At 35.0% G+C, this 57671-nt stretch carries 49 protein-coding genes, 1 tRNA gene and 1 pseudogene (2 of these 51 cut by a window edge); 22 read left to right on the forward strand and 29 right to left on the reverse strand.

Annotated elements, in window-relative coordinates; all coding sequences use genetic code 11:
• A protein-coding gene (locus NQQ59_RS11255) for a hypothetical protein (RefSeq protein WP_144219232.1) crosses the window boundary here: on the forward strand, positions 1 to 7 show its 3' portion. It extends 671 nt beyond the left edge of the window; 7 of the gene's 678 nt are visible here — the last part of the coding sequence; its start codon lies off the left edge, out of view; the stop codon is at positions 5 to 7.
• A gap of 84 nt (positions 8 to 91) precedes the next feature.
• Here NQQ59_RS11255 and NQQ59_RS11260 read toward each other — a convergent pair whose 3' ends face one another.
• From NQQ59_RS11260 to NQQ59_RS11270, 3 genes are all read right to left on the reverse strand, one after another.
• On the reverse strand, positions 92 to 1381 hold the full coding sequence (locus NQQ59_RS11260; protein ID WP_144219233.1) for an MFS transporter: 1290 nt from the start codon (positions 1379 to 1381) through the stop codon (positions 92 to 94).
• Positions 1382 to 1904: 523 nt separating this feature from the next.
• Positions 1905 to 2693: an SDR family oxidoreductase gene (locus NQQ59_RS11265; RefSeq protein ID WP_257698232.1), complete on the reverse strand. Its 789-nt coding sequence runs from the start codon at positions 2691 to 2693 to the stop codon at positions 1905 to 1907.
• A gap of 54 nt (positions 2694 to 2747) precedes the next feature.
• Complete coding sequence (locus NQQ59_RS11270; protein ID WP_144219235.1) at positions 2748 to 3326, reverse strand: TetR/AcrR family transcriptional regulator; 579 nt, start codon at positions 3324 to 3326, stop codon at positions 2748 to 2750.
• A gap of 223 nt (positions 3327 to 3549) precedes the next feature.
• Here NQQ59_RS11270 and NQQ59_RS11275 point away from each other — a divergent pair, with 223 nt between their 5' ends.
• Positions 3550 to 4269, forward strand: coding sequence for a hypothetical protein (locus NQQ59_RS11275; RefSeq protein WP_144219236.1), 720 nt, complete (start codon positions 3550 to 3552; stop codon positions 4267 to 4269).
• A gap of 586 nt (positions 4270 to 4855) precedes the next feature.
• On the opposite strand, the gene NQQ59_RS11280 is transcribed toward NQQ59_RS11275, so the two are convergent.
• Positions 4856 to 5083 carry a hypothetical protein gene (locus NQQ59_RS11280; protein WP_144219237.1) on the reverse strand — a complete coding sequence of 76 codons (228 nt, stop codon included), beginning with the start codon at positions 5081 to 5083 and terminating at the stop codon, positions 4856 to 4858.
• Positions 5084 to 5313: 230 nt separating this feature from the next.
• Between NQQ59_RS11280 and egtD the strand changes: the two genes are divergently transcribed.
• From egtD to NQQ59_RS11295, 3 genes are all read left to right on the forward strand, one after another.
• Positions 5314 to 6306, forward strand: a complete 993-nt coding sequence (egtD, locus tag NQQ59_RS11285) for an L-histidine N(alpha)-methyltransferase (protein ID WP_144219238.1) — start codon at positions 5314 to 5316, stop codon at positions 6304 to 6306.
• Positions 6307 to 6343: 37 nt separating this feature from the next.
• The gene (egtB, locus tag NQQ59_RS11290) at positions 6344 to 7528 is read left to right on the forward strand and encodes an ergothioneine biosynthesis protein EgtB (protein ID WP_144219239.1); all 1185 of its coding nucleotides are present in this window, start codon (positions 6344 to 6346) and stop codon (positions 7526 to 7528) included.
• Between the two features lie 196 nt (positions 7529 to 7724).
• A complete protein-coding gene (locus NQQ59_RS11295) occupies positions 7725 to 10130 on the forward strand; it encodes a glycoside hydrolase family 2 TIM barrel-domain containing protein (RefSeq protein ID WP_144219240.1) in 2406 nt (801 codons plus the stop codon).
• Between the two features lie 169 nt (positions 10131 to 10299).
• Here NQQ59_RS11295 and NQQ59_RS11305 read toward each other — a convergent pair whose 3' ends face one another.
• The 13 genes from NQQ59_RS11305 to NQQ59_RS11365 form a co-directional block, all read right to left on the reverse strand.
• Positions 10300 to 10617 (reverse strand): phosphoribosylpyrophosphate synthetase, encoded by a 318-nt coding sequence (locus tag NQQ59_RS11305; protein ID WP_144219241.1) that lies wholly within the window; start codon positions 10615 to 10617, stop codon positions 10300 to 10302.
• A 56-nt stretch (positions 10618 to 10673) separates the two neighbouring features.
• Complete coding sequence (locus NQQ59_RS11310) at positions 10674 to 11489, reverse strand: alpha/beta fold hydrolase (protein WP_144219242.1); 816 nt, start codon at positions 11487 to 11489, stop codon at positions 10674 to 10676.
• A gap of 647 nt (positions 11490 to 12136) precedes the next feature.
• A complete protein-coding gene (locus NQQ59_RS11315) occupies positions 12137 to 12508 on the reverse strand; it encodes a polysaccharide deacetylase family protein (protein ID WP_222104891.1) in 372 nt (123 codons plus the stop codon).
• 440 nt (positions 12509 to 12948) lie between these two features.
• Entirely contained in the window at positions 12949 to 13599 is a 651-nt protein-coding gene (locus NQQ59_RS11320) for a nitroreductase family protein (RefSeq protein ID WP_222104892.1), read from the reverse strand.
• Between the two features lie 10 nt (positions 13600 to 13609).
• Positions 13610 to 14695: an RnfABCDGE type electron transport complex subunit D gene (locus NQQ59_RS11325; RefSeq protein ID WP_144219244.1), complete on the reverse strand. Its 1086-nt coding sequence runs from the start codon at positions 14693 to 14695 to the stop codon at positions 13610 to 13612.
• A 10-nt stretch (positions 14696 to 14705) separates the two neighbouring features.
• Positions 14706 to 15965, reverse strand: a complete 1260-nt coding sequence (gene rsxC, locus NQQ59_RS11330; RefSeq protein ID WP_144219245.1) for an electron transport complex subunit RsxC — start codon at positions 15963 to 15965, stop codon at positions 14706 to 14708.
• Positions 15944 to 16873: an FAD:protein FMN transferase gene (locus tag NQQ59_RS11335; RefSeq protein ID WP_186296645.1), complete on the reverse strand. Its 930-nt coding sequence runs from the start codon at positions 16871 to 16873 to the stop codon at positions 15944 to 15946. The genes rsxC and NQQ59_RS11335 overlap by 22 nt, the downstream gene beginning before the upstream one ends.
• Positions 16854 to 17183: a hypothetical protein gene (locus NQQ59_RS11340; protein ID WP_144219247.1), complete on the reverse strand. Its 330-nt coding sequence runs from the start codon at positions 17181 to 17183 to the stop codon at positions 16854 to 16856. The genes NQQ59_RS11335 and NQQ59_RS11340 overlap by 20 nt, the downstream gene beginning before the upstream one ends.
• 200 nt (positions 17184 to 17383) lie before the next feature.
• Positions 17384 to 18058, reverse strand: a complete 675-nt coding sequence (locus tag NQQ59_RS11345; RefSeq protein WP_257698235.1) for a nitroreductase family protein — start codon at positions 18056 to 18058, stop codon at positions 17384 to 17386.
• Between the two features lie 55 nt (positions 18059 to 18113).
• Entirely contained in the window at positions 18114 to 19013 is a 900-nt protein-coding gene (yddG, locus tag NQQ59_RS11350) for an aromatic amino acid DMT transporter YddG (RefSeq protein WP_144219249.1), read from the reverse strand.
• 9 nt (positions 19014 to 19022) lie between these two features.
• On the reverse strand, positions 19023 to 19700 hold the full coding sequence (locus NQQ59_RS11355) for a type 1 glutamine amidotransferase domain-containing protein (protein WP_144219250.1): 678 nt from the start codon (positions 19698 to 19700) through the stop codon (positions 19023 to 19025).
• 88 nt (positions 19701 to 19788) lie between these two features.
• Entirely contained in the window at positions 19789 to 20361 is a 573-nt protein-coding gene (locus NQQ59_RS11360) for a Crp/Fnr family transcriptional regulator (protein ID WP_144219251.1), read from the reverse strand.
• A 212-nt stretch (positions 20362 to 20573) separates the two neighbouring features.
• Complete coding sequence (locus NQQ59_RS11365; RefSeq protein WP_144219252.1) at positions 20574 to 21035, reverse strand: Lrp/AsnC family transcriptional regulator; 462 nt, start codon at positions 21033 to 21035, stop codon at positions 20574 to 20576.
• A gap of 171 nt (positions 21036 to 21206) precedes the next feature.
• Here NQQ59_RS11365 and NQQ59_RS11370 point away from each other — a divergent pair, with 171 nt between their 5' ends.
• Positions 21207 to 22247: a bile acid:sodium symporter family protein gene (locus NQQ59_RS11370; protein WP_257698236.1), complete on the forward strand. Its 1041-nt coding sequence runs from the start codon at positions 21207 to 21209 to the stop codon at positions 22245 to 22247.
• A gap of 147 nt (positions 22248 to 22394) precedes the next feature.
• On the opposite strand, the gene NQQ59_RS11375 is transcribed toward NQQ59_RS11370, so the two are convergent.
• The 3 genes from NQQ59_RS11375 to NQQ59_RS11385 form a co-directional block, all read right to left on the reverse strand.
• Positions 22395 to 23477: an alkene reductase gene (locus NQQ59_RS11375; protein ID WP_144219254.1), complete on the reverse strand. Its 1083-nt coding sequence runs from the start codon at positions 23475 to 23477 to the stop codon at positions 22395 to 22397.
• Between the two features lie 86 nt (positions 23478 to 23563).
• Positions 23564 to 24607, reverse strand: a complete 1044-nt coding sequence (locus NQQ59_RS11380; protein ID WP_144219255.1) for a methionine synthase — start codon at positions 24605 to 24607, stop codon at positions 23564 to 23566.
• A 29-nt stretch (positions 24608 to 24636) separates the two neighbouring features.
• A complete protein-coding gene (locus NQQ59_RS11385; protein WP_257698237.1) occupies positions 24637 to 25677 on the reverse strand; it encodes a DUF1852 domain-containing protein in 1041 nt (346 codons plus the stop codon).
• A 553-nt stretch (positions 25678 to 26230) separates the two neighbouring features.
• Between NQQ59_RS11385 and NQQ59_RS11390 the strand changes: the two genes are divergently transcribed.
• On the forward strand, positions 26231 to 27979 hold the full coding sequence (locus tag NQQ59_RS11390; protein WP_144219256.1) for an alkaline phosphatase D family protein: 1749 nt from the start codon (positions 26231 to 26233) through the stop codon (positions 27977 to 27979).
• A gap of 427 nt (positions 27980 to 28406) precedes the next feature.
• Here NQQ59_RS11390 and NQQ59_RS11395 read toward each other — a convergent pair whose 3' ends face one another.
• Positions 28407 to 29006: a hypothetical protein gene (locus tag NQQ59_RS11395; RefSeq protein WP_144221581.1), complete on the reverse strand. Its 600-nt coding sequence runs from the start codon at positions 29004 to 29006 to the stop codon at positions 28407 to 28409.
• 367 nt (positions 29007 to 29373) lie between these two features.
• On the opposite strand from NQQ59_RS11395, the gene NQQ59_RS11400 reads away from it, so the two are divergent.
• Both NQQ59_RS11400 and NQQ59_RS11405 read left to right on the forward strand, forming a co-directional pair.
• Positions 29374 to 30357, forward strand: a complete 984-nt coding sequence (locus tag NQQ59_RS11400; RefSeq protein WP_257698238.1) for a hypothetical protein — start codon at positions 29374 to 29376, stop codon at positions 30355 to 30357.
• Positions 30358 to 30360: 3 nt separating this feature from the next.
• Positions 30361 to 30993: a hypothetical protein gene (locus NQQ59_RS11405; protein ID WP_144219259.1), complete on the forward strand. Its 633-nt coding sequence runs from the start codon at positions 30361 to 30363 to the stop codon at positions 30991 to 30993.
• A 164-nt stretch (positions 30994 to 31157) separates the two neighbouring features.
• On the opposite strand, the gene NQQ59_RS11410 is transcribed toward NQQ59_RS11405, so the two are convergent.
• A complete protein-coding gene (locus NQQ59_RS11410) occupies positions 31158 to 31418 on the reverse strand; it encodes a hypothetical protein (protein ID WP_257698239.1) in 261 nt (86 codons plus the stop codon).
• 238 nt (positions 31419 to 31656) lie between these two features.
• Between NQQ59_RS11410 and NQQ59_RS11415 the strand changes: the two genes are divergently transcribed.
• The 5 genes from NQQ59_RS11415 to NQQ59_RS11435 all read left to right on the forward strand — a co-directional run bounded on the left by NQQ59_RS11415 (position 31657) and on the right by NQQ59_RS11435 (position 45648).
• Complete coding sequence (locus NQQ59_RS11415; RefSeq protein ID WP_144219260.1) at positions 31657 to 32358, forward strand: outer membrane beta-barrel protein; 702 nt, start codon at positions 31657 to 31659, stop codon at positions 32356 to 32358.
• A 10-nt stretch (positions 32359 to 32368) separates the two neighbouring features.
• Positions 32369 to 33100, forward strand: a complete 732-nt coding sequence (locus NQQ59_RS11420) for an outer membrane beta-barrel protein (protein ID WP_144219261.1) — start codon at positions 32369 to 32371, stop codon at positions 33098 to 33100.
• A 30-nt stretch (positions 33101 to 33130) separates the two neighbouring features.
• Positions 33131 to 35098 carry a T9SS type A sorting domain-containing protein gene (locus NQQ59_RS11425; RefSeq protein WP_144219262.1) on the forward strand — a complete coding sequence of 656 codons (1968 nt, stop codon included), beginning with the start codon at positions 33131 to 33133 and terminating at the stop codon, positions 35096 to 35098.
• Positions 35099 to 35177: 79 nt separating this feature from the next.
• Positions 35178 to 45074 carry a SpvB/TcaC N-terminal domain-containing protein gene (locus NQQ59_RS11430; protein ID WP_144219263.1) on the forward strand — a complete coding sequence of 3299 codons (9897 nt, stop codon included), beginning with the start codon at positions 35178 to 35180 and terminating at the stop codon, positions 45072 to 45074.
• A 1-nt stretch (position 45075) separates the two neighbouring features.
• On the forward strand, positions 45076 to 45648 hold the full coding sequence (locus NQQ59_RS11435) for a hypothetical protein (RefSeq protein WP_144219264.1): 573 nt from the start codon (positions 45076 to 45078) through the stop codon (positions 45646 to 45648).
• 690 nt (positions 45649 to 46338) lie between these two features.
• Here NQQ59_RS11435 and NQQ59_RS11440 read toward each other — a convergent pair.
• From NQQ59_RS11440 to NQQ59_RS11465, 7 genes and pseudogenes are all read right to left on the reverse strand, one after another.
• Complete coding sequence (locus NQQ59_RS11440) at positions 46339 to 46998, reverse strand: S41 family peptidase (RefSeq protein ID WP_186296646.1); 660 nt, start codon at positions 46996 to 46998, stop codon at positions 46339 to 46341.
• 48 nt (positions 46999 to 47046) lie between these two features.
• Positions 47047 to 47448 (reverse strand): S41 family peptidase, encoded by a 402-nt coding sequence (locus tag NQQ59_RS11445; protein ID WP_144219266.1) that lies wholly within the window; start codon positions 47446 to 47448, stop codon positions 47047 to 47049.
• 923 nt (positions 47449 to 48371) lie between these two features.
• Positions 48372 to 48452: transfer RNA gene (locus NQQ59_RS11450), tRNA-Tyr, on the reverse strand.
• A gap of 434 nt (positions 48453 to 48886) precedes the next feature.
• Positions 48887 to 49273: pseudogene (locus NQQ59_RS25330) on the reverse strand (peroxiredoxin family protein); the annotation flags it as partial.
• An 18-nt stretch (positions 49274 to 49291) separates the two neighbouring features.
• Positions 49292 to 50056, reverse strand: coding sequence for a DUF4369 domain-containing protein (locus NQQ59_RS11455; protein WP_144219356.1), 765 nt, complete (start codon positions 50054 to 50056; stop codon positions 49292 to 49294).
• Between the two features lie 264 nt (positions 50057 to 50320).
• Positions 50321 to 50761 (reverse strand): KTSC domain-containing protein, encoded by a 441-nt coding sequence (locus tag NQQ59_RS11460; RefSeq protein WP_144219357.1) that lies wholly within the window; start codon positions 50759 to 50761, stop codon positions 50321 to 50323.
• A gap of 426 nt (positions 50762 to 51187) precedes the next feature.
• Positions 51188 to 51433, reverse strand: a complete 246-nt coding sequence (locus tag NQQ59_RS11465; protein WP_144219358.1) for a hypothetical protein — start codon at positions 51431 to 51433, stop codon at positions 51188 to 51190.
• Positions 51434 to 51515: 82 nt separating this feature from the next.
• Here NQQ59_RS11465 and NQQ59_RS11470 point away from each other — a divergent pair, with 82 nt between their 5' ends.
• From NQQ59_RS11470 to NQQ59_RS11505, 8 genes are all read left to right on the forward strand, one after another.
• Entirely contained in the window at positions 51516 to 52058 is a 543-nt protein-coding gene (locus tag NQQ59_RS11470) for a hypothetical protein (RefSeq protein ID WP_144219359.1), read from the forward strand.
• Entirely contained in the window at positions 52058 to 52198 is a 141-nt protein-coding gene (locus NQQ59_RS11475) for a hypothetical protein (RefSeq protein ID WP_186296650.1), read from the forward strand. The genes NQQ59_RS11470 and NQQ59_RS11475 overlap by 1 nt, the downstream gene beginning before the upstream one ends.
• Positions 52199 to 52299: 101 nt before the next feature.
• Entirely contained in the window at positions 52300 to 52533 is a 234-nt protein-coding gene (locus NQQ59_RS11480; protein WP_095931642.1) for a hypothetical protein, read from the forward strand.
• Positions 52505 to 52903: a YchJ family protein gene (locus NQQ59_RS11485; protein ID WP_257698240.1), complete on the forward strand. Its 399-nt coding sequence runs from the start codon at positions 52505 to 52507 to the stop codon at positions 52901 to 52903. Before NQQ59_RS11480 ends, NQQ59_RS11485 begins: the two co-directional genes overlap by 29 nt.
• 106 nt (positions 52904 to 53009) lie before the next feature.
• Entirely contained in the window at positions 53010 to 54128 is a 1119-nt protein-coding gene (locus NQQ59_RS11490) for a vWA domain-containing protein (RefSeq protein ID WP_144219360.1), read from the forward strand.
• Positions 54129 to 54227: 99 nt separating this feature from the next.
• A complete protein-coding gene (locus NQQ59_RS11495) occupies positions 54228 to 55691 on the forward strand; it encodes a MoxR family ATPase (protein WP_144219361.1) in 1464 nt (487 codons plus the stop codon).
• Positions 55692 to 55934: 243 nt separating this feature from the next.
• Positions 55935 to 56789, forward strand: coding sequence for an EamA family transporter (locus NQQ59_RS11500; protein ID WP_144219362.1), 855 nt, complete (start codon positions 55935 to 55937; stop codon positions 56787 to 56789).
• A 455-nt stretch (positions 56790 to 57244) separates the two neighbouring features.
• Positions 57245 to 57671, forward strand: the 5' portion of a protein-coding gene (locus NQQ59_RS11505; protein WP_186296651.1) for a Glu/Leu/Phe/Val family dehydrogenase. The gene runs 860 nt beyond the window's last position; the window shows 427 of its 1287 coding nt (coding positions 1-427); its start codon is at positions 57245 to 57247; its stop codon lies beyond the right edge, outside the window.

Below are 57671 nucleotides of genomic sequence, written 5' to 3' on the forward strand. Positions count from 1 at the left end.
TTTATAATAGTAAAAAAACATCTACTCAGTTAAGATTTATAATCCCCGTCGCCACACGAATTCTTTCGTATGGCGGCATTTCATATCTAGTTTAGTTACATTTTATCTCTTTACTTCCTGTAATCTCGTCATCCTCAGTCATATCTATTGTTTTTGGATGCAGGCTTACCAATTGTAAAACGATGGCAGTAACTACCACAAACAACAGTAGTACAAAAACGTTTCTCATTCCTCCATTATCAGCTGCTTTTCCTAAAAACTCGGTGATAACAGCTCCAGCCGAAATGCCTACAAAATTCATAATTCCATATCCGGTAGCTCTGTAGCGAGGCGCAACAAACTGGCAAAGAATCGGCATATTGTTCGTGTCGTATATTCCAAATCCAAGTCCAAAAAGGATTGCGCCAAAAATAATAGCCTCTACACTGCAGCAATAGCCAAATAAAAACAATGCTGGAATGGTAAGAAATAATCCGATAGCGCTGGTGTAAATTCGTCCTTTAAGATGTTTCATTACCCATCTGTCTGAAATGGCGCCTCCAATTAAAACGCCAAAAAAAGATGACATCGAAATGGTTACCGTTGCCATTGGTCCCGCAAGAGACATGTCTAAATGTAAAGTTTCGGTAAATAAGGTGGGTAACCAGTTTTTGGCCGCCCAGCCCGGTAAACTTGGTGCGGCGAAATAAAAGAGTAAAACCCAAAAGGAAATATTGCCGAATAATATTCCCAATCCTTTAAACATTTGTTTGAATTCATAATTGACAGATGACTTTTTTGAAGGATCAAAAAAGTAGACTTTCTTTTCCTGCAAAAGAAAAAGAAGTACTAAACTGTAAGCCACTCCAAGTAAACCTACAGAGTGAAAGCTGAAATGCCAAGAAAAATGTTTAGAAATAGTGGCTCCAAAACCACCAAGTGCCTGTCCTAAATAAATTCCGGTAGTATGAATCGCAATTGCAAAAGAGCGTGTTTTTTCCTGATGGTAATCTGCAATTAAGGATAATGCAGCCGGAATATAAAAAGCTTCACTAAAACCCATAATGCCACGCAAAATATAAATCTGATTAAAGGTTGTGGCATAACCCATCGCCATTGTCACTCCTGACCAGATAAAAAGACTTCCTATAATTATTCTTTTTCGGTTAAACCGATCCGCTATAATTCCAGAAACAGGGCTCATAAACGCATATATCCAAAGGAAAATAGCCATTAAAAGACCGAAATTTTCAGCTTTAGCCAATTCAGGTATGTCATTCATCATTGCCGACTTCATAGTGGAGAGCATTTGTCGGTCTAAATAATTCAATAAAGCAACAAACCATAACAAGCCAACAACAATCCATGGATAGGATTTTTTTTCATTCAATTTTGCAATCATTCTCTTTTTTCAAAATAAAGGCCGAATATACGAATTCAAACGCAACAGGAAAGAATTGTTTTTTATGTTGCTTTTTTATAAAGAAAAACAACTTATTATAATTTTAATGTAAACCGCCTTAGCTTTTGTCGTAAAAACAGAGGTAACTCCAAATGGTTATTTTTAACTATTGCGCCAGATTATTTGATGCTTTACTTTTGTAAAGTATTAATTTGATTGAGTTTTAATCATTTGCAGATTTAGACATATTTATATTTTTTCTTGTATTATAAAATAAGCAATTTGTTTGGAATCGAGATTCAGATTGGAGAAAGTTTCCTTCTTCTGTAATTTGAATTAAGACTAATAAAAGTGATACAATTTTAACCAAAATAGTTGATAATTAAGGTTGGTTAGTTAGTAATTTGTAAAGCCTGTTTTTGACAGGCTTTACTTTTTTATAGACATTTATTGTTAATTTACAGTACTAAAAAAACGGATTATAGACATGCTATAATCCGTTTTTTAATTTGAGTTTGTTGATTTATGAATTACCATACAGGTTTGATTCTCCTCCATCAATTGCAATAGTCTGCCCATTTACGTACTGACATTCATCACTAAGCAGAAAGGCCACAAGGTTACCAACGTGTTCTGGTTTTCCTAATTGTCTTGTTGGATTTCTTTGTGCATAGGTCGTTTCAGCAGCTTTTGGATCGGCAGGATTCACCTGTTTAAAGGCTTCTGCTACCATCGGAGTCAGTATTGCTCCTGGTGCGATTGCGTTGGTATAAATTCCGTCTTTACCGTATTCTATAGCTGCATTTTTGGTCATTCCTGATACAGCATGTTTACTGGCAACATAAGGCATCTGATTAACGACACCTCTGATTCCGCCTACAGAGGCAACGTTTACAATTTTTCCTCCTCCTTGTTTTTGCATTACAGGAATCACATATTTAAGACCGTAATATACCCCCATTAAATTGATATCAATTACTTTGAAGATATTGATATCGTAGTCCACTATTGACGCCTGTTTTCCTTCGATACCAGCATTGTTATAAAGACCATCTATACGTCCAAATTCTTCGACTGTTTTGTCGACATAGTTTTTGACTGCTTGCTCATTCGAAACATCAGCAGTTATAGTGATGATTTTTGCTGCTGGTGCAATGGATAGGATTTCTTCTTTTGCTTTTTCCAGAGCTTCAGGGTTGTAATCTACAAGGGAAAGATTGGCTCCTTTTAGTGCTACGGCTTTACTTGCTGCTAGTCCGAGACCCATAGCGGCTCCGGTAACGATTATTGTTTTGTCTTTGAAAATGCTCATAATATATAGTATTAAGTTATTAGTGAAAAAATATTCATTTATAAATTAAAATTTTTAGTTCATGCCTCTCCAGATCATATCGAAGTTATCATCTACCAACTGCTGGTTTAATGGGAATAACTTTTGCATGATACCAGTAGAGCAGGAGCGTACTGCGCCATCAAAAAAGCTGATAAGGATAATAACGTCGACTAATTTAATAATTCCTTCCTGCTGCCCCTTTTTTAAAAGATCATACAATGGTTTATTCTGTCTTTCATATTCGGCCAGTTGTTTGGAGAAATTCAGCTGAATGTAACCCGACTGTTGATACTGATCTATAAACAAGGTTTCATCATAGTTATTCAGTCTGTAATTAAGCATATTGATATAAATCTGTTTAAGTGATTGTCTTAGTGGGAGACTAATATCAAAATCACGGTATATTGCCTGTGCCATTTTGTCCTCGACAGCTACATAGGCCAGTTGTACGAGCTCTTCCTTATTTTTGAAATAAATGTATAAGGTACCTGCTGCAATGCCCGCTGTTTTACTTATGCCTGCTATATTTACGCTTGCCAGTCCTTGTTTGCCAGTAAGTGTGTATACAGATTTTAAAATTTTTTCTCTTTTATCTGGATCTAATGGTCTCATATTGTAAATTTAAATGAAAATATATTCATTTAAAAACATCCATAAGAATTATAACTTTTATTTAAGAGGTTTAATTTTATTTAGGTAGAAAAAATACTTTGTAAGTTTTATTTTTGATTTATTCTGTTTTAATTTGACAATGATTGATAAAATCTTTGTTTTTCTTTATGAAAGAATAGCTTTTGTTTGTAAAGACTGATTTTAATTTTAATATTTTTTTCTCATGATATATACTAAAGAAAATTTTCCAAAAATATCTTCTCAGCGCGATTTAGCAGCAACTATGACCATCTATTTCTTGTTTGGTCTTCTGTGTATCGCAATGCTGGGTTTATTTGTTGGACTTCCCTTGAGTATTCAATTGGAGCATAACAGCCCCTTTTCATCAGGAGAGATACTATTCAATTTTATCTATTTTCCATTGCTTTTTTTGGGTATTTGGGGACTTTACAAAAGTTACAGACGTCAGAGAATGAAGAAGGCCATTCTGATTTCTGTTGACCGTGAAGGTCTGCATCATCACCAGTTTGATGGAAAAGTTCAAAGTGTTTTATACAGAGAACTAGGGCACAGTACAGATGCCAATGTAAATGATATTGATAGAAAAATTGGCACAAAGTATTCTCCGGGATATATTTTTGGTTACAGGGATAAGGTGCGGATTCCTATTCATTTTTCGACATCAGAGAATGGACTGTCTTATATCCCAAAAAATAAAAATCAGTTAATAGCTCATTTTCTGCAAGGAGCAGTTTTGTTCTCTCCGCAGATCAAAATTTCGCCTACTGTATATTCGGATTATTTTATAGATCCAGCTACTTTTGAATTCAATAAAAAAGCACAAATAATTACATATTTCATCGCTTTTTTACTTGTTGTGATCATACTTCTTGCAATCGATTTGTTTACAAAATATACAAAAGGTTTTTCTTTATTGTTTTAAATTACATCCTTTCCTTGCAGCATCACTATGAAAATTATATTATAAATTTTTGATGGAAATTGTGTAAGGATTTGACCAAAATTGTATGAAGGAAGGGTTGGCTCAAAGCTTTAATTTAGCAATATGAATTACAGGAGTCTTCACATTCTTTTGTATTGTGTGGACAATCTGGCACTTTGATTAAAAATACGGCTACAAAATTCAAAAAGTTTAGTTTCAAAAAACGCGACGATTTAGGATATTTTACCCTTCACTGCAATCAATACTATTTCGGAGTTCGGCCTCCAAGTAAGGTTCGTCCGTAACTTAACTTAATAAAGATCCACTTTATGATTCTGTGAATTCGCAACACAGCATTTCTTTGTGTTGTAATGTGTTTAACTATAAAAATATATGAAAAATGAAAACAAAGAGAAGAAATAAGAGATTTAGTACCGATTTTCTAGTTGAGTCTAGAAAAAGAAAGAACAGAACCATCAACGTCATGGTTTTATCCATTGTTGGTTTTATTGCAGTGTTGCTAATTTCAAAAATAACATAGCTAACACCTTGCTGAATTATTTGGTGATCCAAAAAACAGGTTTGGTCATTGAACTTTTTTATCGATAAACTCATTTAGAATTCTTTCGGTGGAACGTTCCACGTCGCGGGCAATCAAATCAGACGACTTAAGAAGATAATCGTCCACAAATACAAATGCGGCCTGCTCGGTCTCATAAAATCTTTCTGCAGTATCCTGTTTTAAGGACAAATTATAACGAAATTCTAAAAAAGCTTTCAGTTCGCTTTCAAATTTTTCAATTAAGTCTTCCATGATTTAACAATTTTAATTAGCGTAAAGTTGGTTGTAAAAGGCAAGTTAGCGTTAAAAAGTCGTTTCGAAGTTATAGTTTCCTAGAGATTAATTTACATGATTTTAATGAAATACCATTTCATTTTTTTTGAGTTAAAATTCTATTTTATAAGAATCTCATCCTACTTAATAAATCGTAACTTTAGTTAAGAGAAGATTTGTATTTCCATTTAAATGTCAAAAAATATACAATGAAAGTAACAGCTACAACTAAAGAATTAAATACAGAAATAAAAGGGGAAAAAGAAAGACATTTTTTAGAAGATGTATTGGCAGGACTTAAGCAGCATCCCAAAAAATTAGAATCGAAATATTTTTATGACCGGCGTGGAGACGAGCTTTTTCAGGAAATCATGGAAATGCCCGAGTATTATTTGACGCGCTGCGAAATGGATATTTTTAAAAACAAGACTTCAGAGATTGCATCCAACATCAAGGCTGAACAAACTCCTTTTGATTTAATAGAGCTAGGAGCTGGAGATGCTTCCAAGTCCATTTATCTCTTGCAATATTTAAAACAGCAAGGAACAGATTTCAGATACAGGCCTATTGATATATCAGGTAATATTCTTTCTGTATTGGAGAATAAGCTTAAAGAGAATATTCCCGATCTTGATATTGAAAGTCTAGAGGGCGAGTATTTTGACATGCTGTACAAAGTCTCTCAGTTTTCGGAACGTCGTAAAGTGATTTTGTTTCTGGGAAGCAATATCGGAAATATGGAGCTAGAAGATGCCTATCGCTTCTGTTTTGAATTGCGTAAGAATCTTAATAAAGGCGACGTGGTAATGATTGGCTTTGATCTTAAGAAAGAACCCAACATTATTCTGAATGCTTATAATGATCCGAGTGGTGTTACGGCCTCATTCAATCTGAATCTACTTCAAAGGATCAACAGGGAGCTTAATGCTGATTTTGCAATAAATCAATTTGAACATTTTGAAACCTATGATCCGTTAACCGGAGCTTGTCGCAGCTATCTGATTAGTCTTCAGGAGCAGCAAGTCACAATTGGTAATCATGTATTCGATTTTAAAGAAAATGAGCCTGTATACATGGAGGTGTCTCAGAAGTTTTCTATTGAGGACATAAATAAGATGGCATCACAATCTGGATTTGAATCTCATGGAAACATTTCGGACAGTAAACAATGGTTTGTAGATGCATTCTGGACGGCGGTTTAAAGAGTATACATCAAACTAAAAGTTTTATAAAATAGTTATGGAAGCAGTGAAGATAATTAATGTGCAGGCTTTATTGGCGCAATACAAAAAAATACGAAGACATTCAGAGGAAATCTGCAGACCCCTTGAGACGGAGGATTATGTAGTGCAGCCTATTGCAGATGTCAGTCCTCCTAAATGGCATTTGGGACATACCACCTGGTTTTTTGAAACTTTTATTCTGATGCCTCATTTTTCTGGATATACAGAATTTAATCCACAGTATAACTTTGTGTTTAACAGCTACTATGAAACTGTAGGTGCTAGGGTCGTGCGTACGGATCGTGGTAATTTAAGTCGCCCCTCGGTATCTGAGATTTACGCTTACAGATCTTATGTGGATAATCAGATGGAAAAGTTTTTAGAAAAGACTGAGCTTTCCGATGAGCTTTGTGTTGTTATAGAATTAGGACTTAACCATGAACAGCAGCATCAGGAACTGTTGCTGACGGATATCAAGTACATTTTGGGACATAATCCGCTTTTTCCTGTTTATAATAACATACAGGAACCAGAATTTAAATCTGAACTAGAATTAGAGACGAAATTTATTAGCATGCCAGAGGGCATTTATGAGATCGGATTTAAAGGGAAAGGTTTTAGTTTTGATAATGAGTCGGGGTATCATAAAAAATATCTGGAAGCTTTTGATATTGCTTCATCGCTAGTTACTAATGCAGAATATCTTCAGTTTATGGAAGCGGGAGGCTATAATGATTTCAAATACTGGCACTCGGAAGGTTGGGATTGGGTAAAGGAGCATCAAGCTCAGTCGCCTTTGTATTGGCATTTTATTGATGGAGAATGGAAGTACTACACACTTTTGGGACTTCGGGATATTGAACCGTATGAGGCGGTATGTCATGTTAATTTCTATGAAGCATCTGCCTTTGCAGCATGGAAAGGCATGCGACTCCCCTTGGAAGAAGAGTGGGAGGCTGCAAACAGTTTTTTTAGTTGGGGAGAAAGATGGGAATGGACAGGAAGCGCTTATCTACCATATCCAAGATATTCCAAAGCCGCAGGTGCCATTGGGGAATATAATGGCAAATTTATGGTGAATCAGATGGTTTTAAGAGGTGAGTCTATTGCCACTCCAGAAGGTCACAGCCGTAGTACCTACCGTAATTTTTTCCACCCAAAACACCAGTGGCAGTTTTCAGGAATACGTTTGGTTAAATAATGAGTGTGGCTTTTTTGGGAAGTGATGTAATTCTACGAGGGTAAATTTTGTTTGTATCTTAAAAGATTTGTTTTTTCCTGAGCCATTAGAAAACATTTTAATTTAATTGATTTTATAAAAAAAACAAGAAGAAATATCATAACTGTAAAAATAACACTTATATTTATGACAGCTAGAAATTTTATACGGTTTTATTATGAATTCATTTAAAATACTCTTTTTTATTTTTTGCATTACTATATTTTCTAATAATGGTTTTTCGCAAAAGATAACAAATGAAAATAAACAGAAATTTGATTATGACTGGTCTTTCTTTGAGGGAGACAATAATGAAGCTTCACATAAAGATTATAATGATTCGGCTTGGCGGAAATTAGATTTGCCTCATGACTGGAGTATAGAAGGAAAAACAGATCCTAAAAATCCAATGGGAAACGATGGAGGTTATTTTACATCTGGTATTGGCTGGTACAGAAAAACTTTTGAACTTTCTGATTCCTTTAAGAATAAGAAACTTACCATTTATTTTGAAGGAGTTTATATGAATTCTGAGGTATTCGTAAATGGCGTTTCATTAGGAATTCGTCCTTATGGATTTTCTTCTTTCTATTATGATATTACACCTTATATTAATATCGGAAAGAAAAATGTGATAGCTGTAAAAGTTGATAATTCACAACAGAAAAACTGCCGTTGGTATACAGGATCAGGTATCTATAGACATGTGTGGCTAATAGTTTCTCAGCCAACATTTATAAAACCGTGGGGAATTGCAGTAAATACAGTAAAAGCGGATGATAAAAAAGCAGATTTGAAGGTTTTGGCTACTGTAGAAAATACAACCAAATCAGAACAGATTTTGACCCTGAAAACTCAAATATTAGACAAAGGAAAAGTTGTAATGAGCAGCGATAAAAAAATTACTGTTGCAGCCCAAAGCAATGTTGAAATTGAACAGATGCTTAATTTGAATAATCCGAAAGTATGGTCTCCTAAATCTCCAAACCTTTATCAGGCAGTAGTTACAATTCTTAAAGATGGAAAAGAAACAGATAAGCAATCTGTAACTTTTGGCGCAAGAACAATCAGTTATAATGCAGAAAATGGATTTTTATTGAACGGAAAAGATATAAAAATCAACGGTGGATGTGTACATCATGATAATGGTGCGTTAGGAGCAGCATCTTATGATCGTGCAGAATATAGAAAAGCAGAGCTTCTAAAAGCAGCGGGATTTAATGCAGTTCGTACAGCTCATAATCCTCCTTCTGAAAGTTTTCTTGATGCCTGCGATAAAATAGGTCTGCTTGTAATGGATGAAGCTTTTGATGGTTGGAGAGAAAGTAAAAACAAGTATGATTATGCTATTCATTTTGATGACTGGTGGGAGAAAGATATAGAAGCTATGGTATTACGTGACCGAAATCATCCTTCAATCGTTTTTTGGAGTACTGGGAATGAAGTTATAGAACGTAAGAAACCCGAAGCTGTACAAACGGCTAAAAAATTGGCAGACCTAGTTAGAAAGCTGGATCCAACTCGTCCTGTAACCTCTGCAATGACTACTTGGGATAAAGACTGGGAAATTTTTGATCCATTATTTGCTGTACATGATATTGGAGGATATAATTATCAAATGCATCACGCAGTTGAAGATCATAAACGTGTGCCATCTCGTGTAATCGTACAAACAGAGTCTTATCCTCGTGATGCTTTTGCAAATTGGAAACTGGTAAATGAAAACAAATACATAATTGGTGATTTTGTATGGACTGCTCTAGATTATCTTGGCGAATCAGGTATTGGTCGTTATTTTTATAAAGGAGAAACAGAAGGTCAGCATTATGAGCGAGATATTTATCCGTGGCATGGTGCGTATTGCGGTGACATAGATTTGACTGGATGGAGAAAACCGATATCTCATTACAGAGATTTGTTGTATAATGAAAATAAAAAATTGTACATGGCGGTTAAGGAACCAAATGGTTATTTTGGTGAAATCAAGGAAACTATATGGTCAGTCTGGCCAACATGGGAAAGTTGGACATGGCCTGGACATGAGAATAAAAATATTGAAATAGAAGTATATTCAAGATATCCTTCTGTAAGATTGTATGTAAATGGAAAATTGGCAGGAGAACTTCCAACCTCTCTAAATGAACAATTCAAAGCTGTTTTTGCTATCCCTTATTCGCCTGGATCTATTAAAGCTGTGGGAATTAAAGATGGAAAAGAGGTAGAAGCAGTTTATCTTGAAACGGCTGGCAAACCATCAAAGTTACAGGTAAAAGCTGATCGCGAAGAAATTATCGCCAACGGACAAGATTTGTCTTATGTTACTGTAGAAATTACCGACTCAAAGGGAATTAAAGATCCAAATGCTTCGAATGAACTTTATTTTGATGTAGAAGGTCCAGCTGTTATTGCTGCGGTGGATAATGCAGACTTAAAAGATACAGATCCTTATGTAGCAAAATCAAGAAAAGCATGGAAAGGCCGAGCAATGGTGATTTTAAAAAGCACTCGAGAAAAAGGTATCATTAAATTAAAAGTATCTTCTGAAGGTCTCCAATCTCAGACTATAGAAATAATTTCAAAATAATTTCGAACAAAACTCCTTTTGGTTCTATGAAATACAAAGAATGGAAATATTGTCGGTCAATTTGTGGTGTAATCTGTAATCCCGTCCTCTTCGATTTTTTTTATGGAAGTGCATTAAAATTCCAACATTTTGAACACGGAAAGCCAATTGATGAACAGAAAGCCATTATTTAATGAGTCGAAAGTTTTTTAATCATTTCGGCAGAAACAGAGTCTGCATAGATTCCGAAAGCGCTGGTTAGAACACCTTTCAAATTGTAGATTTCAGACTTTATTCCATACACAATATCTTCATCTCCGGGATCAGTGTCGCCTTCAAATCGGAATAGATATTCAATCTGAAATTCTTCTGGCGACATACTTTGTTTATTGTTGTTATAACGAATACAATTCGTATCCAGATTAAAATTTTCTGTATAACCTTGTGTACTCAGCCATTGTAAAGCTTCTGTAACAGTATCAAAGGAGGGTTGTTGAAAAAGACTCATAAGGAAGAGGAGATTAAACTGCCTGCTGAAAAAACTAGACAGGCAGCTTTGATTATTTATTTAATGAAATCTAGAATATCGTTATTGATTGTTTCTGCGTTTATAGTTGGCATCCCGTGAGAGAATCCAGGATAAGAAATCAATTTTCCGTTTTTCAACAATTTGGCTGCTCTAGGAGCTTGTGCAAAAGGAACAATCTGATCGTCTTCTCCGTGCAAAACCAATACTGGAATATCTAAACTTTTTAAATCTTCTGTAAAATCTGATTCAGAAAATGCTTTAATTCCTTCGTAGTGAGATAATACAGAACCCATCATTCCCTGACGCCACCAGTTTTGTTTGATTCCTTCCTGAACGGTTTGTCCTTCACGGTTCCATCCGTAGAATGCGATAGGGAAGTCGTAGAAGTATTGTGCTCTGTTAAATCCTGTTCCTTTTCTGATTTCGTCAAAAACTGACAATGGAACACCTTCTGGATTAGATTCGTTTTGAATCATTATTGGAGTAACTGCACTAATGATTACGGCTTTTGAAATTCTATCTTTTCCGTATTTTGCTGCATAACGGATAACTTCACCGCCTCCAGTTGAATGTCCAACGTGAATGGCATCTTTTAAGTCTAAGAACTCAGTCAATTCAGCAATATCAGATGCGTAAGTCTCCATGTTATTTCCTTCAGAAGCTTGACCAGAACGACCATGTCCGCGGCGATCGTGTGCAATAACTCTATAACCTTTTTGAAGGAAATACATCATTTGTGAATCCCAATCATCGCTTGATAAAGGCCATCCGTGGTGAAATACAATTGGCTGACCTTTTCCCCAATCTTTGTAATAAATCTGTGTTCCGTCTTTTACTGTAAATGTGCTCATGATTTTTTGATTTTAAGATTAATTTTTTTTATGATTTTAATTTATTTCGAGTTTTTAGTTTTAATTTTAAACTTATAACTTGTTTTGTGTTTTATTTTGTTTGATTATGATGCAAATGTATTACAGAATAAAACCTTCATCGGTTAATCTAGATTAAGAAGTAAAATTTTCCTCTATTTTTTTAATGACAGGATCTCGTGTAGAAGATAAAAGTTGTGTTTTCATGTTTGGCATTTCAATTTTGTATATATGCCAGACAATAGCCAATTAATATGCCTTTATTGGTAAAACCTTTGTTTGTAAAGGATTACTGAATTTAGAGCATTTTATTATTTACGATATTTCGTTATTTTATAATTAGATAATATAATTTTCAATAATTTTTGCTTCTGTAAATAAGACTAAAGAATATTAAAATGTCTTCTTGTTGTAGGGAGTAATGCATTTGAAAATACATTTTTCAAACACAGGTAGTGTGTCGATTTCTTTTAAGAAATTTGTAAGTGTGCTGCTTTTACTTGTTGAAAGGTCAAATACTTTATCGGAGGATGAGTATTCATTAGTTTCTGGGCTATAGCAGAAACTAATGAATTTACAATCGAAAGTAAATCAGAGGGCGTAGAGTAGAAGTCTAAGAATATTGCTGATTATTCCTGCTCCCTCAAGGCAGTAGGATCGTTAAGAATCATTTTTGCAATTTCATCCTTTCTTTTAAAAGTAACACCTTTATGTTTTTTAATATAATCTAGCAAATCAGAAGTAGTTTTGACCATTTGCGGTGTTCCGCCAATTCTATCATGAAAACTAATTGACATTTGTCTGCGTTTAAATTCGCTTTCCATATAAAGCTGGTCAAATTCAGCTTTTACCTGATTAAAGAATTGATCTGTAGAAAAGTTTTTGCCTTCAATTAAAACAATATCATTGCTGCGAATGGTATACGGAACAACGACAAAATCTTTTTTATTGGCTTGAATGATAAAAGGTTCGTCTCGGCTTAAATCGTCAATATGATACATAAAACCTAATTCCTGAAGAATTTTAATGGTGTTTTCACCGCGTCTGAGCCAATTGGCATTATAACCAACAGCGGTAAAACCTGTAACAAATATGCTTTAAATTGGTTCGAGAACATCTTTCGTAAAATTAAACTGGCTTTGGCTATACGAAGGTATCGATAATTATGTATGTAAGTTTAAAATTTTAGAAAATTGATTACCGACGATATTTCGTTGGTGTGTTTTTTTAATTGATTCTTTTTTAAGAGTTTAATGGTTTTTGTAGAAAGAAAATGATCCGAGTAAAACCAATATCGTTATCAAAACATTTTATTTTTACAAATCTTGTCACAACTTTTTATGGCAGAATTTTAGGTAGCTCCATCTGTACTGCGCCAAGATTCTGCCACAAAATTTGTGTTCGGAACTACATTTAAAAGCCTCCTCACACTTTGTGATAACTATTTAATGATTTTAACCTTTTCGCTGTATCGAATTGGTGCCTCAGGGCTTTCAGCGGGATGACCGAGAGCTATATTTATAGTTACTTCATATCCTTCTGGTATGTTTAATAATTTAAGGATATCTTGATTTTCAGGAAGATTCAGTACAGGAACTAGAGAACCTATCGGACAGGTTCCTAGATCAAGTGCATTGGCGCTTAATAATATATTTTGCAATGCAAGACCTGCGTCAAGTTTGGTGTATGGACTTCCTTTTTCTCCTGCCATTACAATTAAAGTTGGAGCATGGTGGAAAATACTGAAACCTTCTTCTCTGTATCGTGAGGCGCTCCCTTGAAGTTCTTTGCCTTGTGCAAAAGCAAGAAATCTTTTGTTTATTTCGTCAAGGATTTTTTGATTCTGAACCACACGAATTTCCCATGTTTGTTTATTCAGAGCGCTTGGTGCATATATGGCGCATTTCATTATCGTATCAAGCTGCTGCTGTGTAACTTGCTCTTCTGTATATTTTCTAATAGATCTGCGTTTTAAAATATTACTGATAATGGCTTCTTTAGAACTGCCTTTAAAAACGGTGCGTTCGATTTTAGGTTCGTTACATCCATAAAGCAGAACAGCCGCGATTGCAGATACAAATAATTTTTTCATGTTGTTACTCTTAAATTGCATTGTTAATTTTTTTTGTAAAGGAAAAGTTGAATTTAGTAATCAGGTATAGTATATAAACGAAAACGACATAATGAATAAGACCATAATAATACAGACTCAGCATAGCAAACGCAGCAAGTAAAATTTTAACGGTGAGGTTAAAAACCGGTTCGACTCTTTGTTTCCAGTCGGTTGGATCGCCCCAAGCTGACGGACGAAATAATATACTGATTTGATGTGAAAAAGCATTAAGCAGCAAGATAGAGTAGGACATGTACTCAAATTTTACACCGCCTTTGATCAGGATATAAATAACTAAACCAGTCATCATTCCATAATAGAGTTTGCCATTTGGAGTTGCAGGACTTGAAGGCATATCCGTTGCCATAAATATTGTACCCAACAATATACCTGCCGCAGAGTAATGTAGTTGTGCGCCTCCAGGCAGCCAAAGCAGTAATGTAAAAACTGCCAGCAATGCAAAAGGAATGTGCCAACTGATTCGGCTTCGCATTAACAGATAAAATCCTCCCAGAACAATGAAAAGAATCGAATATTCGCCCACTGCACCAGAGGTTTTGTAAACGATAGAATTCAAATGTTCACTTAAAACTGAATGATCTGAAGTTAGAAAAAGCTGTTCGGGTGTTGTTTTGACCAATCCTTTTGTTTTCCATAAATCTGAAGATGTCATGATTGAAGAAAAGAAGACACTCATGAATTCTCTTCCAACCAATGCAGGATTGAAAGTGTTTTTACCCAAACCTCCCCACAATATTTTTCCAAATAAAATAGCGCCAACAGCACCAAAAGCGACTATATGAAGCGGTACTAATGGAGAAAGCGTAAGAACTAGCAGCAATGCAGTAACCAAAGCTGAACCATCGAATAGAGTATTGTATTTCTTTAAAAGAAGAGAAGAAAAAATAAACTCTGAAACAAACGCTGCCATTATAGCAGTTATGAATTGCATTATTACAAGCTTGCCATACGCAAAACAAGCAATAATAACCAACGGCATCAAAGCAATCACGACGTCGAGCATGACCATTTGGGTTCCGTTGAATTTAGGTTTTATAAAAGGAGCTGTTTTCATTTTAGTAGTTTTATACCGAAGCGGACAATTTTGTTTTACCTTCAAAAATATTTTCCATAAGCGCTACATTACTTGGACAGATGTAAGCACATGCACCACATTCAATACAATCTTGCAGGTTGAAATTTTGAAGCGCTTTAAGATCGTTGTCAATATTGTGCCTTACGAATTCTAAAGGCATTAGTTTCTGCGGACATACGTCAATACAAAGGCCACATTTAATGCAGTTATTTTCAGTTGATTTCAGTTTTTTCAAAATCAATAAACCACCAGATCCTTTTTCTACGGGTTGCAAAGGCGAATCAATACTTTTTCCCATCATTGCACCTCCCATAACCAAAGTCTGGTTTTCGGGATTCCAACTGTTGCCTGTGAGCTTTAAAATATGATGGATCGGCGTACCTATTTTTACTCTGAAGATGCCGCTATTCGATGTATTGTTTCCAGAAACAGTAAGAATACGGTCTATCATAGGGCGTGATTTAAAAACGGCGTTGTAAACAGCACGCAGTGTTCCGATGTTATTTACCAAAATGCCATGTTGGGAAGGAATCGTTCCTTTACGAAGTTCTAGTTTTGTAATCGATTTAATAAGCTGTAATTCACCTCCCTGCGGGTAAGTATCAGGAAGAATTTTGACTTTAATCGGCAGCTGTATTTTTTCTGCATTTTCTAAAAGATGTGCCTTTAGTGATGTATTGTGTTTTTCAATACCAAAAACTATTTCGTCTGCTTCAAGGACATTTTGTAAAACTTTAGCAGCCTGTAAAAGTTCGGAGACTTCATATTTCATCAGCGCCGTATCACTACTGAGATAAGGCTCACATTCAGCACCGTTAAAAATCAGTGTATTAATTTTTTCTTTTGCGACATTGTATTTTAAATGCGTAGGGAACTGTGATCCTCCAGCTCCGTGAACACCGCAATTAAGCAGTATTTCCTGTAGCAATTCTAAATTTATTCCCGAAGATCCCAAATAAGGCGCAGAAAAGGTCGTTTCCTTGAAATCATTAATCAAATGAATAAAGGTCTTATTTCCAATTTCGGTAAAAGCATTTATAATTCCTGAAACAGGAGCATGTATTTGCCCCGAAACACTATCATATCCTGATGCAATCAGCTGATATTTTTTGACGGTTTCTCCAATTTTTACAACGGCTTTCATCAATCCTCTATAACCGGAAAGCGGCATATAAAAGTCTGCCGGATCTGGTATCGATTCGATTTGTTTCTTCTTTGTTTCTTTCTTTAAAGAAGGTATTGAAAGCATTCTGTAAGTGTTTTTTTGTTGTCGTTGTCTATTATAAAATAATCAAAATCGAAATGTTTTTTTAATTCGGCTGCCACTTCATTTCGCATTGAAGCGGGAACCGTGAAAAGCGCTGTGGATAGGATATCTCCTAAAAAAGCACTTTTTGTGAGAACTCCTGTCTGTACGGTTTCGGCAGGATATCCAGAAACACAATTCAGGATATGACCATATTTTTTTCCGTCGATTATCAGATGATTATCCACACTCCCCGAAAGGCTGAATGTTTGTGAATGGATCTGTAATCCCGCTTTTAATCGATCTTTCACAAAAGGATCTGGAATATTAATTTTCCATGTAGGATGAGAATTATCATTCAAGGATGAAATAGTACTGCCTCCTGCATTTATTATAGCATCTGTAACGCCTTGTTGTTTCAGAAACTCTATAGTTTTGTCCACTGCAAAAGCTTTTATAAACGAGCCCGTAATGATTTCCTGATCAGCATCTATTTTAACGCTCAGACCGTCTGTAACAATGGACCTAAAATTGACTTTTTTAAGCGCAGCTGCAATTTCGTCACTTTTCGGAAGCTTAAAATTATCTTCTTTGTAAAATCCCCAGAGTTTGAGTAACGGCATGCATGTAATATCATAGTGCCCTTTCGTAATTGCCGAAACTTTTTTAATGGTATTAATCATTTCGATACAGCTTTGATCAACTTCTGTCCATTTTCCGTGCATTTCATTAATGCGGCTGAAATACGAACCAGATACGTATGAATTGTACTTTCTGTCTATTTCTTCAAGTACTTCAAAGGATCGATCTAAAAGCTGTTCACCAAATAAGATAGGAATTTTAATTTTACAATTGCAATGAAAAATTCTTCGGGTCTGGGCTAAATATTGTTTAGGAACTTTCTGAAGCATTTTCTTCATCGTTTGTTTCTACAACAGTTTTGGACTTATTTTTCAGCGCTTTAAAATTGATGCTTCCAGTATGTATGATCTGAAAATAAAGATTGTTGTTTTTCCATTTACGGTTAACAGAATCATATTCCAATTTCTGAACTTCGAATTGCTGCGAAAAAGCATTTTCTGCTTCCTGTCTAAGTTTTAGGGCTTCTTTCTGGTCTTCTTTTTCTTTAATCAGATTTTCCCAGAAACTGCGTTGTCCGAAAATAAGCAATAGAATTCCCAGAAAATACAGCGCAATATATTTCGTTTTTATTTTAATCATTTTTGAAGAAAAGTTACAGTAATGGTGGCTTTTCAAAAATAAAACACCTCTGCTGAAAAGTAGTAAAATCAATGCTTCATTGAGTTTGTCAATGATGAATTGAATTGGTCATCACGTTATTTCTACTGGCTTTACGTTTTATTATGAAAATAATAATGATAAGATAAAAGTTTTATAAAAAGATTCAATTAGAGATTTTTTTATCTAATATATTTTACTTTATCAGTATAACGTATTGGAGCTTCAGGATTTTCATCTGGATATCCCAATGCAACTGTTATGGCGATTTGATAATCTGAAGGAATATTTAATAGATGTATCAGATCGATATTGGAAGTATGATTTAGAAAAGGTACTATTCCTCCCAACGGGCAAGTTCCAAGATTATGGGCGTGCGCTGCCAGCATAATATTCTGCAATAAAAGACCACAATCTAATAAAGTTGGTAATGTCCCAGTTCCTTTTATAGCTCTTGCAATGACAATTAAAACTGGAGCATGATAATTGACACTATGATTTTCAGAGTCTGTTATCTCTTTTTTTTCGATTCTTAGGTAATCAATATGCCGTTTGGAAATCTCTTTAAGTATATCTGGATTTTGTATAACCCTGACTTCCCATGGCTGTGAATTAATTGCGCTTGGAGCAAAAATGCCACACTTCAATATGGTATCGAGTATTTCTTGCGGAATAGGTTGATCGGTATATTTACGAATAGATCTACGTGTTAGTATATTATCAATAATTGCATCTTGGTTATCACCTTCATATACTGTCGGTTTGGTCTTAGGTTCATCGCAGGACGATGCTAGAAATGGCAGACTGCCTAACAAGCTTAACGTTCCTAATGAACCTAAAAAGGAAGATCTGCTCATTGTTTTTTGATCCTGTGGCATATTGTATAGTTGTTAGATGATAAGAAATTTTTTGCTACTCTTTCTTCAAAGTCTTTTTTGTTGAAAGCCAGCAGAGAATAGACCCCGTGCAGACGAATAATGCGCCCTGCCAGAAAGACAATCCGAGAGAAGTAGATAATAGGAAAGAAGAAAGTAAGGATGATAATACAGGTGTGAAATAAGAAGCACCTGCAAGAGCAGTAACATTTCCATGCATAATTCCTATATTCCATGCTGCATATCCAAAACCCATAGCGCATCCAGCGAGTAGAAGGTAAGTTATGGATGAAAAACTAAAATCCATAGATGGCTGTTCGTAGACAAAAAGATATTTAATCCATAATACAACGGCAACGAGCATAAAAAAGAAAGTAATGCCATTAACACCATTGGAAATACGGATAGTGACAACACAATATCCTGCCCATAAGAGTGCTCCTAAAAAAGCTAAGCCATAACTTAAAGGATTTTTTTCAATATTTGACAGCATTTCTGAAACATTAAATCCTTGTTCTCCGCCTAAAACCCAGACTATGCCCAACATTGATATTAAGATTCCAGGAAGAATCAGCCAGTTTGCTTTTTTGGAAGTAAAAAGAACCGTAGCAATCATTGTAAAAGTGGGCCATAGATAATTGACCATGCCCACTTCTATAGCTTGTCTACTGTTTTCTGAATAACCAATTGATAAAGCCAGACATAACTCATAAGACACCATTAACAAAGCTCCAAAAAATAAATATTTTTTTGGGAATTTTGCTAATGGCGTCCATTTCATACTGAAGAATAAGAATATAGACGCAGTAGTGTAAATCATTGCCGCTCCTGCAGTTGCTCCAAAAGAATGACTCACTTCCTTAATTAATCCCACGATGGAGCTCCATAAAATAATGGCGCAGAATCCGATAGCGGTGGCTTTTGATTGTTTGATCACTTTTACTGATTATAATTGCTGTAATTCTTTTAAAATTGCTTCTCCAACTCCCTTTGCAGAAAATGGATTTTGGCCTGTAACCAATCGCTGATCTACAGTTACATGAGGCTGCCAAGAACCCGAACCTTCCCATTTTGCACCACGTTCAATCATGGTTGTTTCAATAAGAAATGGAACTACATTTTCGAGTTTCATTTCTATTTCTTCTTCGTTGGTAAAAGAATTTACTTTTTTTCCTTCTACCAAATATTTCCCATTGCTGAGTTTTATATTTACTAATCCAGAAGGTCCATGACAAACAGCTCCAACCACACCGTTGTTTTCATAAATTTTTCTGGTTATTTCCTGCAGTTCGGTATTGTCAGGAAGATCCCAAACCGTTCCATGTCCTCCCACATAATAAACAGCTTTATAATCTTCGGTATTTATTTCAGAAGGGATAAAGGTATTTTCTCTTTTATTTTTATAGATTTCATTTTCCCAAAACTCTTTGTTGGTTGGGTCACTTAAATCAAAATAATCTACTGGAGATTCTCCTCCTTTAGGACTTACAAAATCAATTTCATAACCTGCATCAACTAACACTTTCCAAGGATGAGAAAGTTCTTGAAGGTGATAACCTGTGGTTTTTTCTGTATTGCCAATTTTTCCATGGCTGGTAAGTACGAAAAGAATTTTTTTCTTCATGTTTATTTATTTAAAAATGCAAACACAAAGTTTTTGATAAAAATATTTAATTCAAAGGATTTAAATCACGGCAATAACGTGATATAGATCACGGCATAGAATTAGAAATACGGCTGAGCGTTTCCCTTGTAATTCCAAGATATGATGCAATAATGGATTTAGGAAGACGTTTCATCAGCATAGGGTACTGCTGTACAAAAATTTCATAATGTTTCCTTGCATCATTGGAAAGCATGGAAACAAGACGTCTTTGGAAAGCAGCATAAGCAGCTTCAATCTTTTTTCTGAAAAAATAATTAATTTCTGGAAATTCCCTACAGAGCTTCTCACGATCTTCAAAAGAGATTGCAAGTACCTCGCAGTTCTCCAAAGATGTAATATTTAGCGTTGCGGCACCATTTTTGAAATAAGCGTCATAATCGCTGACCCACCAGTCCTCAACTGCAAAACGAATGATTTTTTCCTTTCCGTCTTCAAGAAGGTAAGAGGCTTTTAAGCATCCTTTAAATACCCAATATTCATGCGATACCAGATCTCCACTACTGATAATAATACTGTTCTTTAAGATTTTCCTTGCCTTAAAAAACGAGTATACATAGTCAAAAGTCTTATCATCTATCGGCGATATTTTTTCGATGTGTTGTCTAAAGTGCTCTTTCATTGAGATATGCTGTGGATTTTAGTACTAAATATATAAAAGCTCTCTACTATTTTATTTGGCGGATATATCAAATACTGCCAGATGATTCAGCAAAGTATTAAAAGGCATAGAGTAATAGAAAATTTAGTTGTCGACCTTTTTCTTTTAAAATTTGATTTTTTGAAGACTTGTTAATGCTGACCCAGACAAAACTTTTTTCAGTAACAATGAATTTATAGATTTATGTTGTGCAGATTTTTTATCTCCGACATTACAAAAGTGCTCTGCGTACTACCAATACTTTCGACTGATCCTAATTTATTAAAGACAAAATTCTGATAATTTTTCATATCCTTGGCGAAGACCTTAAGTATAAAATCATAATCTCCTGAAATATTATAACATTCCACCACTTCATCGATTTTCATAATATCCTCCACAAAGCTATTGCCGATATTTCGGTCATGCTGTTTGAGCTTTATATTACAGAAAACAATAAATCCGTGGCCAAATTTCTGATGGTCAATTAAGGCAATATATTTCTTGATATAACCATTATTTTCCAACCTTTTTACACGTTGAAGTACAGGAGTTGGGGAGAGATTTACCTGCGCAGCAAGTTCCTTGATGGTATAGCTTGAGTTGTTTCCTAATATTTTTAGTAAAAGCAGATCGGTTGTATCGAGTTCTTCCATAGAATAAAAAACTTTTTAAGTTTCAAAAATACATTTAAAAAAGTAAATAATACTTTTTTTGTCTCGTAAAACAGCTGAATTCTCCTAAGTGAGAGTATAAGCTAGCTTTTTTGGTTGTATAAGATAACTTTGCGTAGAGAATTAAGCTGAGTGAAATTTCAGTTTATTTTAATGGACGAATATATTAAAAGCACATTTACATTGAAGAAGTTATCAAATTTATTAAGTAAAGCAGGTTTAGATGGTTTCCTGTTAATGATTGGCACCATGATTCTGCTGGCTTATTTTTTGCCAAAGCCTGGCATGGTCAAAGAACCTGTTTCGTTAGAAGAGATTGCCAATATAGGCGTATCTTTTATTTTCTTGTTTTACGGTGTACGTTTGAGTGTTGATAAACTAAAAGCGGGACTTGCCAACTGGAAAATGCACATTGTGGTACAGTTGACAACCTTTTTGTTTTTTCCGTTAATTGTTTTGGCAATTCGCCCTTTGTTGGTTAATAATGGTTTCGAGCTATTGTGGTTGGGTGTATTTTTTCTAGCCGCTTTACCATCTACAGTTTCTTCTTCCGTGGTCATGGTTTCCATCGCTAGAGGCAACATTTCTGCTGCCATTTTCAACGCGAGTATTTCCAGTTTGATTGGAGTAGTGGTGACACCGCTCTGGGTTGGGCTCTTCATCGCTTCTGCAACAGGTGATTTTGATGCCACTGATATCTTCATAAAACTGATTTTACAAGTCTTGCTGCCTGTCATCATTGGCATTAGCCTGAACTCTCGTTTTGGTGCCACTGCTGAAAAATATAAGAAACAGCTCAAATATTTCGATCAGGGAATTATTCTTACCATCATTTACACGTCGTTTTGCAAGTCATTCTCTCAACATCTTTTCGAAGGCTTCACTGCCCTTGAACTTGTCGGACTCGCGATAGGGATGATGGCTTTGTTTTTTGCCGTATTCTTTTGCGTGGGATTGCTCAGCCGTTTATTTAGCTTTTCAGATGAAGACCGTATTACTGTTTTGTTTTGCGGATCTAAAAAGTCATTGGTGCATGGTACCGTTATGTCAAAAGTGCTTTTTCAGCATAGTGCGATCACCGGTATAGTACTTTTGCCACTCATGCTTTATCATGCGCTGCAATTGATTGCCGCAAGTATCATCGCTCAGCGTTTGGCTCGACGAAAAGAATCCCAAATGCCAAGCCAGAGCTAAACGTTTGTTATTGCTCAACCTATCATAAAATTTTTTCTCTCATCCTTTACCACTGAAAGGATGAGAGAAGTAACAAAGGATCTTCGTATCCTTTTTTTTGTTAGATAGAAGTTGAATTATTTAATTACCTTTTATTTATTTGAAATTTTATTCACTCAAAAGGGGATAATCAGTATAACCCTGTTTCCCGCCTCCATACATTGTCGCCCTGTCAGGCTCAGTAAGCGCAGCGTTTTTTTCAAACCGTTCAGGAAGGTCAGGATTTGAGATGTATAATTTGCCAAAGGAAATCAGCTTTGCGATTCCTTTTTCAAGTTCTGCTTCGGCAGAAGCCTTGTCATATCCTGCATTAGCAATAACGGTCTGGCGAATCTTATTGCCAAATAATTCAATTTCGCTTTCAGCACCATAATCTTCAGGCGAAGCAAAATTGGGACTTCGACGCATGAGTTCTACATAAGCAAAATCCAGCTTGTTCAGTTCTTCAATCAGATAGCTATAGGTGGCTACAGTATCATCCAACACGATATCTGCATAGGGATTGAAAGGGGATATTTTAATACCAACCTTTTCACTTCCCACCGAACTGATTAATTCCTGCATTACCTCCAGTATGAAAAGGGCATTGTTAGGGATACTGCCTCCATAATCATCCGTTCTTTGATTGGCACTTTCAGCTAAGAACTGGCTAGGCAGATATCCATTGGCAGCATGAAGCTGAACTCCATCAAACCCTGCTGCTAGGGCATTTTTTGCAGCCTGACCAAAGTCCTTTATAGTCTTTTTGATTTCCGGAATTGTCATTTCCCGAGGTATTTCGTAATCCTTCATACCTTGAGAAGTAAAATGTCGCATTCCTCTGATAGCGACGGGTGATGGTGCAAAAGGGAGCTCGCCGTTTCTATCTACAGAATGCCCCACGCGGCCGGTGTGCCAAAGCTGGGCTATAATAACACCGCCTTTATCGTGTACCGCGGCGGTAACCTTCTTCCAGGCTTCTATTTGTTCAATCGTGAAAATACCTGGAGTGAGCGGACTGCCGGTAGCTTCTTCACTGATCCTGATCGATTCGGTAAACAGCAGCCCTGCGCTTGCCCTTTGGGAGTAGTATTCTACTGTAATATCACCCACTAATCCATTTATGTCTGTACGGCCTCTTGTCATCGCTGCCATTGCCACTCTGTTTTTTAGGCTTACATTACCTAACTGTATTTTTTCTAAAAGTTTCATATCGCTATTTGAGTGCGTTGTTTTGCATTCCTTTTCTTTTGTACACAGAAACAGTAAGCTAGTGTTAAAAGAATATCATTTTACAATTACAATGGGGCGGCTGCTCCAAGTTCTTTACGTATAATTTCTGCGCCAGCAGCTAAAGCATTCAATTTACCTATTGCTACATTTCGAGATAACGGAGCCATACCACAGTTTGTTGAAGGATAAAGATTTTCGACATCTACAAACTCAAGTGTTTTACGAAGGGTATTGGCTACTTCCTCAGGTGTTTCGATAGTGTTGGTTGCCACATCAATTGCCCCAACCATTACTTTTTTGCCACGAACGAGTTCAATCAGATTAAGAGGTACCTTCGAGTTATGACATTCTAATGATACTATATCAATTTTAGACTTTTGAATTTTTGGGAAAATTTCTTCATATTGTCGCCACTCTGAACCTAATGAATTTTTCCAATCCGTATTCGCTTTTATTCCATAACCATAGCATATATGCACCGCAGTCTGGCATTTTAAGCCTTCAATGGCTCTTTCTAATGCAGCCATTCCCCAATCGTTTACTTCATCAAAGAACACATTAAATGCAGGTTCATCAAACTGGATAATATCTACTCCTGCATCCTGAAGTTCTCTTGCTTCTTCATTGAGTGCTTTCGCAAATTCCCACGCCAATTTTTCTCGACTTTTGTAATGGTCGTCATATAACGTATCTACCATGGTAAGCGGTCCAGGTAATGCCCATTTTATAGGCTTATTAGTCTGTTTGCGTAAAAATTTGGCATCTTCAACAAATACTGCTTTCTGGCGTGCAACCTCACCTATAACCATAGGAACACTCGCGTCATAACGGTCACGGATTTTTACAGTTTTATGATTTTCAAAATCTACACCACTTAAATGTTCGATAAAGGTTGTTACAAAATGCTGGCGTGTCTGCTCACCATCACAAACGATATCTAAGCCTGCTAATTGCTGCTCTTGCAATGTAATGCGCAAAGCATCCTGTTTCCCTTCAAGTAACTGATTGCCTTCTAATTTCCAAGGAGACCAAAGTTTTTCGGGTGGTGCAAGCCAAGCTGGTTTAGGTAAGCTTCCAACAATTGAGGTAGGTAATACTATTTTATTCATAATAAAGTAATTATAATATTTTGGATTAATTAAAGACTGAATCTAGCAGACCACTGTTCTAAGACATTTTTGTAAGGCTTAATAAAATACTCTTCTGCATATTTACCTTGTTCAACAGCCATTCGGCTGCGCTCTTCGCGGTCATAAACAACGCGAGTCAGTGAATAATCTTCGTTTTTAAGACTAGGTTGATAGATTTTCCCAGCTACTGAATTTGCATTGTAAATTTCAGGGCGATAAATCTTCTGGAAAGCCTCCATCGTACTGATTGAGCTGATTAGTCCAAGATCAGTATAATCAGTAAGTAGATCTCCGGAATGATAAAAAGCCATCGGTGCCACACTATTCGCAGGCATGAAAAAACGAACTTTTAAACCCATTTTAGAGAAGTATTCATCAGTGAGGGAATACTGATCCTGCAGATACTCAAAACCCAGAACCGGGTGCTGATACTCAGTACGAGTATAAGTTTTGTTGCTCGATACACTTAGGCAAATGATCGGTGACATCTTAAAGTGTTCTTTGTAAGTTACTGAATTCACAAAGCACTTATAAAGTTTTCCATGCAAATCACCAAAATTTTCAGGAATACAAAAATCAGATTTATTTTTATTGTGCTCAATCAATAAAATACTGAAATCATAATCGCGTACGTAAGAAGAAAAATTATTCCCAGCAATACCCTCGATACGCTGGTTGGTTTTACGGTCAAAAATATTCGTTTTTAGAACTTCAATCAACGGCAGATTGTTAATCGCATTCTTATCATCAATACTCATCGTAACTGTGATGATTTCAAGTTCTACAACATAACGATCTGCTTTTGGATTGTCCAAATGAGCCAATGCATTAAATCGATTGTTAATCATATTTAAGGCATTACGTAAGTTTTGCTGGCGATTAGCTCCTCTAGCCAGGTTTGCAAAATTCGTTGTCAGACGCGTTTCACTTGAAGGGCAGTAGTTTTCATCTAAACAAGTGCTCTTTAGCGTGAACGCAAAATCATTCTTGATTGTATTTTGAGTATTTTCCATATGTTTCTTTCCGTTTGTTCTTGAATTTTCCAACATAACCGATTTCGTTTGATTATTAGTAGTTGTTTTGTCTTGCAAATTTCAAAATTGAAGATTAATAAGTCAAATTATGTATTTAAATAAGGTAATTGATCTTTTTTTATGAGTTTTTAAAGTGAATTAAACTTTTTGTGAATACAATAGTGAAAGAAAAAAGATTATTTATCTAAAGAGGACTTTTAGTATTATGGATTAATATGCTAGAGATAAGCCAAATTTTATTGAAAGGTGAAGAACAAACGTTTCTATTCCTTGAAAAATTTTACTGGTTTTGATTTTGGATAGAGAGGTCTACTATGTGAACCTCATTAGCGAATAATTTTATTTTAATAACTTAAGTATTGTGTGAAAGAGTTATTGGCTACAAATTTGAAAAGGTAAATTATTGGCAAATTAACCTTAGTTTTTTATGACAAATTGAAGGCTGACCTACTTATACAGATTAATTAATTATAGTAAATAGATTGTTAATATTAATGTAAGGAAATTTTAAAAATCCCGTAACTTTTCTTATGGCATTAAATTGTTTTTTTGAAGTAAAAATTTTTTTATGGAAAACAAAAATGATTTAGGCAGAAGAAGGTTTCTTAGAAATTCCTTATTGGTGGCTGGAGGAGTTTTCATTGCTCCGCTTATCGAAAGCTGCAGTGACGATGATAAAACAGAAAACAGCGGCGCACCAGATGGAATGAAAAATGAAGGGTTTGAAACTGGAGTAGCCAGTTTTGATCCTACAGAGTCGGGAGTGATTATCTGGACAAGATATTCAGCAGGATCAGATGCTGAAATCACTTGGGAAATAAGCAAGGACGCCATGTTTTCTGAAGTAACCAGAAAAGGGCAGGCTGCGGCATCTTCTGCTAATGATTTTACGATAGCCGTAGATGTTCAGAATATACCTTCTAATACCAAATATTATTACAGATTTTATAATGCCAAAACGAAACAGGTTACCATTACGGGAGAAACGCGCACGCTGCCATCTAAAACAGATACTGTAAATGATGTAAAAATGGCCGTTGTTTCCTGTTCTAATTTTCCTGCGGGACTTTTTAATGTTTATGGAGCGATTGCTTCTTCAGATGCTGATGTAGTGGTTCATCTTGGAGATTATATCTACGAATATGCACCGGGGCAGTATGGAACAAATCCTTATACAAATGCGTTGGGTAGAGAACATAAACCATCTAGGGAGATTACTAACCTTAGTGATTATAGAGAACGATACAGACAATATAGAGGAGATAAAAATCTTCAACTTCTTCATCAGAAAAAACCGTTTATATGTGTCTGGGATGATCATGAGTTTGCTAATGACGCCTATAAATCTGGAGCAGAAAACCATCAGCCGTCTGAAGGAGATTTTCAGATGAGAAAAATGGCGGCTTTTCAAGCTTACAGCGAATATATTCCACTTAAAACGGGAAAAGATTTTAGAATCTACAGAAGTTTTAATTTTGGCAATGTTCTTTCGCTTTATATGATGGACACCAGAGTTATCGCGAGAGACAAGCAGTTGAGCTATTCTGATTATCTTGATAATGGTGGTAATTTTGACCAGACGAAATTTAGAACAGATCTGTTAAGTACAAGCAGAAAATTAATAGGAAGCGAACAGATGTCATGGCTTGGATCACAGATAAACTCAGATAATGCCAAATGGAAAGTATTGGGCCAGCAAATCCTGATGACAAAAATGCTGATTCCAGCAGAACTACTGATGCTTTTAAATCAAATTTTAGCAGAAGTCGATCAATTAGGAAGCGCACAGCCTTCGACCATGCAGGCTCTTATTAATGCAATCTCTCAGCTTGTTGTGATTAAGATGAGACATAAACAAAATGATCCTTCCTTAACGCCTATGGAAATTGCTAGAGTTACTACAACCTTGCCTTATAATCTAGATGCTTGGGACGGTTATTTTGCAGAGAGAGAACAATTGTACGCCATGCTTTCTGGAAAAAATGTCGTGGTTTTGGCTGGAGATACTCATAATGCGTGGATGGGTAAACTTACCGATATGCAGGGAAATCATATAGGAACTGAAATAGCATGCAGTTCCGTTTCATCTCCAGGTCTGGAATCTTATCTAGGAATTACCTCAGACCCTTCAAAAGCGATAGAATTGGCACAGGCATTTACAGTTCTTATTGATGATTTAGAATATGCAAACTTGTATAAGCGAGGATATACATATCTTAAATTTACATCATCTGCCGCGGAAGCTGAGTGGCGATTTGTAGACAGCATAACAACTGAAACTACCACTACTGTAACAGAAAAGAAATATACTCTATAGCATAAAACTATGATAGTCTTTATTTGGAAGTGCTTTAAATTTTTCCAATGAAGGTTTTATACAAGTTTTACCTCTTAGAAAAACAATCTAAAAGTGCATTGCTTTAAAGTATTTTTTTAAATAAGCTGATAAGTAATAATAGAAGCAAGAGATCGAAGAAATTTGAAACTCTTGCTTTTTGTCTTAAAAACAATTGCGAAACATTCTAGCACAGTTTTGAACCTGAGTTTAGAGGGCATTAATTGTACTGATTTTATTGTTCTATAAAATAGTAAGCGTCATGATTTTGCACAAAATTTATATAGATGAAAGAGCTACAAAATCGCTTTAATTATTTGTGACAGAAATAGTATAAAGTCCAAGAATTAGAGTAATGCGATTCTGTGTTAAACTTCAACAAGTGAAGATGAGGAACTTGAATTCTTTTCTATGGATTGATGATGTCTTCATAGGGAAGGTTGAAGCTGCCTTCTGTAACTTCGATGGCTTTGCCTGACTCCAGATTGCGAAGTTTTCCTGAAAAGGTGCCTTTGATACCGTTTTTACTGATAGACTCGATTTTTACCGTAAAAATATCATTAAATGGCTGCGTGCTGTAAACAATTGTGCCATTGGAAGTCTGTACAGCATAACGAGATACCATTTCAGGCTCTGTAGAAGTGGAATAGTTGCCGGCTTTGATGTCGCCTCCCGTTCTCCAAATTTCAAAATCCAGGGAGTTGGGAACGGTACCTTGTGCTGTTGGGTAATGATCTTCAAATCCTGCGATTGTAATATGTGAAAAACGATTGTCATCACCGCTGCCTTGAAAATTGACATTATAAAAAGTCATGGCACGACCATTTAGAGTGGCTTTGAAATAATAGTCCGAATTATTGTTATCCGAACCGTTGTCATCGCTTGAACAGGCTGAGAAGATCATAACTATTAGAAAAATAGATAAAAGCTGTCTGATCAGATGGGCTGTTTTATGGATCAGTGATATTGTTTTTTTTGGAGTTTTACTGTTGTGGACATTCTTTGGCATTGTGTAGTTTTATTGATTTATAGCAAAGTTAACAATGCTCTATATGGAAGGCAATACCTGATTTCATTGATATTTTGTGGTTGTTGGTAAGTATATCATAGTTATTTTTATTTTTTTGTGGTAGAAAATGTATCAATTCCCATAAGGTAGCCCATTAATGTTGATTTGTCAGCAAAATGCCTCTACAGGACCTATATCTCAGAATTGATAGCTTCTGTTTTTATAAAATGTACATTTCACTTTTTCAATTATACTTAATATACCTCCCTTGCTATTTTATATATTTTAGTTAAATTTGATTATTGTCATTTTTTTAAGACATTTTTAATTTCAAACATAGCTTCTAAATAACCCCAATTTACAGCGAATGAAAAAAAACATAGCCATCACCTTCTGGGTACTCTACATGCTCTTCTTTGCTATTCCTTTTCCAATGATTTTGTATTACAATATCAATAGCAACTTCAATGTCAATGTTTTAAAAAATACAGATCCATATTGGGCTTTAGCTACTGTATTAATATCGGTACTACTTTGGTTAATCCTTTTATTTGGTTATTTTAAAAAATGGATTATTCAGGTTTTTATCAATAAAAATAACCTGGAAAAAATAAAGTCAAACGGAGTTCGTCGCGAAGCTGAAATTATTAGCTCCAAGAAAACGTCTAAACCCAATTCGGAATTTAATTCTTACGAACTCGATTTACGTTTTAAAAATCTTGCGAATATCGAGATCATTCATAAAACTCATATCACAGACACAAAACCTCTGGAAAAACGTTTTGAAGCGGGAAAATCAGTTGGTTTATTGCTAGATCGATACGTGAAAAACGCGCCTTATTTTGTGCTTTCATCGGCTAATCCAACTTTAAATAAACGAAATTTTATATTGCGATTAGTAGGCTGGCTGTTTTTTACCGCTCTAGTTATTCTGTATTATTCATTTTCGTATCAAACTGAAAATCAGGGTATGGGTTGGCGTTTTATGTCTGTGACCCATCCGTTGTTTATAATTCCATTGGTCCTTTTATTTTATCGCGTTTTGGTTCGATTTATATTTAGAAAAATAGCCGGTTTAGATCCTAATTTGATTGCCTTGAAGTTTAAAGGAGTGCAAACGCAAGCGAAATTGCTCAATGTAAATCAAACGGGCACTTATATTAACGAGAAGCCCATGATGCGTTTTGAAGTAGAATACAAAGACACCAAAAATCAAGTGCATCAAAATACTTTGAAGAAAGTGATTGGAATTTTAGATTTAGATATGACCAAAAAACAATTTGTTGATATTTTTTATGATCCTGAAAATCCAAAAAATATTGCTTTTGCAAATGATTTAAACAAAATATAACAGATGAAAAAAATAGTTATTACGATGCTATTTTGCGCTTTATTTTTAAGTTGCGAAAAGATCACAAAAAGTATAGATGAGACTTTAAAACCAAATGATACCATTGTAAGTAAAAAGATCGAGAATGCTTCTTCTCCTAGTATTCTTCAAGACGAAAAAAAAGAAGTTAATCTTTTGACGGATTTAAAAACATTGGAAAAAGCAGAAGCTGAACTTAAAAAACTTCCTCAATACAAAGGAAAAGAAATGTTTGTGTATTCAACCTTGTACTTTTATGGTGATGGAAGAATAAATGCAATGTTGCAACATCCAGAGAATCCAAAATATGTGGACACTTATGAATTTAGAGATGATAAATGGTCTGAACCAATACCTGTTCAGCTTTCTGTTCGCGATGATATAAAAGGACGTTTGGTTCCTCTAAATAAAATCAGTTTTGTGACTGCTGCAAAAGTAGCTCAGGTTTATAATGAAAAAACAAAAGAAGTTGAAGGCGCAAAACCTACCACAAGTGTATACATCTCAGTTTGGGAGAATAAAATAAGATGGTATCCATCATCCATAAACGGAAGTCGAGAACGCTACTCTATAGAATTTACTGATGATGGCAGTCTAAAATCATTTCAACAAAATTAAATGCTAAAAATGCTAAACGTAATGGTTTAGCTTTTTTTTTATTTATCAAATGAATTAAATCGGCTTTTACAAAGTGAAATAAACCAACTTCTGGCATCGGTTTAACAACAAGTAATATTTAAGACTTACTATGTATAAGTTTTGAACGCAAGTTTCCTGCAGCTTTATTTTTCAGGATTTCCTGTTTGTAAAACGCCATATGGCACGATTCTGCCACAAACATTTTGGGCGTTTTTAAAAGATATGAAAACTGCAGTAAAATAAAAAAGCCTGCGAATCTTACGATTTGCAGGCTTTACCTTTTGGTGGGGAGAGCAGGATTCGAACCCAAGGCTTGAAACCCGCATATTTCCTGCATTTTTAAATTTTAAAATCTGGAGTGCGCACTTTTCCGCCTGTCCCTTTATGATCCCCCCGTTTTCCATAAACAGCGTTGCGTAGATATACTAGTGGCTGAGCGACAGTGCCGTACAGCAGGATAAGCATCAGGAATAAGTGGGCGGTACTTGAGTGTGATTCGCCAATGAGTCAGACAAATATAAAAGGAATCTAGTAAATAATTACTACATGAAATCAGGTAAATTGTCGGATTTATCGCTTGTTTTGTCGGCTTTTTGTTGCTCAAAACTATATTTAATATTTATATTCGTAAAAATTTTTTTAATGAAAGTAATATTCCACTTAATAATATTCAGTTGTTTTTTTAACATAAGCCTTTATAGTCAAAATGAAACCAATATCACTTACGGATTAAAAGTGGGTGGTATTCATTCCACCTTTAGTAATCTGCCTGAAACGATAAAAGGCCGTGATAATACTTTTGACAACAGTACTCTGGAAAGCAAAGGTAAATATGGTCTTGAAACGGGATTTTTTCTTAACTGTAAACTCTATGATACTCGTGTTGCTATACAACCTGAAATCTTATTCAGACAGTCAGGAGAAACCGTGAAATATCGAGATGTTGTTGGAAAAGAATTTGAACTCGGACTTAATTATGCTTATTTAGAAATAGGTGCTTTATACAAAGTTTATCCTTACGAAGGTTTAAATCTAGGATTTGGAGCTTTCTACGGAATCAATTTATCTCCTAATGATATTAGTTATTCTTCTAATGAAGCGGACGGAATGTATGATGTAGCAACAAGACAGTTCTACAAAGATGGTCTTGATGGTGCTGATGATTTTGCACTTTGTTTTGCATTGGGTTATGAGCTTCATAAAAGTATTCACTTCGATTTTCGCTATTATCTGGGTGTAAAAGATATGGTTAAAAGTAATGCATCTTCTTTTCAGTTTATAGAGAACCAAAACAAAAGCAGTGTTTTTTGTTTTTCTGTAGGCTATAGTTTTCATAAATGGTAATTAAAAAATAATGAAAAAAATTATTCTTCTGTTTTTATTGATAAGCACAAAATCTGTTTTCGCGCAAAGCGAGAGAGAAATTACATATGGCCTTTTTGCGGGAGGTATTTATTCGAAAATGTCTAATCTTCCAGACGTTATTGTACCAAAAGGTATTTACGACGGTTACACTTTAAAAGAGGAAGGAAAATTTGGAGGAGCTGGCGGTTTTTTCATTAACTGGAAATATCCTTATGCAAAATTGGCAATTCAAACCGAGGTTTCTTATTCTGGTCAGTCAACAGATTTGAATTATGAAGATATCAAAGGACTGAAATATAAAATGACTTTTGCTTTCAATTATATTAATGTGGGGGCACAGCTTAAGTTTTATCCTTACAAGGGATTTTACATTGGAGCGGGGCCATATGTCGGATTTAATATCTCGGGTGACAATATCAAATATTCATCAAATGCACAGGAAATATTTGCTGAATCAGGAGTTCCTTTTGAAACAGATGCAAACGTTCAAAAAGTACTGAGAGAATCTTTGAGCGGCAAAAATTACTTCTACGGAATGCTTGCAGCAGGATACGAATTCAGTTCCAACTTTTCTATTGGAGCACGATATACCATTGGACTTTCGGATGCTTTGATGACGGAAGAAAATGGACATCGTTACAGCGAAAACAAAAACAAAGTCAATAGTATTTCATTAATTATTGGTTACTCTTTTGACTTTGATGATTTAGGGAATTTTTAGAAAAACAGCATCGTAACAATCAGTTTTACTATGAATAAAAAGATTTTTTTACTGGTAATTTTAATCACAGTATTTACTGTAAGTCTGACATTCTCGCAGCAAAAAGTACTGCCTGGAGCTGTTTCAGAACCTTTTTTTTGGTTAAAATCTAAAAGTGCAGGCGAAAGTTATTACTGGGAGAGTCTTGTAGACAATAAAGAAGCAAAAGTATCTCTTCAAAAACAAGATGGAGCTGTTTTTAATTTTAATCCAAGTATTGTTTTTGATACTGCCCATGATTCATTAATTGTTCCCTTAGGCGTTAACAGTAAAAGACGTCATACTCTTTTTATGGTCTATAAAGTGAAAGACAGTTTAAAGGAACAGTTTTTATGGACCATAAATGATCCTCAAAAAATAATAGCTACGGCAACAAATAAAAGATTGGTCGATTTAAAGAAATATTCTTACCAATCCTATCAGGAAAAAATCAAACCCCATAAAGCCAATATTCATTTCTTTCAACAGCATGTTATTGATAGTGTTGCAAAGTTGTCATCGCTTATTATTGGCCAGAAATCAAAATCAGAAAAACTACCGCCAGAAGATTTTAAAGGAAGCATAAGCGAAATTCTGGTTTACAACCGTGTTTTAAATGGTTTAGAAACTCAAAAAGCGGCAAGTTATCTGGCTGTAAAATATGGGATTTCACTTTCTCAATTTGATAATAAAAACTATTTAAACAGTAAAGGAGAAACTATTTGGGATGTCGATAAACATAAAGGATTTACATCTTCTATAACCGCAGTTGGTCGTGATGATGCCAGTGGATTGCTGCAAGTAAAGAGCAGTAATATGGCAGAAGAAGGGCTTTTGACAATCGAAATGAAAAGTAAAACAAATACGATTCCTAATAATTACTTTACTTTTTGGAGTGATAATGACAAAAATCTTCTAGTTAAAAAACAAGAACAAGGGGAGCCGATTGGTGTTTCGAGAGAATGGCAATTGGATTTTACAAATCCATCAGATTTGAGTTTAGACTGGTCTTTTAACCCCTCTTTTATAAAAGGAACGCTGTCTAAAGATACTTATTACTGGTTATTGGTTGATTATTCGGGAAAAGGAACTTATGATGAGAACGATTCAGAATATATTCGTTTGGCTAGTACTGCCAGTACAGAGAAATTAGTTTTAAATGATTTTGATTGGAACAAACATAAATCTGGAACAGCAAAATTTACTTTAAAAGTAGCACCAGAAATGTTCAGCAGAGTCTGGATTACAGAAGCCAGCTGTGGTGTAACAGGTTCAGGTGAATTAAATTATACTATTGAAGGAGGTGAAGCGCCTTTTACCGTTACTGTTAAAAAAGAAGGAAGTGAAGCTGTTGTAAAACAATGGAGTCAGGCTGCAAAAAGTCAGAGCGGCGTGCAGCTTTCTTCGGGAACTTATGATTATATCGTAAAAGATAAAAGAGGCAATCTGTATGCTGAAACTGTATTTGTAGCCGATAAAGAAGGAACTTTTCCTAACCTTAAATCGGAGTATTTATTGACAGATGGCAATGCGGTGCTTTTGGATGCAAGTAAGGATCTTCCAACGGGAAATTATCAATATGAATGGTTTTACGAAGGTAATTTTGTTGATGATAATCCAAAAATTCTAATAGATCAAGCCGGCGATTACGAGCTGAGATTGATAAATGATCAAGAATGTAAAACGTCTAAGAAAATTAGTGTGCTAACAGACGGTCAGGAAATTTCAGATCGAAGTGTTTTGATCTTATATCCAAATCCTACACCCGACGGTAAATTTGCTCTTGCAATGCAGTTTCCTAAAAAGACAAATGCCACAATTAGTATTTATTCTTTGACAGGATCACTTTTAAAAGAAAAAAAATACAGCCAAATCGAAACTTATCTGCATGAAGATACTATCACAGCGCCTTCTGGAATGTATCTGGTACAAGTAAAATCAGATTTTGGCACTAAAGCTTTTAAAGTTATTGTGAAATAATTCTACAGCCGAAGAAAAATTCTTCGTGCAGAACGAAATATAATATAAACCGATTATTAGTAATCGATTAACCAGCTCTATGAAAAAGAAAATTATATTCCTGCTATTTTTAATAGGTACATTTTTGTTTGCTTCCAATTTAGGTGATTATAAAATTCCTTCTTTTATTACAGATAAGTTTTCAGAAAAAGAACCCGTGATTTCAGAATCAAAATCAGATGCAGCTATTGAAGTAAAGAATGAAAGTGAAGGCACAAAATTATTTTCTGCTGATATCGAACAAGGAATTATAGGAATCAACAGCCTTGATGAAGTTGATGATGCTTATGATAATGTTTTTCATCTTAAAATTGATGAATTACCGCAAGCTGATGAAAATGCGTATCTGGAATATGATTTGTTTGGTTACGATGAGACAGCATCGATCTCAAGAAGTTTAAACAATGAACCAAGTATTGGAGGACAATTTGTATCGCAAAATAAAGCCTGGACCAAACAAACCGAATTATTATCTGAGAATTCTCTTAGAACTGGTGATAACGTTTTATTGTTTACAGCGCCAGAAGGAGTTTCAAATGGATATAAAATTAAAAATGTACGAATAGTATATAAAAATGTTCCAGAAGAAAATAATTTTAAACTCCTGAAAGCAGCAAATAAATTGTACATAAAAGGGACAAATTTTCCATCCAAAATAAAGAAACTTACCATTGCAGGAATTTCTGTAGATGTAAATCAGCCAGAATTTGAATTGGTTTTAGATGCAGAAAATACGACTCAATTTATTCCTGTGCTAAAAGAGACTGTGACAGGTCTAATTTTAAAAGAAAAAATAGAATTAAATCAGTTTTTAAAAGTAGAAAGTTTTAGACCAATTGAAAATGCCAAAGAACGTGTTTTTAAGAATATTAATTTTGTGACAGCCAATAATTTAGAGTACAAAAACTTTTCTGCAGTTTTTCCAGTTGGTGCCTTAAAAAACAATCTTACCATTTCGGTAAGTGGTTTAAGAAAAATAGATATTGCACCTTTAAATGCTTCAATGGTGAATGTTACTAATGAGAATGCAGGATTTAGATTACTGCCTCATGGAACCATTTTTGAAAAAGCAGTTACACTTTCACTTCCTTACAGCAAAAAGGCAATTCCAGAAGGATATACAGAAAAGGATATAAATGTATTTTATTTTGATGAAAACAAACGTCTTTGGCAGGAAGTCAGCAAAGATTCGTTAGATATTAAACAGGGATTAATTACAGCAAAAACAACACATTTTACCGATTTTATTGCAGGAATTGTAAAAATGCCAGAATCTCCAGAAACTTCTGGGTATACACCAACAAGCATAAAAGATTTAAAAGCAGCTAGTCCGCTGGTTGGAATTCAATCTATAGAACCGCCAACTCCAAACGTACGCGGAACTGCAAGTACTTCTTTTCCTATTATCGTTCCAAATGGAAGAGGAGGAATGCAGCCTTCTCTAAAATTACAGTATGATAGTGATGGCGGTCATAGCTGGGCTGGAATGGGCTGGGATGTTTCTGTTCCTTCGGTAAGTATTGAAACGCGCTGGGGAGCACCACGATACGATGCAGCAAACGAAACAGAAAGTTATACTATTAGCGGAGAAGCTTTAATACCAAATTCACACAGAGCAGAATGGATTGGAAGAACACCAGATAAACAGTTCTTTCCAAGACGCGAAGGTGCTTTCCAGCAGATCATTCGTAAAGGAGCATCACCAAAAGATTATTATTGGGTAGTAAAAGATAAAAGCGGAAATGCTAGTTATTATGGAGGTACAACGTCTGGACTTTCAGTAAATGGTGTGCTTCAAGACGCGAACGGAAACATTGGGTATTGGGCACTTTGTCTTCAAGTTGACTTGAATGGAAATACAGTAGAATACGAGTATGACAAAAGAGATGGAGGCATTTATCTTAAAAAAATATATTATACAGGTTTCGGTTCTCAAAAGGGAAATTACAATGTTACGTTTGTAAAAAATGGTGATTTAGGCGAACCGAACCGTCAGGATGTACAACTTTCGGCAAGATTAGGTTTTAAGCAGTTAAACAATCAATTATTACGAAAAATTGAAATACGTTACAAAAACGACATGATTCGCAGTTATGAACTGCAATACAAAGAAGGAGCTTTTAAAAAGACTTTATTAGAATCGGTTTCAGAATATGATACAGAGTCCAAGTTGTTTTACACCAATAAATTAGACTACTTTGATGATGTTCGTGATGCTTCAGGAAAATACAATCCTTTTGGACCTGAAGAAAGTTGGAGCGTACCAAGTGACAATTTAAAAAACAACTCTATTCCGTCTTTTAGTAATGCTTTGTTTTCAGGAAAACATTCTCTGGTAAGCAGTACAGAAGGTTCTACAACGGGAGTAAGTTATAGGCTAGGTCTGGGGTTTGCTACTAATGCCGGAAGTTTAAAAGGATTTACTATTGGTGGTCATGGAGGAAATAACTGGGGAAATTCTGAAACTATTGCCACTTTAGAGGATATAGACGGAGATGGATTGCCAGATAAAGTATTCAAAAGTAATAGTGGCGTTTATTATCGAAAAAACTTGGCAGGAACTGGACAGCTGGCTTTTGGAGATCTTCAAGAACTTAATATCAGTGATGTAGGATTTTCAAAATCTAGTTCTTTTAACTGGGGTGTCGATTTAAATATGACTTATGGAAATATTGGTTTTGATCAACAGCGTTCCAGTAATAAAACTAAAGCCTATTTCATGGATTTTAATGGAGATGGTCTTGTTGATTTTGTTCGTAATGGGCAGGTATATTACAACCGATTAGAAAATGGAATCCCCACTTTCAAGAATAGTAGTGCGGGTACGCCGTCACCAGTCTTTGGAGGAGGAAATATTACTATTCCAGGTTATACAACTATTTCTTTGGAAGAGATAGAAAAACAAAATCCGCTTCATGATGTTGTGCGTATGTGGGAAGCTCCTGTAAAAGGGATAATTTCGGTATCGCATCAATATCAATTAGTTCCTGAATCTACTCCAGAACGAATTAAAAGACGCGAGGAATATGTAAATAATGCCGGTGAAGACAAAGCCGATGGGGTTCATTTGTATTTTCAAAAAGGAAATACAGTAATTTGGAACGAAGCAATTGCGGCTACAGATTATGGTATTAAGAGTAAACAAAATACGGCCATTGCTGTAGAAAAAGGAGAACGATTGTATTTTAGAGTTAGCTCTGTTAGAGATGGAAATTTTGACACTGTAAACTGGGATCCAACCATTACTTATTCGCAGATCAAACACTTTGATAGAGGAACTAATGGAAATACAACCGAAAGTGATTTTACCGTTCCAGCTTCTTTACAAGATGTAAACGCATATTCATTGGCCACTTATCAAGCAAGTATCGATTTTTTCAGCAGTTCTAATGAAGGCGGAGTCGTGCCAGTAGCAGGAAATGTCGTTTTGAAAGGTATTTTAAATAAACCTGTTACCTCAGATCACATCAAACTGGTTGTTAAAAAAACATATTTAGATTTGTCTCAGATTCCAGTTATTCTTTATGAAAAAACTTTCTTAGCCAATGAGGTTAGTGCATTCGATTTGTCATCAATTACGCTGCCTGCATTTGAAGCTGAGACTATGGTATCATTGTCCTTACAGACAGAAACCAATATCAATTGGCAGACAATTTCTTTTACGCCAACTGTTACTGTTCCTGCTTATCCGGGAGAATTGGTAAAAGAAGTTCCCTTAGGAGTTTCTCATTTGTTTTACAACAAACGAGAAGGAAATTATAATATGACTGGTATTACTTCTACTTCGTCAGGAAAAGTAAAACTAAGTATTCTGGCTCAGGATTTGACACTCGTAACAGCTGCTCAATATCCAGGTAATATTAATGATTTTGATGGAGATATTATTATTTCTGCTAAACAAAATAATACATTATTAGCACGTAATCGTTATCAAATTACAGGAGGTATTTTGAGTTTGGTAAATAATGCATTTGATAATTCTGTTACGTATCCTGATGTTGTTTTGGGAGTTCCAATTCAATTAGAAATGACAGTTTCTAATGCACGATCTATAACGATTATTAAAAATTATCCAAAAGCTGATGCCTTAAACATTCAAGTTCAAGTTACAGATATAGTCAATGCTTCGGTATGGAACCAAGCTACAGATGATTTCAGCATTTATAGTCTTTTGAATGACGATGAAAGAAGTTTAGGATTGTATTATCGTCAATGGTGTGGATTTGCTATTAATGGAAATTTAGCATCAAATACTATTGATCAGACACTTCTAAAAAAATCAGATGCCTACAGTACAACACCCGATTTAGGAAATACAGATCCTGAAAGTTATGAAGGAACTGACTATGAAGTTGCAAAAAGTTATTTTGTATCCTTAAATCCGTCTTATACTAAAGTAAAATGGGAAGGTTTAGAGGAAGGAATATACATACAAGGACCAACAATTGGTACATCAAGATTGGGAGAAGATGATATTTCGGAGTATACTGATTTTACGCTTCCTAACCTGCCTGGTGGCAGTACTTCTGCGCTGGATATGATAAGCGAAAGTAAAAGTAAAAGTCTTTCTGCAGGAGCTTCTGTTGGCCCTGCCAATGTTGGTTATAGTAAGTCGATTGACGGCGACTCTTACGTAACACAAACAATGAGCGATTTTAATGGAGATAAATTTCCAGATTATATTCGTGGAGAAAATGTACAGCTTACAGCTCCAGTTGGGAAAATTTCCAACGAAGTAGTCAATATGGGAGATAACTTCAGCCATTCTAAAACAAGTACTGAGGGGCCAAATTTTGGAGGAAGCTACAGCCACGGAGCTCCATCAAATTCAATTAGTATGACCATTGGTAAGTCTAACGTGAAAAGAGATGCTGCTAAAGAAACCGCGTCAAAAGAGGCAGAAAAGGGAGGTAATAGCATTGCAGTAAGTGCTTCTCAAGGAAAAGGAGAAGATCATGCGGCAATGATTCATAGTGATATTAATGGGGATGGACTTCCAGATAAAATTTCAGATTCTGGTGATGTTTATTTGAACACTGGATACGGATTTTTACCGGCAGAAAAATGGAACCACAACAGTTTGAATGGAGGAAAATCAACAGATTGGAGCGCTGGATTAGGTTTTAGTATCAAACAAGGATCTATTTCTGGCGGAGCCAATTATGCAAGATCACAATCTGATAGTGAAGAATCTCTTATGGATATTAATGGTGACGGACTTGCTGATAAAATTAAATATGAAGGAAGTACCATGCAGGTTTCCTTAAACTTAGGTAATTCTTTTGCAGCACCAGTTGTCTATCCGAAATATTCAGAAATGAATCAGAATAAAGGAGTAAGCTACGGAATGAATGCTAATTTCTCAATAGACATTGTTATTTGGCTGCTGCGTATTACACCAACCCTTGGAGGAAGCCAAGGATGGAGTACAAACCGTTCTGAAGGAACTTTTATGGATATTGATGGTGATGGAAATTTAGATTATGTGGTTTCAAAAGAAGATGGACATTTGACAGCACAATTATCAAATATCAAAAGGACTAATAAATTAAAAGGCGTTACCAATGGCGCAGGAAATAGTTATACGGTAGATTACGAACTGATAAAACCAAGTTACGAAAATCCATCAGCTAAATGGGTTTTACAAATGGTTACAGTTTTTGATGGACATGTTGGAGATGGTATTGATAATTCGATAGCTAAATTTAGATATGAAAATGCTTATCATGATCGTCGCGAAAGAGAGTTTTATGGTTTTGAAAAGGTAATCGAAGAAGAAATAGATGCGTCTGATAATTCATTATTTTCGACAACGGTTCAAGAATATCACAATCACGATTATTTTAGAAAAAATCTTTTAAAGCGCAGCTATACTTTAGATAAGGATGGTAAAATACGCAAAGAGTCTGAAAATGAATACAGCTTAGTAGATGCTGCTGCACAAGCCAGTATTTCAGAATCTGAATTAAATTTACCATCATGTGACGATAAAAGAGTTTTTGCTGGATTAATTCATACCAACGAAAAAGTTTACGAAGCAGGAGGTGAATATCTAGAAACGAATATTTTCAATACTTATGATGCAAACGGAAACATCATTCAGTACGAAGATTTAGGAAATGGTTCAGCTGATGATAAAGTTACAGCCAAAATAGCATATCATGAAAGCACTAATCCATATTATGGAGGTATAGCAAAACAGTTAGAAGTTTATACAAGTGAAGGATTAAGACGTAAAAGAACCGCGGCGGTAAATCCTGCAACAGCAGAAGTAACTCAGATAAGCAATTACAGTGCAGCAGATAAAATTGCTGTTACTGATATTGCATATGATACTTACGGAAATATCGAAAAAATTACTGGTCCTGTCAATCATAAAGGACAGCGTATGACTTTGGAATATGTATTTGATTCAGAAAACCACCAATACATGACCGAAATAAAAGACGCCTTTGATTATCAGAACAAAGTAGAGTTCGATTACCGTTTTGGAGTGCCTCTTAAAACAACAGATCGTAACGATCAAAGTACTATTTATACTTTGGATACAAAAGGTCGTATATCAACAATAAAAGGCCCTTATGAAATTGCTTCAGGCAGACCATACACGATTGCTTATGAATATTTTCCAGAAGCAGAAGTTCCGTATGCCAAAACTAGAAATTATGATCCAGAACTTGACAAAGACATCGAAACCTACACGTATACAGATGGATTAGGAAGACCTTTGCAGGTTAAAAAAACAGCAAGTTTATTTACACAGCCCGGAAGTCCAGATCAGGAAGCTCACGTTGTTTCGGGTCGCATCATTTATGATGGACTGGAAAGACCAATAGCCACCTACTATCCGACGACGACGACTACGATGGATAATAATTTTAGTACAGCAGTGTCTAATGTTGAGCCAACGAAAACAGATTATGATGAGGTTGGACGTCCAATAAAAGTAACATTGCCAGATGGAAGCACCAATACAACATCTTATACCATTATCAATCATGATGGATTGTCAGTACTAAATACAACACAAACCGATGCTTTAAACAGAACAAGCTCAACTTATACAGATGCTGCAGGTCAAAATGTAGCCGTTGTACAAAATGATTTGGTAACAAAGATTGAAACTAATGCACTGGGAGAAACGGTAAAAGTAACGGATGCCATGGATCATATTACCAGAATGAGTTACGACTGGATAGGAAAACGTATTGAATATACACATCCAGATGCTGGAACAACAACTATGGAATATGATTTGGCAGGAAATTTAACTAAACGCATAACGCAAGATTTAAAAAATACCGTTCCAAATGGCGGTGCTGTAGAATATGTCTATAATTATAATCGTTTAGAATTTATAAAATACCCTAAGAATCCACAGAATAATGTCCAATATAATTATGGAAAAGCTGATGGAACTCCATCTCGACGAGGAAGAGTGTGGTTTGTACAAGATGCAACTGGAGGACAAGAATTTTTCTTTGGTAAATTAGGAGAGGTTGAAAAAGAAATTCGCACACTTCGTATTACGCCTACAGATGTACAAACTTATATTTCACAATTTGAATACGATACATGGAATCGTATCCAGAAAATGACCTATCCTGATGGAGAAGTAGTAGAATACACTTATAACCGTGCTGGAAATCTGCAAAGTATGAAAGGTAAAAAAGAAAGCCATACTTATGATTATATCAAGCAATTAAGTTATGATGAATTCGAACAGCGTAAATACCTGAAATATGGTAACGACACCGAAACGAATTATACTTATGATGCCGTAATGAGAAGATTACAGCAGTTACAAGTAAGAAGCGGAGAAAGACAGGTCTTAAACAATGCTTATGGTTATGATAATGTTGGAAATGTATTAAGCATTAAAAATACAGCTCCAATAATAAACAACAGCTTAGGAGGAACCTCTTCTCAAGAATACCAATATGATGATTATTATAGATTAAAATCGGCAAAAGGCTCTTATCAAGGAGAGTTTACCAAAGCCAATTATGAGCTGAATATGTCCTATAATAAAATGCATAATATTACGAAGAAAGATTTGCTTCACACGCTGAACAATGAGCAAAAAGGATATGTTCTAGATTATGCTTACGATAATGAATTACATCCGCATGCGCCGAGTAAAATTGCTGAAACAGCTAAAGAAGATCCTCGCGAATATCTTTATGATGGAAACGGAAACCCAACAAGTTATACAGAAACTCAAAGTTTCAGAAAAATGACTTGGGACGAGGAAAATCGACTAATGGGAATTAATGATAATGGAAGAATTTATCAATTTTCTTATGATAGTAATGGAGAGCGCGTAATTAAAAGTTCAGCCGATTCTCAAAATGTTGTAATAAACGGAGAAAACGCCGCTACAATTATACATACAGATGATTATACAGGATATGTAAGTCCGTATTTTGTGATAAGAAAAGGTAAATTTACCAAACATTATTTTGAAGGAAGTGGACGAATTGTGAGCAAATTGGGTAACGGAACTTTTGCCCAGCCGTTAGGTTTAACAGCAGGAGGTATAAATTACACCAATCTTAGTGCAGAACAGCAAAAGGCGTTAGATGCTTATGTGAAAAGTTTAGGTTTACCACCAGGACCTCCAACACAGCAAGGAATCTATGCTACGCCAGAATTTACAGGGAATCCGTATCCAAGTGAAGTACTTAAACCTGTAGAAGAAAATCAAGAACCTCCAGAAGGATGGCCTAGAAACCCAATTTTTAATGCTCCGGGAGATGTTCCAGGTCCGCCAGTACAATTTGGCCCTCCAATAGAACCAACTACCGTACAAGCAGGAGAAGGTTTTACAGGAACCGGAATGCCAGAAAATGATATTTTTTATTTTCATGCTGATCATTTGGGAAGTACTTCCTATATTACAGCCAAAAATGGTTCTATTTCACAGCACGTAGAATACATTGCTTTTGGTGAGATTTTGTTTGAAGAACATGCAACTTCGTTTTCGTCTCCTTATTTGTTTAACGGCAAGGAATTAGATAGAGAAACAAACTTAACCTATTATGGAGCAAGGTATCTCGATATGAAAGCTAGTTTGTGGTTAAGTGTCGATCCTTTAATGTTTAAAGAAGACTTTTTTGATGAGCCAGAATCGAGTAACGGAGGAGGGTTTAATTCATTCAACTTAACATCTTATGCATTTTCATACAATAACCCTGTAAAATATGTAGATCCAGATGGAGAATGTCCTAATTGTGCCACTGCTGCCGCAGGAGCATTGATTGGCGGTATTATAGGAGGTGCCATAGAAGCAGGAACCCAATTATACAAAAACGGTAAAGTAGATAATTGGAAAGCTGTAGGTGGTGCTGCGGTACAAGGTGCTGTTGTAGGAGGAGCCGCAGGATTTACTGGAGGAGCCAGTTTATTGGTAACTGCAGGTGTTTCTGGTGGAGCTAATGCCGTTGGAGGTGCTGCGAGCAGAGCCATTCAGGGACAAAAAACAACCGTTAGAGATGTTGTAGTTGATGGAACTGTAGGAGCTGTTTTAGGAGCTGGAGGTAAATTGGTAGGGAGTGCCGTTAAAAATTCGACGAATAATTTATCACGAAGCGCTAAAGGAAAATTAGGAGAAGCCATTACAGAAATCAAATACAGAGGTCGAGGTTATGTCAGTCAAGGCAAAGCTCAGGTTATGACTGGCGGAAGGACTCCAACAGGAAGACAAGCCAAAGCATTATTTGACCATGACATGAAAAACATATTTACCGGGCGACGATTGACGGTGGAAAGCAAATTTAACACCTCCGGGTTGACCAGAAATCAAAGAACAGCAATCAACAGGGGGGCACAGGTCATTATAGACAGGACCACCAGCCAAGGTCTAGGGAATGCTGCCAAAACGGCGACTTTGGGCACTGGCGGTGGCATAGCAGCCCAAAGAAATACAAGAGACTAATATGAGTACAAGTTTTAAAAAATCGGACAAGGAGCTCCTGGATGCCAGGAATGCTATTTTCAAGGAGTATGGAATTCCGGGACTGGAGAAGAACGGTTACGTGAAGTCCCCATTCAAAAGCTCGTGGTTCGGGCAGTATGATACAAATATACGAGGCTATTCCTATGAGCTCTGCAGGCTGGCAGATAACAGTGAGCTGCACCTTGTCAATGCCACGATGGTGAAGGGCGACAAATGGATCAAGATAAACCTGAATATTTTCCGGCTAGGTGAAAAGTTAGAATCGTTGGATCAATTGGGGGACTGCGAAGGGATCAACTTTCATCTTCCGCCGCACGAGTCCACAAGCATGCGTCTGAGGAGCGATGACTACAAGGGACCGCCGCTGTTCCATATGATGTTTTCTCCGGAATACAAATTAGGCAATGTAGGTTCTGAAAGCAGTTTTGAAAAAGAGGTCAGGAAACTGGCGGATCTGGTGGGTAAGGACATGGCCAATATCCGATCCTTTGAGAGGAGGTGGCATGAACTGCACCGGCCACGTACGACCGATGTGGAGGGCAATGTAATATAAGCTGCGGCTGGTACGATCCTGTTTCCTGCAGTATAGGAACACGGATGTAATCAAGGCTCGTTGATCAGTTTGCCGTTTGCAGGGTTCAAGCTTCACCGGTTCAAAAAGCAAAAACAGATCTTGCGACAAGGCACTTGATTCGTAAAGAAGGACGACCGGACGTTTTGCAATGTCCGGTTTTCGTTATGACTGCAGGTTGATGCAAAAAACATGTCCTACATTCTTTAATAGTTAGTTAGTTAGTTAGTTAGTTAGTTAGTTAGTTAGTTAGTTAGTTAGTTAATTTCCATTGCTATCGGGGCTAAAAGGCTGAATCCATTTTATGTTTCGGTTTTCAGTTTTTAGTAATAATTTGAAATAGTGTTGACAAAATGTATACAGTTTCGAACCTAAGCTTGTTAGACCATGAATCAGCCGGATTTTTAATTTTCCAAATATTAATGTGCCACGATATTGCCATAAAAACTAAAACTTACGAAAAATCAGTAAAACTTGCTTAGTTTTTTGTTCCAAATAGCTTTCATTGCGGTTCCAGCTAACGTTCGGCGGCGTCCCGATCGTGGCAGCCTTCCGGAGATTGTTCTCTCCACCGACTCTAAAAGTGCTAAAATTAATGTTTTACGGCTTAAAAATGTATGTCTTTACTAGCTCAATTAGCATGACGGGAAGCCGCTGTTGGTGGTAGTTTATTTAGTCGCGGGTCTTTAATAATTCTTTGATGGCTGTGTCTAATACTGGATCATTCATGTTTAGCAAATCATTTTGGGTATTTAGAACATGAATGTCAACAGGTGCGCCGATTCCTTCATAACAAATCATTTTGTTGTCGTAGTATCGCTCATTAGAGAGTGAAATAAGCCACCCATTTGGAAGTGTAAAGCCATACATATTTGAGTAAATGCCGCGTGTGTTTGAACCGATAATTTTTACATTGGGCAGTTCTCTCATTATCGAAGCAAATAAATCTCCGGCGCTTACTGTTTTGTCATTCGTTAAGACTACTACAGGTTTTGTAAATTGAAAAACACCTTTAGGCTCAGTGTACCATGTTTCAAGCTGCGCAAAATCTTCATATCCTCCCTTTCTTATTCTTGTTTTTTTATGCATTCCAATTACTTTACTAGCTGTAAATCTGCCAGCAACTTCATAAGCAAATTCATCATTGCCTCCAATATTATCTCTTACATCTACGATAATTGATTTCACATCTTTAAAACTTGCAAACAGCGTATCCAATAGTTTACCTGCAACTACTGCATCAGGCACATTATCAGAATCTTGATCAACGAAGCATCTGTTGAATCGCAGGTATCCAATACCATTTGAAGTCGAATAAGCAAACAGAGGCACATGATTAAATTCAGGACCTGCGTATTGCAGCGCTGTAAAATGTTTACGCTATAAGGAAGAATTTACCATTTGCCAAAACTCATTACGCAAACTATCCGTTGGGAACTCTTTTACGAACTGTGAAGGTTTCACGGATTTGAATTGTTTTATTCCCGGAACGATAACATTGATATGATTGTCCTTAAAAGGAGCCAGCATCTGAGAAAAAAACGTATATAAAGAATCATCGGAAGTATTGGCGTTTATCACTGGTCTATATTTTTGATAGGTGGCATGCCAGTCAATATTCCTTAACTTAAAGAAGGCATAGTTGTCTTCAAAAGTATGCCATAACACTTCAAAATTTAATTCTGGTCTTGAAATAGTAGTGTCCTTTGGATAGGATACCGGATTTTGAGCAAAGACAAAACTAGCAGAAAGGGATAGCAATGCAAGGATAATTTTTTTCATTTTAAAATTTTTAATGTTCGATGTTAGTTTCCATTTTCGAATAGCAGCGATAAGGAATCAAGCTAATTTTTAGAGTCTATACAATAACAATAACAATAACAACAAATCTATCAATACTTCAATAAGTAAAGTAATCTACCTATTCTTTTTGTAATGTAAATATTTTCTGATTTTAAGGAGGTGCGCTCTGGTATTAGTCTTGACAACTATCCATCTCGCGGTCCTTTTGTTTTTTCTCAAGATTACAGGATTTAGGATTAAATACTGCATTTGCGACTTCTTTGTAAGAAGAGTATTTGCTTCATCCCACTCTGATTTTCCAGCTTTTGCAAAAAGTAAAATTACTCGATCGACATGACATTAAATTGTATAAAAGCGAACGGCATACTTTTTTTTGAACATGTGGAAGTAATTTGGTATGTTGATCCTTTTTGGAGAAACTTGTCAAATTGCCCGAAAGTGTCAAATCAACTTTTACCTTACCGAAGCAATAATCTAAAATTGATTCTAAAAGCAATCCAGATAAATGATAGATAAATAAAAACGCATCACAGAGATTATAAGTTTCTTCTTTTGATCTTCTGGACATTTCCTTGGTTGCAAAACCAGGGAAATAAACCAATTTTTAGGCTCGCTTGAACAACAGTAAAAATGCGTAATACAGTTTCGGACACAATTCTAGAAGGCATTAATTTTACTGATTTTGTCGTTCCAAAAAATAGTAAGCTCCACAATTGCCTCAAAACTTATAAAGATGAAAAATCGACAAATTCCCTTAGCATTTTGTGGCAGAAATGATATCAAGTCCACACTGCAATGTCACGAATTTGCCACAAAAATTTTGTGTGTTTATAAAAGATATGAAAACTGCAGTAAAACAAAAAAGCCTGCGAATCTTACGATTTGCAGGCTTTACCTTTTAGTGGGGAGAGCAGGATTCGAACCTGCGAAGTTCACACAGCAGATTTACAGTCTGCCCTCGTTGGCCGCTTGAGTATCTCCCCGATCTCAGCTTGTTGTGCTTTGTTGTTCTTAGCGGTGGCAAAGATAGGAACTCTTTCTACATTTCCAAACAAAAAAATGACTTAATTTTAAGTTATTTTAAAGTTATTTTTTAATTCGCTGGAATTGAATAAAATAAAAAGATGCTAATTTGAAGTTTTTTTCAATTTGTTTTTAAAAGTACTATTTTTCTTATGTGTAATCTATGGTTTTGTCTTTCAATTTGGTACTCAATAAAGCTGTCAAGTATTACTTTTGTTAGTGTTTTATATAGATATTGGAGATAAGTTTATTTTAAAATTTAAACATTACTACGATTCGTAATGATTTTTTTTCGTCAGATTGTAATTAGAGTTCATTTCTAAATAAAAAAAGGCACTAAAAACAAAAAAAATCTCCACTAGGGAGATTTTTTGATTTATTTTAAAATAGAGTGTTATTTTGCTAACAGCTCTACAATTTTCGCTTTTAATTCAGGACCTCTTAAATCTTGAGCAACTACTTTTCCTGATGCATCAAGAATAAAAGTTGCAGGAATTGATTCTACATTATACTGCTTCGCAATTGGTTCATCCCAAAATTTTAGGTTAGAAACATGTGTCCAAGTTAAGCCATCTTTTGCAATCGCTTCTTTCCATTTTGAGGCATCTTTATCTAAAGATACTCCAACAATATTTAAACCTTTTGAGTGTAACTCTTTATATATAGCTACAACATTTGGGTTTTCTTGTCTACATGGACCACACCATGAAGCCCAGAAATCAACGATAGTTACCTTTCCTAAACTTTGTTTAAGCGAAACTACTTTTCCTTCTGGAGTAGGGCCTGAAAAATCTGCTCTTCATTTAGGGCTGCCTACTGCTGGAGCTCCTGTAGTACCAACAGATGGCAATTTTGCCTGACCAAATCTTGTTTTTAATTCTTTTCCAGGAGCAGTATTTTTAAGAGACTCATCTAAAGAATTGAAAAGAGTTTCCATTTTTTTCAAATCAGTTGATGGATCATTTAATAAATTCTGGATAAGTACAACTGTAATGAATGATTTTGGATGAGTTTCAGCATAAGTTAAGAATTTCTTTTTGCTGTTTTCTCCAACTTCTTTTTGAATTTCCATGTATTGTTTCATCAAACTATTGATAACCGCTGTATCTTGAGCTTGTTGAGCTTGTTGCATTTTTTGATTGTTCTTTTTCTGAAAATCAATTAATGATTTTTGAGTTTTTGTCATTTCGTCCATAAACGTTACATACTCATCGTTGTTGTAAGTTCCTGAAACTTTAGATTTTTGGATACTGTCTTTGTCAATTGTAACTTTAATTTCTCCACTTTCAAGAATTAATGGAACAGGACCATTAGCACCTTGTAAAATTAATGTATGAAAAGCAGGCTCAGTTACTTTTCCTTTTATTTCAAATTTTCCGTTCTCAACTTTTACTGTATCAAGAGCAACAGGCATTCTTGTAGCAGGGTCTGCACCTTGTAAAATGATAGTTTTTCCGTTTTCAATTCCTGTAGCAGTACCTGTAATAAGGTATTCTCCATCTTTAACTTTGCTGCAAGAAATGATAGCTGCAGAAGCTGTAAGTACAAAAAGTATTTTTTTCATTATAAAAAATTAATTAGTTAATTGATTTGTGCAACAAAAGTATCTAAAAATATAAAACATACAGAATTTTGTAACCTAAAATTTTGTTATAGTTTTTTTAGGTTTAAAGTGCATATAATCAGCATGTTTGTTGGTTTTATTTGACTGAAAGCTGTTAATTGTAAACTTAATTTGAACAAGTATATTCGAATTTTAAATTTTCGGACATAAAAAAAGCACTCATTTTATAGAGTGCTTTTTTGTGAAATATAGTGTTTTTAAAACTTATTCTTGGTTTGTTTTCTTTCTCCAAGTAAAAGAGTTTAAGATATGTCTTTTAGCAAATCTTCCAGGAGAATCAGCATTTACCATTTTAACGTAAGTTGCTTTTGGTACACTGATGTATTCGTAAACACTTCCGTTAGAAAAGTCAATAATCAAACGACCTTCTACAAATTTATAATCTGTAATAGTACAAGTTGTAATTGTTTCTGTGTACTCAGGTAAATTAAGTTTGATAGTATCAGGGTGAATACTTACTAAAAAGTGGTAAGCTTCGATGATCGTTTTACTTTTTTCTTCTGCAGCTTTAAGACCAGCGTCATCTCCTACAAATTTATCAGGATGAGATTCTTTCATCGCATTACGATAAATTGTCTTTAAATCTTTTAACTCTGCAGTTTTTTCTACGTTTAGTAACTTGCGGTATTCAACTATTTTTTTCATAAATAAAAGGTAACTACTTGTCTATTAGTTTGAAATCGATATTAATTAGTTCAAATCGACAAATTTTTTGCAAAGGTACACTTTTTTTTAACTTTTTAGTTTTGATGGAAAAAATATTCGGGAAAGTTGGTTTATTAAAATGTTAACTCAGATTTACTCAAATTATTGAACCTGATAATTTAATCGCAAAGAGCGCAAAGTTTTACGCAAAGCACACAAAGGTTTTATTTTTTGAGAATCATTAAAATGAAAAGTTCGCAAAGCTTTGTCGACACAGAGCTTTGCGAACTTAATATTTAGACATGCTAGATTTTAAAATTTAAAAAAAACTTAGCGTTCTTTGCGTAAATCTTAGCGTTCTTAGCGGTTAAAAAAAACGTATCAATAGTCAACTTGAAACAAGAAAAACATGAAACCTGAAACAAATTACTCAGGTTTATGATTCGCTTTATCGAAGTTTCTTGATTTTTTGGGATATTGTTTATAACTCATATCGCTTGGATTTTCAATAACAGATTTTATTGTAATCCAATCGCCAACTTTAAATTTAGCTTCAACCATTTTATAGTCTAAAAGATATACGCCACAGAAATAATTATTATTTTCATCTTTTTCGATAACACCAGTAAAAACTCCTTTTTGCGGCATTTTTTGTTCTAAATCTTTAGACATGATTTTTTTGTTTTGAATTAAAGCAACAAAGGTAAGCAATTAATGTTTTAGGGAGTTCACTGTAATCTGAGTATATTTGCACATGCAGAAAAATTTTAAACCCCATCCTAATTCTTTTAAAAATACCTTTTGTGTTTTTAATGAAGTGTTGGAAGATTCGATTGAAGGATTAAAAAAACAATTTGAAAGCAAAGCAGGAAGTACCTATTATTATACAGAAGAAGGAATGTATCGCGTTTCGAATCATTGGGGAAGATTGGCAAACAGCAAATGGCGTTTGATTGCCCGAAATCCGGAAACGGAATCGAAAACTAAAATTGGTTTTGCAAAATGGTCAGCGTTTTATCCAGATAATGCCGAAGAGAAACTCTATTATATAAAAGCTGATTTCGAAAATAATCTTGCGAATTATGAACACAAGAACAATCCTGAATACGACGGAAAAGCCATTTTAAGAACGAGTTTTGAAACCACAAAAAGATTAAAACAAGTTCGGAATTTACAGCAATTAACTTCGTGGGCAAAATATTTCGATTATGATGATATTGATGATTTAAGAAAACAAATTATCAACGAATTGATTTTCACAGAAAAAACGTTAGAACAAATTAAAAGAGAAATATAATGGGGCGCAATAACGAAAGAAACATCAAAAAGCACAATGATAAATTGCATAAAGCCCAAGCGAAAGCCAAACAAGCCGAGATTTCGCGCAAAGAAAAGTTGAAGGAAATCATGAAAAAATTCAACGAAAGTAAAGAATAATTAGTTTGCCATGAATTGCCACAAGTTGTTTTTTGAAATATAAATTTAAGTATAAAAATTAGTGTTAATTAGTGAAATTAGTGGCAGAAAAAATAAATAATATGAATAGTAAATTTGAAGAATTAAAAGCAAACGTGCAGGAAATCATTGATTTGATTGCTGCGAAAAACGATAGAGAAGCAAACAACAAATTATTGGAAGTAAGCGAAACATTAGACGAAATGATTGATTTTGCTGAAGAAGACGAAGAAGTTCGCGAAATAACGCGTTATCAAGTTTTATTGAATCAGCTTCACGTTAAAATTAATGGAGAAGAACCAGTTGATGGAGAGTAAAAAATGCTTCTGCGATACAGGATTGCTTTTTGAAAATTGTTGCGGATTATATCTAAATAACAATCAAAAAGCACCTTCAGCATTAACTTTAATGCGATCAAGATACTCGGCGTATGCAACCCATAATGCTGATTATTTGATGGAAACAACTTATATTTCTGAACGAAAATATTATTCGAAAGCTGAAATTTTAAGATGGGCAGTTTCTAATAAATGGCAGAAATTGGAGATTTTGAGTTCTTCTAAAAATACTGTAGAATTCAAAGCTTACTTTTTAGATTCAGATCAGAAACCGCAAGTACATTATGAATTTTCTACTTTTAAATTCGAAAATGGCGCTTGGTATTATTTGGACGGAAAGTTTGAATAATTATTATATCTAACACTGTTAGTTGTGATTTTTGGTTGAATATTTTAACTAAAAATTAATAAACAATTCGTTTTTCATAATTCTAAAAAGACGTAATTTTAGATTTATGAAAAACGAATTTAAAAAAGGCTTTTATTTTAAGACCTACGAAGCTCCTTTTCAGTCTCCGTTTGACAAACTTTTTACGATTTTTAAAGAGTTAATTACCCATACTTCGGGTGATTTTGATGAAGCTATAAGCTGGCTTCGGGAACTGGATGTCGAATACAAACTTACCGACGAGAATTATACTATTGATGATTTCATTGAAGATTTAAAGAAAAAAGGTTACATTAGAGATGAAGTAAAAGGTGATGGAAGTAATGGTTTCGGAATAACTGCAAAAACCGAAAGAGCAATTAGACAACAAGCTTTAGATCAGATTTTCGGAAACTTGAAAAGATCTGGAAGCGGAAATCATAAAACAAAACATGCCGGAAATGGCGACGAACATACTGGCGAATTCCGTGAATTTAATTTTGGAGATAGTTTAGAAAGGATTTCATTAACCGAAAGTCTTCGAAATGCCCAAATCAACAACGGAGTTGAAAGTTTTATGCTAACTGAAAATGATTTGGTTGTCGAAGAAGCCCAGTACAAAGCACAAATGAGTACCGTTCTAATGATTGACATCAGTCACAGTATGATTTTGTATGGCGAAGACCGAATTACGCCTGCTAAAAAAGTAGCGATGGCTTTGGCAGAATTGATCACAACAAGATATCCGAAAGATACACTGGATATTCTAGTTTTTGGAAATGATGCTTGGACGATTCCAATTAAAGATTTGCCTTATTTGCAAGTTGGACCTTATCATACCAATACAGTTGCTGGTTTACAATTGGCAATGGATATTCTTCGCAGAAAGCGAAATACCAACAAACAAATTTTCATGATTACCGACGGAAAACCAAGTTGCGTTCGCGAACGTGATGGTTCATATTATATGAATAGTAATGGTTTAGACGAATATATTGTCGATAAATGTTACACGCAAGCACAACAAGCTAGAAAACTTCATATTCCGATTACGACTTTTATGATCGCTCGAGATCCATATTTACAGCGTTTTGTGAATCAGTTTACAGAAGCCAATCAAGGAAAAGCATTTTACACAGGATTAAAAGGCTTGGGCGAAATGATTTTTGAGGACTACGAAGCAAATAGAAAGAAAAGGATTAAATAAGGGTGCTAAGTTGCTAAGATTCTAAGATACTAAGGTTTCTTTTGATGATGAATATATGCAATGCTCCAAAACAAATAATAAAATTTACATTTCAATACAATGGAAATAACTACTATAAAGACCTTAGGTCAATTAAAAGCCGCTGGATATAAAAGTACAAGCATAAAAGATGAATTACGTAATAATCTTCGTGAGAAAATCAAATCAGGAAAACCTGTTTTTGAAGGTGTTCACGGATTTGAAAATACGGTAATTCCAGAATTAGAACGCGCGATTTTATCTCGTCATAATATCAATTTACTTGGACTTCGTGGTCAAGCAAAAACACGTTTGGCGCGTAAAATGATTGAATTATTAGACGAATATATTCCGTTTGTGGAAGGTTCAGAAATTAATGATGATCCATTAAATCCAATTTCTCGTTTTGCAAAGGATTTAATTGCAGAAAAAGGTGATGAAACGCCAATTTCGTGGTTGCACAGAAGCGAACGTTTCTTCGAAAAACTCGCAACTCCAGACGTTACAGTTGCCGATTTAATTGGAGATGTTGACCCAATAAAAGCGGCGAATTTAAAATTATCTTACGCAGACGATCGCGTAATTCACTTCGGAATGATTCCGAGAGCGAATCGCTGTATATTTGTAATCAACGAATTACCAGATTTACAGGCTAGAATTCAAGTTGCTTTATTTAATATTTTGCAAGAAGGCGATATTCAAATTAGAGGTTTCAAATTGAGAATGCCTTTAGATATGCAATTTGTTTTCACGGCAAATCCAGAAGATTATACCAATCGAGGAAGTATTGTAACGCCTCTTAAAGATAGAATTGGTTCTCAGATTTTAACGCATTATCCAGAAAGTATCGAGATTGCAAGAACGATCACAGAACAAGAATCTAAATTAGATCAAAACCAAACTGATGTGGTTTACGTTCCAAGTTTGGCAAGAGATATTTTAGAGCAAATTAGTTTTGAAGCCCGAGAAAGCGAATACATCGACAATAAAAGTGGTGTAAGTGCAAGAATGAGTATTACGGCATTCGAAAACTTAATTAGTACGGCAGAACGTCGCGCTTTGATTTCTGGTGTTGATAAAACATCATTACGCTTATCGGATTTTGTGGGAATTATTCCAGCAATCACAGGAAAAGTCGAATTGGTTTACGAAGGAGAGCAGGAGGGAGCCGATGTTGTGGCTGAAAGTTTGATTGGTTCTGCCATTAGAACTTTATTTCCTCAGTATTTTCCAAAAATTGAAAAATTAGAAAAACCAGACGAAAAAACGCCATATTCTGATGTTGTTGAATGGTTTTTCGCGGAAAGCGGTTTCGAATTATTAGACGATGCTTCAGACAAAGAATACAAAAGTATTTTAGACGAAGTAACTCCGCTTGATGAATTATTAAAAAAATACCAACCTCAATTAGCAAAACAAGATGTTTACTTTATGAAAGAATTTGTTTTATGGGGATTGGTTGAATATAAAAAACTGAGCAAAGACCGTTTTGCAAAAGGGAATCAGTTTAGAGATATTTACGGAAGTTACATTAGTAAATTCTAAGAAAGAAATATATTAAAATTGCTAAAGCTTAATCAATAAAAAATCTGCTTTGATCTGTCTAAATCTGCGTGAAAAATCTAGGTGTAAAAATTATTTCACGCAGATTTAAAAAGATTTTAGCAGATTAAATTAGATTTTTTTAACTAAAAGGCTGAATATATAATCTGGTCTAGCTGGTTTTTTAAAACCGGCTGGGCTTTTTTATTTTACAAAAGTTTACTTTTACAATCCAAAAATAGATTTATGTTATTCCTTATATTAAGTATTCTTTGCAGTGTTATTGTAGGTGTTATTTTCAAAGTTTCTAGAAAGTATAATGCCAATCCGTCGCAAATTATTTCGTTCAATTATATTGCTGCGATCACGCTTTGTTATTTTACTTTTAGCCCAGATTTAAATACGTTAGATGATAAAGCACCTTTAGAAATTTACACTTCAGTTGGAATTTTACTTCCGATATTATTTCTTTTTCTAGCGCTTTCTATAAGGTATATGGGAATTGCAAAAACCGATGCTGCACAAAGACTATCATTATTTATTCCGATTTTGGCAGCTTGGCTTTTATTTAATGAAGGATTTAATACGTATAAAGTTATTGGAGTGCTAGTTGGTTTTGCTGCACTTTTATTCATCTTAAAAAAGCCTTCAGATAATACTGAAAACAAATGGATTTATCCAGCTGCAGTTTTACTTGGTTTTGGAGTTGTCGATATTCTTTTCAAGAAAATAGCTTTATATACTGTTGTTCCTTATGCAACATCTTTGTTTTTTGTTTTTCTAATTGCTTTTACAGTTTCTATTCTTATTGTCATATATAAGTTATTTGTAACGAAAGAAAATTTCGTTTTAAAAAGCATTCCCTTCGGGATATTGGTCGGAATCTTCAACTTCGGAAATATATTATTTTATTTAAAAGCGCATAAAGCCTTTTCAGAAAATCCGTCAACTGTTTTTGCCGGAATGAATATGGGCGTAATTGTTTTAGGAACTCTTATTGGCGCTTTTTTCTTCAAAGAAAAACTATCCAAAATCAATGTTTTAGGATTGTTTTTAGCTTTAATTGCTGTTGTTTTTATAGTTTTTTCACAATTACAGTAATTTTTTTTAGTTCGTAATCCTTTAGTTTACAGTTGTTTTTATGGTTGACTGTAATTTTATCAAAAATAAACTCTACTAATTCTATAGAATTTATAAATATATTTTTGTAGCTTTGTCTCAACAATGAAAAACTATAGCCGAAATATTATGACGTTTTTTCCATGCAGCTTTGCGATGTGCTGTATGATGAATCACGTTTTGAAATGGCGTTAATAGAGAAAGTACTTGTTAGTTATTTTTTTTTTTAGCCTTTCATTGCACCATGAAAGGCTTTTTTTTGAATCGTTAAAAAATCAAAATATGAGAACCAATAGAAATATGAAAATTTTGATGCGACGCTGTCTGGTAAAAATTCCGTGTTGTAGCTGCTTACGAGATAAAGAGTAGAAGCTTTATCAAAAAATATTTTGAATAAAACATAAAGAGATAACCCAAACCAAAAAACTATATATACTATGAGCTCAGAAATCATAAAACAGAATCCCTTTCAATCGATGATTGATCGTTTTAATATTGCTGCAGATATTTTAAATTTAGATAATTCCCTTAGACAAAAATTACAACGTCCTGAAAAACAAATTACAGTAAACTTTTCTATCACTTTAGATAACGGAAATGTTCAGAATTTTGAGGGATATCGTGTCATTCATAATACTGCTTTAGGACCTTCAAAAGGCGGAATTCGTTATGATACCGCTGTGAATTTGGACGAAGTAAAAGCACTTGCCGCCTGGATGACCTGGAAATCCGCTGTAACCGGAATTCCATTTGGTGGCGCTAAAGGCGGCATTATTTGTGATCCGAGAAACCATTCTAAAACAGAATTAGAAAAAATTACGAGAGCTTATACCAAAGCCTTAGCTGATATTTTCGGACCAGAAA

The sequence above is a fragment of the Flavobacterium panacis genome, assembly GCF_024649945.1.
In the GTDB taxonomy this organism is placed as follows: Bacteria; Bacteroidota; Bacteroidia; order Flavobacteriales; family Flavobacteriaceae; genus Flavobacterium; species Flavobacterium panacis.

What these genes read in the sequence shown, in the direction of transcription:
- NQQ59_RS11260 (WP_144219233.1), bottom strand. Translation starts at nt 1,381, where the DNA reads ATGATTGCAAAATTGAATGAAAAAAAATCCTATCCATGGATTGTTGTT.
- NQQ59_RS11265 (WP_257698232.1), bottom strand. Translation starts at nt 2,693, where the DNA reads ATGAGCATTTTCAAAGACAAAACAATAATCGTTACCGGAGCCGCTATG.
- NQQ59_RS11270 (WP_144219235.1), bottom strand. Translation starts at nt 3,326, where the DNA reads ATGAGACCATTAGATCCAGATAAAAGAGAAAAAATTTTAAAATCTGTA.
- NQQ59_RS11275 (WP_144219236.1), top strand. Translation starts at nt 3,550, where the DNA reads ATGATATATACTAAAGAAAATTTTCCAAAAATATCTTCTCAGCGCGAT.
- NQQ59_RS11280 (WP_144219237.1), bottom strand. Translation starts at nt 5,083, where the DNA reads ATGGAAGACTTAATTGAAAAATTTGAAAGCGAACTGAAAGCTTTTTTA.
- egtD (WP_144219238.1), top strand. Translation starts at nt 5,314, where the DNA reads ATGAAAGTAACAGCTACAACTAAAGAATTAAATACAGAAATAAAAGGG.
- egtB (WP_144219239.1), top strand. Translation starts at nt 6,344, where the DNA reads ATGGAAGCAGTGAAGATAATTAATGTGCAGGCTTTATTGGCGCAATAC.
- NQQ59_RS11295 (WP_144219240.1), top strand. Translation starts at nt 7,725, where the DNA reads ATGAATTCATTTAAAATACTCTTTTTTATTTTTTGCATTACTATATTT.
- NQQ59_RS11305 (WP_144219241.1), bottom strand. Translation starts at nt 10,617, where the DNA reads ATGAGTCTTTTTCAACAACCCTCCTTTGATACTGTTACAGAAGCTTTA.
- NQQ59_RS11310 (WP_144219242.1), bottom strand. Translation starts at nt 11,489, where the DNA reads ATGAGCACATTTACAGTAAAAGACGGAACACAGATTTATTACAAAGAT.
- NQQ59_RS11315 (WP_222104891.1), bottom strand. Translation starts at nt 12,508, where the DNA reads ATGTATCATATTGACGATTTAAGCCGAGACGAACCTTTTATCATTCAA.
- NQQ59_RS11320 (WP_222104892.1), bottom strand. Translation starts at nt 13,599, where the DNA reads ATGAAAAAATTATTTGTATCTGCAATCGCGGCTGTTCTGCTTTATGGA.
- NQQ59_RS11325 (WP_144219244.1), bottom strand. Translation starts at nt 14,695, where the DNA reads ATGAAAACAGCTCCTTTTATAAAACCTAAATTCAACGGAACCCAAATG.
- rsxC (WP_144219245.1), bottom strand. Translation starts at nt 15,965, where the DNA reads ATGCTTTCAATACCTTCTTTAAAGAAAGAAACAAAGAAGAAACAAATC.
- NQQ59_RS11335 (WP_186296645.1), bottom strand. Translation starts at nt 16,873, where the DNA reads ATGCTTCAGAAAGTTCCTAAACAATATTTAGCCCAGACCCGAAGAATT.
- NQQ59_RS11340 (WP_144219247.1), bottom strand. Translation starts at nt 17,183, where the DNA reads ATGATTAAAATAAAAACGAAATATATTGCGCTGTATTTTCTGGGAATT.
- NQQ59_RS11345 (WP_257698235.1), bottom strand. Translation starts at nt 18,058, where the DNA reads ATGAGCAGATCTTCCTTTTTAGGTTCATTAGGAACGTTAAGCTTGTTA.
- NQQ59_RS11355 (WP_144219250.1), bottom strand. Translation starts at nt 19,700, where the DNA reads ATGAAGAAAAAAATTCTTTTCGTACTTACCAGCCATGGAAAAATTGGC.
- NQQ59_RS11360 (WP_144219251.1), bottom strand. Translation starts at nt 20,361, where the DNA reads ATGAAAGAGCACTTTAGACAACACATCGAAAAAATATCGCCGATAGAT.
- NQQ59_RS11365 (WP_144219252.1), bottom strand. Translation starts at nt 21,035, where the DNA reads ATGGAAGAACTCGATACAACCGATCTGCTTTTACTAAAAATATTAGGA.
- NQQ59_RS11370 (WP_257698236.1), top strand. Translation starts at nt 21,207, where the DNA reads ATGGACGAATATATTAAAAGCACATTTACATTGAAGAAGTTATCAAAT.
- NQQ59_RS11375 (WP_144219254.1), bottom strand. Translation starts at nt 23,477, where the DNA reads ATGAAACTTTTAGAAAAAATACAGTTAGGTAATGTAAGCCTAAAAAAC.
- NQQ59_RS11380 (WP_144219255.1), bottom strand. Translation starts at nt 24,607, where the DNA reads ATGAATAAAATAGTATTACCTACCTCAATTGTTGGAAGCTTACCTAAA.
- NQQ59_RS11385 (WP_257698237.1), bottom strand. Translation starts at nt 25,677, where the DNA reads ATGTTGGAAAATTCAAGAACAAACGGAAAGAAACATATGGAAAATACT.
- NQQ59_RS11390 (WP_144219256.1), top strand. Translation starts at nt 26,231, where the DNA reads ATGGAAAACAAAAATGATTTAGGCAGAAGAAGGTTTCTTAGAAATTCC.
- NQQ59_RS11395 (WP_144221581.1), bottom strand. Translation starts at nt 29,006, where the DNA reads ATGCCAAAGAATGTCCACAACAGTAAAACTCCAAAAAAAACAATATCA.
- NQQ59_RS11400 (WP_257698238.1), top strand. Translation starts at nt 29,374, where the DNA reads ATGAAAAAAAACATAGCCATCACCTTCTGGGTACTCTACATGCTCTTC.
- NQQ59_RS11405 (WP_144219259.1), top strand. Translation starts at nt 30,361, where the DNA reads ATGAAAAAAATAGTTATTACGATGCTATTTTGCGCTTTATTTTTAAGT.
- NQQ59_RS11410 (WP_257698239.1), bottom strand. Translation starts at nt 31,418, where the DNA reads ATGGAAAACGGGGGGATCATAAAGGGACAGGCGGAAAAGTGCGCACTC.
- NQQ59_RS11415 (WP_144219260.1), top strand. Translation starts at nt 31,657, where the DNA reads ATGAAAGTAATATTCCACTTAATAATATTCAGTTGTTTTTTTAACATA.
- NQQ59_RS11420 (WP_144219261.1), top strand. Translation starts at nt 32,369, where the DNA reads ATGAAAAAAATTATTCTTCTGTTTTTATTGATAAGCACAAAATCTGTT.
- NQQ59_RS11425 (WP_144219262.1), top strand. Translation starts at nt 33,131, where the DNA reads ATGAATAAAAAGATTTTTTTACTGGTAATTTTAATCACAGTATTTACT.
- NQQ59_RS11430 (WP_144219263.1), top strand. Translation starts at nt 35,178, where the DNA reads ATGAAAAAGAAAATTATATTCCTGCTATTTTTAATAGGTACATTTTTG.
- NQQ59_RS11435 (WP_144219264.1), top strand. Translation starts at nt 45,076, where the DNA reads ATGAGTACAAGTTTTAAAAAATCGGACAAGGAGCTCCTGGATGCCAGG.
- NQQ59_RS11445 (WP_144219266.1), bottom strand. Translation starts at nt 47,448, where the DNA reads ATGAAAAAAATTATCCTTGCATTGCTATCCCTTTCTGCTAGTTTTGTC.
- NQQ59_RS11455 (WP_144219356.1), bottom strand. Translation starts at nt 50,056, where the DNA reads ATGAAAAAAATACTTTTTGTACTTACAGCTTCTGCAGCTATCATTTCT.
- NQQ59_RS11460 (WP_144219357.1), bottom strand. Translation starts at nt 50,761, where the DNA reads ATGAAAAAAATAGTTGAATACCGCAAGTTACTAAACGTAGAAAAAACT.
- NQQ59_RS11465 (WP_144219358.1), bottom strand. Translation starts at nt 51,433, where the DNA reads ATGTCTAAAGATTTAGAACAAAAAATGCCGCAAAAAGGAGTTTTTACT.
- NQQ59_RS11470 (WP_144219359.1), top strand. Translation starts at nt 51,516, where the DNA reads ATGCAGAAAAATTTTAAACCCCATCCTAATTCTTTTAAAAATACCTTT.
- NQQ59_RS11475 (WP_186296650.1), top strand. Translation starts at nt 52,058, where the DNA reads ATGGGGCGCAATAACGAAAGAAACATCAAAAAGCACAATGATAAATTG.
- NQQ59_RS11480 (WP_095931642.1), top strand. Translation starts at nt 52,300, where the DNA reads ATGAATAGTAAATTTGAAGAATTAAAAGCAAACGTGCAGGAAATCATT.
- NQQ59_RS11485 (WP_257698240.1), top strand. Translation starts at nt 52,505, where the DNA reads ATGGAGAAGAACCAGTTGATGGAGAGTAAAAAATGCTTCTGCGATACA.
- NQQ59_RS11490 (WP_144219360.1), top strand. Translation starts at nt 53,010, where the DNA reads ATGAAAAACGAATTTAAAAAAGGCTTTTATTTTAAGACCTACGAAGCT.
- NQQ59_RS11495 (WP_144219361.1), top strand. Translation starts at nt 54,228, where the DNA reads ATGGAAATAACTACTATAAAGACCTTAGGTCAATTAAAAGCCGCTGGA.
- NQQ59_RS11500 (WP_144219362.1), top strand. Translation starts at nt 55,935, where the DNA reads ATGTTATTCCTTATATTAAGTATTCTTTGCAGTGTTATTGTAGGTGTT.